Below are 57467 nucleotides of genomic sequence, written 5' to 3'. Positions count from 1 at the left end.
CCGTCGCAGCCGGCTTGGCGGAATAGTCGAGATGAAAAAGGCCGAAATGCTTTTCCTGATTGGTGCCCTGCGGATCGGAATAGGCGTCCAGCAGCTCGTAGATGAACGTCTGTTTCGATCCAAGTGCGGCGCCGTCCATCAGCGTATTGAGCAGGAGTTTTGCCTGCGTCGCTTCACTGACGCCTTCCCAGCCACCATTGGTGTCGGCGGTGAGCGAGGTGTGGTACCCGGTCTCGGTGATCGCCAGCGGCTTGCCCGGATCGGCAGAGCGCTGAACGCCGGATTCTCGGGAAAGCCATGAATATGGCTGGTCGCCATCCTTCGCATAGGTGTGGATCGTCGTGTAGTCGGAGGCGGAAGCGACCGTATATCCGGTAAAGCCGAGAACGGGGATGTTTTTCAGCAAGGGATCGGCGTTGACGGCGGCAGAGAGGTCTTTCTGATAGGCGACCGCTGCGGCCTGGCCACTCAGGCCATGATAGCTGACCGGCCAGTTGTTGACTTCGTTCGGACCTTCGATACCGACGACCGATCCGGGATGGGCCTGCACGAAACCATGCAGCCGCTGGGCGACGGCGGCGGGGTCGACTTCCCGTTGGGCGCTGAAGACGAATTGCACGCCGGCTTCGGCCGTATCGCCGAGATGCGTTTGGCCGTTGGGGTCGGAAGCGGAGTTGGGGGCATGATCGCGGACGGTATCAAGGCCAAGATAGTCGAGAGCCTTAACAACTTCTCCGACATTGGAATATTTTCCGTCGGTGTAGTCGATATGCGTATCAATTCCAAAGGAACGAATAATATCGTTTATTCTAACGGCTTGAGCCATAAGCTTTTCTCCCGGTTTACGAGGGAAGTGGCAATGGGAAAGAATCCCCATTTGTGGCTGCCAATTCGATTTAATACACGAGGAGGATCGTGCGGCGATGACTCGTTATCCATGATATATTGTTGCGAATGTGGCTCAATTCGAATTGTATTTATTATGTAATCTTCGCTTGCATTTTTTCGTTCGGCCGGCTGATCATGCGCGAGTGGGACGGCCCATAGGCAGAGTCTGGCGAAATCCGACATGGTTTTGGAGGATCCGATGACCGTCAATGTTCAATTCCGGTTTCGCTGCGGCTTGCCCTCCATGGCGTTCGACAATGTCCGTCTCCGCGGCAGTTGGGACGAACAAGGCCGCCCCTCGAATGATTGGACGTCTCACCCGATGCAGCGCTCTCGTGACGAGGATGGCTATGATGTCTTTGTCATCAGGGTTCCCTTTCCCGATGACGAGATCGGCGCGCATTTTCGCTGGGGGATCGAACTCGATCGACCCGGCGCTTCCGGCCTATGGGCAATCGCCGCCGAAGTGGACGACGAGAATTCGACGCGTCGCGAACGCTCCTTCGATCTCCAGCAGGGGATAGCGCCGCAGACCTATTATCTGACATGGATCGGCCGTCTGGGGGCGAACCGGGTTGAAAGGCGCAACAGTGCAGACGGCATTCGCTTTTCGGTCTGGGCGCCGAATGCCAGGGACGTCTCGCTCGTGCTCGCCGATCCCGCCATTGGCTATATCGCCGATGACGGGACCGGAACGGTCGCAACCATCAGGATGCGCAGGACCGTTGATGGCTTCTGGAGCGTTGAAACCAGCGAGGACCACGGCCTTTCCGACTTCGACAGCATGGTCGGCACGCCCTATATGTACCGCGTCACCAGGGATGATGGATCGCTCGCCTACCGCACCGATATCTGGTCCCTCATGCAGATCGGCGCGGGAGACTTCGATCCCGATGGAGCGATCTATCACGGATCGCCGGCGGCATTGGACGGACCGCAAAGCTGTTCGGTCGTCTGCGACCCGAAGCGGGTGGTGCTCCCGTCCGGGCAGGAGCTTGCCGCCGAGGCGTTCTGGGCCGACGAATTCGCCGGCGGTCGAAAGCTTCCGGATCGGCTCGAGGATCTGGTGATCTATGAACTGCACGTCGGCGCCCTCGGTTTCGGCAAGGCCGCGCCCGGCACGCTTGATGATGCCATCGTCTTCGTCGAGCATCTCTCGGCACTCGGCGTCAACGCCGTGGAATTGCTGCCGATTGCGGAATTCGAGACCCGGGCCAACTGGGGTTACGGCACGTCGCATTTCTTTGCCGCCGACCAGGCGGCCGGCGGCACCGACCGGCTGAAGATGTTCGTCAAGGTCTGCCACCAGCGCGGCATCGCCGTCATCCTCGATGTCTGTTACAACCACTTCGATCCGGATGGCGAGCGGGCGCAATGGGCCTATGATTCCAACGATCACACCCGCAATATCTACTATTGGTACGAGGGACGTCCCGAGGACTATGCCGATCCCAGGGGCGGCTACATCGACAACATTTCGACGGGATGGGCGCCTCGCTTCGATGAGGAAGCCGTGCGACAGCTTTTCATCTCGAGCGCTGCATTCCTCGTCTCCATCTGCCATATCGATGGTTTCCGGCTCGATCAGACAAGTTCGATCCATCAATATCCGGTCCTGCATGCCGATGGCCGGCGCGCCGATCGGGCCGCTGCCTTCGGGGCCAAGTTTCTGAAGCAGTGGACCCGCACGATGCGGCTGATCAAGCCGCAGCTTTTCCTGACGGCCGAGGATTATTCGGACTGGTCGGCGATGACGGAGCCGAGCCTGACCGGCGACGGGCTCGGCTTCGATGCCACCTGGTATGGCGATTTTCATCACAACCTCGTCGAATATCACGGCGGCGCACAGGCGCAGCTGTTGAAGAATGCTGGTTTCGGGGACAAGCGGGCGCTGACCATGTCGTCTCTTGCCGGCGCATTGCAGACGAGCGCGCGATCCAAGGTGGTCTACAACCAGTCGCATGACGATTGCGGCAATCGTGAAGGATCGGCGCGAACCGCGGTTATCGCCGTCAATTTCGCGCCTGTTGTCGGCGAGACCAGGGCGTGGGCAGAGGCGAGGTCCCGATTCGCGGCGGCGATGACGCTGCTATCACCGGGGACGCCGATGTTTTTCATGGGCGAGGAAATCGGCGCACAGAAGCCCTATCGCTACAATGATTTCCTCGAGAACCGGGAGAATATTCTCGGCGAAGCTGATGGCAGCGGGGCAGGGATGATCAGCTGTTATCGCGATCTGATCGCGCTCAGCGTCCATCAGGATGCCATTCGATCCCGCAACATCGCCATTCCCCTGGTTCATGACGAAAATCGGGTGATCGCGTTTCATCGATGGAATGACGGCGAGGATTTCCTCGTCGTGGGGTCGCTGAACGACGCTCCCTTCGAACACGGCTATCGGCTGCACAGCGAACGTCTGGGAGATGATCTCTGGGAGGAGATCTTCAATACCGATGCTCACGCATATGGCGGCTGGAACGTCGGCAACGGCGGCGGAAGAATCAGAGCAACGGCGGGAGTGCTCGATGCCGTGCTGCCGGCATCAGGCGTTCTGGTCTTTCGCAGGCTCTGACGCATACGGAACGGTCAGGCAAAGCCGAGCGGCAGATTTTCCACTTTTCTGTCATTGCCGTAGTCGCGCTCGTGCGGCGAGCGACGACGGCCATCGCGGCGAGCGGAAAGATCGATGCGGTTTTCGGCGAAGATCCCATCGGGCCAGGTGCCGGTGTCATGGCAATCGGCGTCGATCTTGGGGGCAAGGATTTTCAGGATCATCAGGGTTCCTCCACGGCGCACCATCAACACTCGGAAAGGCCGTCTGGTTCCGTTTATAAACCCTGAATTATTAATAAATTAACCATAAGGCTTAAGGACAAGGTGTCGTCGCCGCATCTATCCCGTCATTCTCGCAAGGGGGACATTAAAGCATGTCGCGCAAAAGTGTGCCGCGGTTTTGCGCTAACGACATGCTTAAAAACAAAGACCTAAAGCGCAAGGAGCGAATCTGAAAGATTGCGACGCGCTTTAGTGGATGATTGACGACGAGGACATCGACGCCAGCATCCCCTCGGTCGCCCGGATCAGCCGCGCTGCGCGCGCCATCACCTCGGCTCCGGCCTCCGTCTCGGCAATCGTGGTTGCCATACTGTCCAGTCCGTCCGCCACCTGGATCAGCTTCGGCAGCATATCTGCGCGTCCTACCGCCTCGGTCGATCTGGCGAGCTTACGCAGCGCCTCCGAATAGCTCGATATCAAAGCGAGTTTCTGGTCTGCGGGAATATTGGAGAAGGAGAATTTCTCGGAAGGCGATAGCGGCAATTTCGGCATGGATACGACCTGTTGACCTGCCTGTGAACTCGCATAGGCGTTTTTTGTTCCGAGCTGGGTCATTGTCCCAAGGGCGTGTCGCCTAGCGTTGAAATGGCATTGCAGTGGAACTCCGGACCTGGATGGCCGTTGAGGTGCATGAACACAGGAGGTTTCCATGCAGTTGATCGATACTCGGGTGACACAAGCCGGCGACATCTTCACTGTCGAATTCTTGGGCGAGAGAGGAGAATCGATTTCCGTGAAAATCGACAACTCCCATGGCGAACTCGACGATAAGACGGCGGTCCACCACGCCAAGGTCATGATGGTTCAGCTGACCGCCTTTGCCGGCGGGGAAGCAGACGGCAGCATCAACCGTTACGATGCCTTGAGCAACGGCAATTTCGACGAAGGCAGCAAGGGCTTGATCGGCCAGCCGAGCGCGCGTTCGGCCGGCGACAGGCAAACGCTGGAAGAGGAACTCGATGAAGGCCTCGAGGACAGCTTTCCTGCAAGCGATCCTGTCTCGGCAACGGTATCGTCCATTCCCGCAAACGCGCCACGGCACTGATTGCAACACAATGTTGCAAGAGCCCGCGTGTTCTTAATTCCAAACACAGCCCAAGGCTCCTCCGGTTTCCGCGAGCAGCCTTGGTCTGCATGACAGATTGATGTCAAAACTGAGAAACAGCTGAAAACCTCAGCTGTGTGATTGACATGGGAGCCTTCTAGAGAGGGCACGAGAAGGGAGCGCCCGTGACGCGCTGCCGAGGTCCCGGAGACGCGCCCCATGAAAATCATTCAGATCACCGACACCCATTTCAGTCCCGCCAAGCCGCATTTCAACGGCAACTGGGCGCCGCTTCTGACCTGGATCGAAGAGACCGGCGCAGACCTGATCGTCCATACCGGCGATCTCACCGTCGATGGCGCCGACAAGGACGCGGATATCACCTTCTCGATGGACCTGATGCGTCAGGTGTCGATCCCGATGCTGATCGTCCCCGGCAATCACGATGTCGGCCACCTCAAGGGATCGGACCAGCCCATTAATGCCGAGCGGCTGTCCCGCTGGCGCAGCCTTGCCGGCGACGACCGCTGGCTGGAGGATGCGGCCGGTTGGCGCTTCATCGGATTGAACTCATTGCTTCTCGGTCATGAGGATGACGAGGAGGAGGCGCAGTTCGAATGGCTTCACCAGGCGCTCTCCGACAGGGCAGGGCGGCGCGTGGCGCTGTTCGCGCACAAGCCGCTATTCGTCGATGCACCCGACGAAGGCGATACCGGATATTGGAGCGTTCGCCCGGCCCAGCGCCGGCGGCTCTATGATCTGATCGCGGCTCATGACGTGGCGCTGTTTGCGAGCGGCCATCTCCACTGGGCCTGGCAGGGGCGCTTCGGCAATACCCAACTGATATGGGGTCCGTCGGCCGCCTTCATCATCGACAAGATGGAGCGCGAGATGCCGGGCGAGCGCCTGATCGGCGCGGTCGTCCACGAGTTCGATACTGGTGTCGAAAGCACGATCGTCGCCGTTCCCGGCATGACCGCGCATGTGCTCGACGATGTCGTCCACGAAGTCTACCCCCAGGCGGTCAAGCCGCGGGAACCGGTCGAATGAGCGCGCTCTCGCTTCGCGGCATCACCAAAGCGTTCGGCGGCAACCAGATCCTCAATGGCGTCAGCCTGGATGTCGCCGCCGGTGAATTCATCGCGCTGGTCGGCCCTTCCGGCTGCGGCAAGAGCACGCTGTTGCGCGTCCTTGCCGGCCTCGACCACGCCGACCAAGGCGAGATCCTGATCGGCGGGCTGGATATGTCCGGCGTTGCGGCCGCCGACCGCAACATCGCCATGGTCTTTCAGTCCTACGCGCTTTATCCGCATCTGACGGCCTCTGAGAATATCGCCGTGCCCTTGGCGATGCGCCGGCTGTCGAGGATGCAGCGGCTGCCCTTCATTGGGTCGTTGATGCCGGGCCAGCGCGCCACCCGCAGGGCGATCGCCCGCGATGTCAGGGATATGGCGACGTCGCTGAAGATCGATCACCTGCTCGACCGCAAGCCCGGCCAGATGTCGGGCGGCCAGCGTCAGCGCGTGGCGCTGGCCCGCGCCATGGTGCGCCAGCCGAGCATTTTCCTGATGGACGAACCACTCTCCAATCTCGATGCCAACCTGCGCGTTCACGCCCGCGGCGAGATCGTCGACCTGCATCGCCGCGCCGGCGTGCCGACGCTCTATGTCACCCACGACCAGGCGGAAGCGCTGTCCATGGCCGACCGTGTCGCCGTGATGATGGGCGGAAAGTTGCTGCAGATCGCCAGCCCCGAGGTCATCTACGACGATCCCGCCCATATCGAAGTCGCCCGCTTCATCGGCCAGCCGCGCATCAATCTGCTGCCGGCCTTTGCCGAAGGCGGCGTCATTCTCTGCGGCGGCCTGCGCCTGACGCTTGAAAATGCACCCGACAGGAAGACGCCGGTCACGCTCGCCATCCGTCCGGAATTCGTCTTTCTTTCCAAGAGCCGGCATGACGGCCTTGCTGCCCGGATCGAACGCGTCGAATTCCTGGGCTCCGAGGTCATCCTCCATTGCCGGCTCGAGGCGATCGGCCAGACTATCGTCGCCAAGGTTCAACCCTCCGAAGCCTCCGGCCTTGCGGCCGGCGATCCGGTCGGGCTGCGGCTTTCGCCCGGCCGCACGCTGATCTTTGCCGAGGACGGCAGCCGGCTGGCCGGCAGCGTTGCAACAGGCGATGCCGGGCTGATTGCGGGCGACTCTCAACGGGAGAGGGCGCATGGCTAGCATCGCCTCCCTGGCCGTGCCGTACGATGCCGCCGTTGCGCATCGGCGCAGCGAAGCCCGCCTCGCCTGGATGCTGGCGATGCCGGCGATGATCCTGCTGTTTCTCTTCGTGCTTTTGCCGGTTGCATCAGTCATCGTGCTCGGCTTTACCGATTTCGAACTCGGCTACGGCAAGTTTCGTTTCGTCGGCTTCGAGAATTACGCGCACCTGATCACCGACCGGACGTTTCGCAAGTCGCTCTGGAATACGACGGTCTATACGGCGATCGTCGCACCCATTTCGATCCTTCTCGGCCTTGGCATCGCCATGCTGATCGAGAGCGAGACTAAGGCGCGCAGCTTCTTCCGTACCGCCTATTTCCTGCCGGTCGCCTCGCTGATCGTCGCCATGGCGACCGTCTGGCAATATATGTTCCACCCCACAATCGGCCCGATCAATGCGCTGCTGGCCCTCGTCGGACTTCCCGGTCCGAACTGGCTGGGCAGCTCCGGCACCGTGCTTTACAGCCTCTCGATCATCGGCGTCTGGCAATCGGCCGGCTTCAACATGGTGCTGTTCCTGGCCGGGCTGACGGCGATCCCGCGCGAGCTTTACGCCGCAGCCGAAGTGGATGGGGCCAGATCCTCTCTCGACCGCTTCCTGCTCGTCACCTGGCCGATGCTCGGGCCGACGACGCTCTTCGTCATCACCATCAGCATCACCAATTCAGTCAAGGTCTTCGAAACGGTGAAGACGCTGACCGAGGGCGGCCCGAACAAGGCGTCGGAAGTTCTGCTCTTCACGATCTACCAGGAAGGCTTCGTCTATCTGCGCGTCGGATATGCCTCGGCGATGACGGTGGTCTTTTTGCTGATCCTGGTGGTGCTGATGTTCCTGCAGTACCGCGTCCTCGATCGCCGGGTGCATTACACATGATGACGAGCGCTCTTTCCCTCGGCAGGATCATCCGCCTGTCTCTGCTTTCCCTCGGCGCAATCATCTTCCTGTCGCCCTACGTCTTCATGATCTCGACGGCCGGCAAGGCCCAAAGCGACATATTCACATCGTCGCTGTCGCTGATCCCGGCGCACCTCACCTATGTCGAAAATTTCACCAAGGCCTTGAGCCGGGTGCCGATGGCGCAGCTGTTGTGGAATGGTGTCGTCGTCTGCGGGCTGATCTTCTTCTTCCAGGTGCTGGTGGCGATCCCTTGCGCCTACGCCATGGCGAAGCTGCGCTTCGGCGCCGCCCGCGCCATGATGGTGCTGGTGATGCTCGGGCTTCTGGTGCCGATCCATGCGACCGCGCTGCCGCTGTATGTCGCCTTCGACCGCGCCGCGCTGCTCAACGGCTATGCCGCCCTTGTCGCGCCCTTCACCATTTCGGTCTTCGCGATCTTCATGTTCCTGCAGTTCTTCCGCGCCATGCCTGATGATCTGATCCATGCCGCGCGCCTCGACGGCATGTCGGAACTCGGCATCGTCGCCCGCGTCATCGTGCCGAATGCCTGGCCGGCGGTTACCGCCTTCGCCATCTTCTCGGTCGTCGCCCATTGGAACGATCTCTACTGGCCGCTGATCGTCATCAGCAAGCAGGACTATGCCACACCGCCGCTTGGTCTGATGTATTTCCGCGCCGCTGAGGCCGGCGACGACTACGGCGCGCTGATGGCGGCGACCCTCATCATTACCCTTCCCCTCGTCATCGCCTTCCTGCTCGCGCAGAAGCGTTTCGTCGAGGGCATCACCATGACCGGTCTCAAAGGCTGACCGGTTTCAACCCAGGAGAACGAGCGATGAAACATATCACCCAGCTTCTCGCCGCAGCGGCCGTATCGATGGCAATCGCGCTTCCGGCGCATGCCGAAACGACGCTGACGGTTCATTACCCGATGCCGGGCTTCTTCAAGGACGTGATGGACACGATCTCGAAGAAGTTCATGGCAGAAAACCCCGACATCAAGATCCAGTTCGCCAGCCCCTCGGCGACCTATGAAGAAGGCATCCAGACGATCCTTCGCCAGGTCGGCACCAGCGAAATGCCCGATATCACCTTCATCGGCCTCAATCGCCTGCGCATGCTCAATGAGCGCGACGTCGCCGTCGACCTCGGTCCGCTCGTCCAGAAGGACGGCAACATGGCCGAGCAGGGCTTTTCCGACACGATCCTCAAGCTCGCCCAGGTCAAGGGCAAGCAAGTGGGCCTCGCTTTCGCGACCTCCAACCCGATCATGTATTACAACGCCGATCTCGTGAAGGCGGCCGGCGGCGACCCTGAAAACCCGCCGAAGACCTGGGATGAGGTCATCGCGCTCGGCGGCAAGATCAAGGCGCTCGGCAATGGCGTCGATGGCATCGATTTCCGCTGGCAGGGTGACGACTGGATGTTTTCGGCACTGCTCTTCGGCGCCGGCGGCAAGATGCTGAGCGATGACGAAAGCAAGGTCGCCTTCAACGGTCCGGAAGGCCAGAAGGCCGTCGAGGTCCTGCATCGCCTGGTCACCGAAGGCGGCATGCCCGTCTTCACCAAGGCCGCCGGCGAACAGGCTTTCGCAGCCGGCAAGGTCGGTTTCGAGTTCCAGACAACAGGCGCGCTGCGCAACACGATCAAGAATGTCGGCAACAAGTTCGATCTGCGCACCGCCAAGATCCCGCTGATCGATCCGGCGAACGGACATCTGCCGACCGGAGGCAACGCCGTCGTCATCCTGACGCATGACGCCGCCAAGCAGGATGCCGCCTGGAAGTTCGCCAAATTCGCCGCCGGTCCCTATGGCGCTTCCGTCGTCGTGCCCGGCACCGGCTATGTCCCGAACAACGAGCTGGCCGCGAAATCGGCCGATTATCTCGGCGACTTCTACAAGCAGAACCCGCTGTTCCAGGCAGGCCTCAGCCAGATGCCGGAGATGATCCCGTGGTATGCCTTCCCCGGCTCGAACGGCGTCAAGGTCACGCAGACGATCGTCGACAATCTCTCGCGCGTCGTCGACCAGTCGGCCGAACCGAAGGAAGCGCTCGACGACGCAGCCGCTGACGTCGCGGACATGCTGCCGCGCAGCTAAGCGCCTCATCAGGCCAATAGGTTCGGGGCCGCCACGCCGTACGCGCGGCGGCCCCGCTGTTTCTGGCAAGCTTCTCAGATGGTGCGCACCGTGCCGCCACGACGCAGCGTATAGGCGACGTCGAGATGGCGGGCGGGGGCGGCATTCTCGGCCATGTCGAGAAGCAGCGAGGCAGCGGTCGCGCCCATGCTGGCATCCGGCATTTCGATAGTCGTCAGCGGCGGATCGATCAGCCTGCCGATGGCGATGCCGTCGAAGCCGGCGACCGAAACATCCCCAGGCACCGACAGCCCCTCGCGCTTCAGTGCACCGATGACGCCGAGCGCCAGAAGATCGTTGGAGGCGATGATCGCCGTCGGTGCAAGCGCGCTCATCGTGACGCCAATATCGAGCTGGTCATAGCCGCTGACAAAGGGGATCTGCACGGCATCGAGGGGTGTCAGCCCGTTCTCGGCCATGGCATCGAGATAACCACGGTAGCGAAGGTGAGCGCGGTCGGAGGCGGCGAAATTGCCGGAGAGAAACAGAATGCGGCGATGGCCCATGCTGATCAGGAAGGTCGTGATCTCGCGGCCGGCGCCGCGGTTATCGGCGGTGACGGCCGCCGGAAACTGCGCTGTCGGTAGGTTGTTGAGCAGCACGGTCGGTGGGAGCTTCGCAAGCAGCGCCTTGCTGGTCGAGGGATCGCAGACGGTGAGGATCAGCCCGGTCGGCCGGTCGTTCAAGAGTGCGGCGACGGCATCGGCCTCGCGCGCCGGATCGTAATTCGACTGGGCGATCAAGACGCCATGGCCGGCCACCAGCATGCGGTTCTGGATACTCGACAGCGACGAGGCAAAGACCGGATTGGTGATGCTCGGGATCAGCACGCCGACCACGGGCCTGCGCCCGAGCCGCCCGGCAGAGTGATAACCGAGTTCGGCGGCCGCGCGGCGCACCTTGCGCACCATAAGATCGCTGGCCGGTCCGTTGCGGTTGAGAACGCGGCTTGCGGTCGCCAGCGAGCATCCTGCCCGGAATGCGACCTGCTCCAATGTCGCCATCGAAAGCGCCTCCTGGTGACAGCATCGAGGCGCCATCCTTTAGGCGGGTTAGATGACAATGGTCTGACACCCAGACCATGATGCCGAAAAGTGTGAGCGGTTTTCGGACGACATCATGCGCTACTCTTTAATTGAGAACAGGATTCAGATTTTAGGCCGACCGGGCCTGAAATCATCCTGTTCTAGGCAGAGCTATCTACTTCTTATTCATTACAAACATGGAAGTTGATGGGAAATGCAACCTGTGGAATAGTCGGATTGACGCCATCTGCCCTCTTCATTCTCATCACCTGGACAAGAATGTCTCACAAGAAAATGGAATGCTCCACGGCGTGGTGGTTTCTTGCGGCTGTCTCGCTTGTCGCAAACTTCACGTCGCCAGCTTATGCTGACGGTCCGTCCGTGTCTTGGCCACAAACGCAAAGCGACATCCAAGCCGAGTCCGATGTACATTTTGGCACGCTCGCCAACGGTATGCGGTTTGCGATCATGCGCAATGTCACGCCGCCCGGACAGGCAGCGATCCGCTTTCGCATTGGCTCCGGTTCGTTCGATGAAAACGACGACCAGCAGGGTCTGGCGCATGTTCTCGAGCACATGGCCTTCAAGGGTTCGACACATGTCGCCGAAGGGGAGATGATCCGTATCTTGCAGCGCAAGGGCTTGGCCTTTGGACCGGACACCAACGCTCATACCTCTTATGACGAGACCGTCTATGCACTCGATCTGCCCGAGGTCGATGCAGACACAATTTCGACGGGCCTGATGCTGATGCGAGAGACGGCGAGCGAGCTGACCCTCGATGCCAGCGCCTTTGATCGCGAACGCGGCGTCATCCTGTCGGAGGAGCGGCTGCGCGACACGCCGCAATATCGCGCGTCACTCGGAATCATGAATTCGCTGCTCGCCGGCCAGCGCGCGACCATGCGCGCGCCGATCGGTAAAGCCGACATCATCAGCAATGCGCCCGTGGACCTCGTCCGTGATTATTACCGGGCCAATTACCGACCCGATCGGGCAACGCTGATAGTGGTGGGCGATATCGACCCCGCCGCCATGGAAGTCGAAATCCGGCAGCGCTTCGGCGACTGGAAGGCCGTGGGTCCGGCGCCGACAAAAGCGGATCTCGGCGCGCTTGTGACGAAGGGCGAAAGCGCCGAGGTCATCGTCGTTCCCGGCGGCATGACCAGCATACAGATCGCCTGGACGCGTCCCTATGACGCCGCGCCTGACACCTTCGCCAAGCGCCGCGCTGGGCTTATAGAGGATCTCGGTTTTCTGGTGCTCAAACGTCGGGTGAGCGCCATCGCCAGCAAGGCGGATGTCCCTTTCATCAGTGCGGACGTCGGCTCCCAGGATCTCCTGGATTCCGCCCATGTCGTCCTGATCGCGGCGAATTCGGAGCCGGACAAATGGCAGGCGGCGCTCACGGCCATTGACCAGGAACAGCGCCGGATCCAGGAGTTCGGCGTTGCGCAGGCGGAGATCGATCGCGAAATCCGCGAATATCGCTCGGCCCTGCAGGCTGCTGCGGCCGGAGCCGCGACGCGGATGACCACCGACATTGCTTCCATGCTGGCTCGCAGCGTCGATGACGACCAAGTCTTCACCTCGCCCGCCGAAGACCTCTCGATGTTCGAGACGATGACGAACGGCGTCACGGCGGACGAGGTCAATCGGGCCTTGCAGCGTGCTTTCTCCGGCAACGGTCCGCAGGTCGCGCTACAGGCGGACCAATCACCTGAGGGCGGAGCCGACACGGTTCGGCAAGTCTATGACGCTTCAAATGCCATTGCCGTCTCGGCACCATCCAGTGCAACTGACGTCGCCTGGCCCTACACCCATTTCGGCGAACCGGGCGCTGTGGTCGAACGCCGTGCGGTTGAAGATCTCGGCTTGACCATGGTGCGCTTTTCCAACGGCATACGGCTTACCGTCAAGCCAACCAGGCTGCGTGCCAACGAAGTGCTGGTGCGCGAAGATATCGGCCGGGGTCGGCTGGATCTGCCGCACGACCGTTCCGCCGCGATCTGGGCATCTCCGGCCGTCGTGCTGTCTGGCGTAAAAGCCATGGATTACCAGGATATACAGAAAGCGCTGACGGCCAACATTGTCGGCGTCGACTTCTCGGTCGGCGACAGTTCCTTCAGGTTCGACGGTCGTACACGAACTGAAGATCTTGCGACGCAGCTGCAACTGATGAGCGCATACACCTCCGATCCCGCCTATCGCCCCGAGGCGTTCAAGCGTGTGCAGCAGGCCTATTTGAGCGGCTTCGATCAGTACGACGCGTCGCCCGGCGGCGTTTTCAGCCGCGATTTCGCAGGTCTTGTGCATTCCGGCGACCCGCGCTGGACCTTCCCCGATCGCGCGCAGTTGTCCGCCGCCAAGCCAGACGAATTCGAGGCGCTGTTCCGGCCCATGGTTTCCAATGGCCCGATCGACATCACCATCGTCGGCGACGTAACCGTGGACGACGTAATCCGGCTAACGGCTGAAACCTTTGGCGCTTTGCCGCCGCGCCCGGAGACGGCGTCGAGCAACGATCGGGACGACGTGCATTTTCCGGCAACGACCGAGAAACCCGTTTTGCAGACCCATAGCGGTAGGGCCGATAATGCCGCTGCCGCCGTAGGGGCCTCCATCGGCGATTTGCTCTCCGATCTGCCGCGGTCCTTCACCGCCAATATTGCCACCCAGATTTTCCAAAACAGGTTGATCGACCAGTTTCGCATTGCAGAAGGAGCAAGCTATGCCCTGCAGGGCGATGTTGAACTTTCAAGGGAAGTTCCCGGCTACGGCTACGCATATTTCTACGTCGAGACCGACCCGGCAAAGGTTGCGCGCTTCTATGCACTTGTCGACGAGACCGCCAATGATCTGCGGTCGCATGACGTTTCCGAAGACGAGCTCGCGCGCGCCCGGGAACCCATCGTCGAGACATTGAAGCATCAGCAACAGAGTAACGAATATTGGATCGCATATCTGCACCACGCCCAAGAGGACTCGCGTCGTTTGGACCGGATACGCGATAGTCTCAGCGGCTACGGCAAGGTCACCGCCGGGGATATCCGCGCGTTTGCCACGGCCTATTTCAGCCCCGAAAAATTCTGGAAATTCGAAGTGCTGCCGGTGGCGGTACGATAGGTGGTGAGCACCGCTTAGGACCGGCGTTTGACCACGCGCATGTTCATCTCCGACCGAAGCGCGAAGCCGTGTGTCTTGTAAAGCGAAATGGCGGATGTGTTCGCCGCATAGGCATGCAGATAGGCCGTGTCGCCGCGGGATGCGATCTCGCCGGCAACGAAACGGAAGAGCAGGGTGCCGAGGCCGCGTCCCTGGAAATCGGGATGGGTGCAAAGGCCGCTGAGCTCGATGAAGCCTGTTTGCCGCATCCGCTGCCCGGCCATCGCCACCAGGCGGCCTTCACTCTTGATACCCCAGAAGCTGCCGAGGCTCTGGGCTCGCAACGTGAACGGCCCGGGTTTGGTCAGTGTCGCCAATGACAGCATGTCGGCGGCATCGGCCTCGGTGAGCGGCTGGATGCGGGAATCCGAAAGCCTCTCATGGGGCCGCTCGGCTACCATCTGGACCAGCGATGCTTCCGTGACAATGGCAAGACCCGGTGGAATGGCGATCGGACCTGATTCGACGAGGATCATGCTCTCCGCCTGCGAAGGCAGGTTCTCCAGGGCGTCGAGGCTCTCCGGCGTGTCGTCGGCGGACGCCGCGAAGGGTACGATGGAGACTGGGTATCGCCGCGCGGACTTGCCGCCTTCGGCAAGATCGGCATGCGCGGTCTCCAATGCGCTCCAGATCGGCCGGTCGAGGATATGTTTCATGGTGTTTCCTCCTTGACAGGGCTACGGCGCGCAAGCGGCGCCACCGCAAGCCCGTCCTCGATGGCGGCCAGCTGTTCGAGGATCGGTCCGTCGAGATCGCCGCAGAGATCGGCAACGGCGGCGGCGATGCGCGGCCAGATCACCTTCTTTGAATGATCGATGAGGTCCTGTCCCTTGTCGGTCAGCGAGACCAGTCTGCGACGCTGATCGTCCGGTGCCGGCTGCATGTCGACGTAACCGAGTTCGAGAAGCTGGCCGATGGTCCGGGTTGCGCCGGGCTGGGTGATGCCCACCGCCTGCGCGAGCTCGCCAATCGTCAGCGGTCCGGCCCGGTCGATCGCCGCAAGGAATGGATATTGGCCCGCCTGGATGCTGAGACCGGCCTCGTCGATGACCTGCTGCGTATCGGCCTGCAGCCTCTCTCCGATGCGCCGCAGCCGGCTGCCCATGCACAGAAATCCCAGCGTTCGGACCACATCCTCGACCATGCCGATCTCCATTTGTATGGGATGTTATATAACATGTTATGCATTAAATGGCAATTCTTCTGCGGAAAGGGCCGGCAGATGAAACCGGGGGAAGGGCGGCACGAGCAAATGTCTCGATCAGCCCCGCCACTTCCTAGCCGTCAGAAACACCGCCAGCACGCAGCTGAGCAGGCCAAGGGACAATGGCAAACCCTGATGTCCGATCAGTTGCATCGCCAGTCCTGTTGCCGGCGAGCCGACGATGCCGCCGATACCCCATACCAAGGCGAAGGCCGCATTGCCAGCGATCAAGGCTTGGCCGGTGAACCGCTCGCCAAGCTGGATCAGCGACAGGGTGTAGATCCCGAACGAGACCCCGCCCCAGACGAAAACCAGTGGCCAGATAAGCCACGTGGCGAAGACCGGCCGCAGCAGCAGGCAACAGGCCAGGCAAGCCAAGACGCAGAATAACATCGTCCGCGTCGAGCCGAGCCGTTCGGCGATGCGCCCGAGCAAAATCTGCAGCACGGCATTGCCGGCGATGAAGCAGGTGATGAGCGAGGCGATGTGCTCTTCGGCGCTGCCGAGCGCTGCGCCATAGACCGCGAACAGGGAAAGCAGGATCTGCTCGAAGGCGGCAGCCGTGAAAACCGCAAACAACAGCAGCGGCGCCAGTGGGAAGAAACTGCCGACCGATGTTGCCTCGCCTTCATCAGGCATGCCGGGCAGACGAGGGGCGACGGCAAGCACGATCAGGCCGCAGAAAAGGAAGGCCGTCATACCAATCATGAAGGGCGGCCAACCCTCGGCGCCGGTAAGGCCGAGCGACAGTGGGCCGATGGCGAACCCACCCGAAACGATCGATGAATAGAGGCCCATGATACGGCCCCGGCGTGACGCCGGCGTGAGCGAGATCAGCCAGGTCTCGCTGATCACGTAAAGCGGATTGGCGAAGAAGCCGAGCAGGAAGCGCAGCAGCATCCAGGCCCATACGTCCTGCATCCAGGCAATTGCAAATAGGGTGAGGGCGGCCAGGATCGAACACAGGATCGCAAGCCGCCCTCCGCCGACACGCCGCGAAAGCACCGGAATGAACGACGCTGATATAATGAAACCCAGCGGCGTCATCGCCGCCGACAAGCCGATCAGGCCCGATGTCGTTCCCTGCCGCTCTAGGATGAAACTCAGCAGCGGATAGGTCAGCCCCTGTGCCACGGCGAACACCGTGACGGTCGCGATGATACCCACCATTGCTGCCCAGGGGATCCGATCCACGCGCGGTGATGTGATGCTTTCGGCAGTCATGCAGATGTCCTCGTCAGACCGTATGGTTGAAGGTCCGGGTGAGCCTCAACGTCAAGGAGGATGAATTCTGCAGGAGGCGGGGAGCGTCGTACTTAAGTTTTTCCAAAAAGTTCTCAAAAACGTCCAAAGGGACTAAACAGGTCAGCATCAAATTTTGCCCCGACCGCAAGCCATCACCACCAAAATTCCGCCGGACATCATCAGGATCATCTGGAATGACCGCTTCACCTTCCTTTCTCGGCCTTCCCGCTCACCTTGCCGATGGGCGTTCGCCCCGTGTGGTGATCTTCGCAGCCGCTTACGGCAGCACCTATCCCGGCAAGGACAGCAGCGGCTACGCCCTGGCCGCTCATGCGATCCGCGCTGCGAGCCAGGACGATGCCGGGCTCGTCGAGCACTGGGATTTCGATCTCGGCGGCCCGCTGTTCGGTGGCGGGCCGGTCTCCTGCATCGACGCCGGCGACATTCCAACCACCCTGCATGACAATGCCGGCAACCGTGCCCGGATCGAGGCGAAGACGCGCGATGTCCTGTCAATGCCCGCCGTACCGATCCTAGTCGGCGGCGATTGTTCCGTGACCATTCCCTTCCTCGCCGGCTTTGCGGATCACGGGCCGGTCTGGATCCTGCAGATCGACGCCCATATCGACTGGCGCGACGAGGTGCATGGCGAGCGCCACGGCTATTCAAGTCCGATGCGTCGGGCGAGCGAGATGCCGCATGTCGCCGGCATGGTGCAAGTCGGTCTTCGTGGTGTCGGCAGCGCGCGCGCTACCGACATCGAGGCGGCTCGGCACTATGGTAGCCGCTTTGTGACCGCTCGCGAGGTTCACGCCGAGGGCGTCGAAGCCGCCCTCCAGCATATTCCGGAAGGAGCCCAGGTCGTCGTCACCCTCGATTGCGACAGCATCGATCCCAGCATCATGCCGGGCGTGGCGGCGCGTTCTCCTGGCGGTCTCACCTACACTGAGGTGATCGACCTGATCGCTGGCCTCGGCAGGCGGGCGAGGATTGTGGGATTCGACCTTGTCGAGCTCTATCCTCCCGCCGACATAGACGGCCTGTCGGCCCTGACCGCCGCGCGCATTCTCGTCAATGCGGTCGGCGCCATCGTCCGGCAAGATTGAAAGCCTGCTTCCTCTGGCAGCAAGCAGTGCGTGGTGCGGTGCGTTCTCGCTTGTAGGCAACCTTGCCCAGGCGAGGCTCCGTCCCGGCCAGTAGCCACCCCTCGATGCCACGCGGCCTAAGCGGACGAACAGTTCCATCCAAGCTTTAAAGACTCTAGGATGCGCCCTATGCAGAGATCGCGCTTTGCCTTTGGTCCGTTCGTGCTTGATCCGGCTGCGGGAACGCTTCTTCGGAACGATGATCCCGTTGCCGTTGGCCACCGCGGGATAAAGCTGCTTGCAGCACTCGTCGCGCGGCCCGGCGAAATCCTCGGGAAGGCCGAGTTGATGGATGCGGCCTGGCCGGGCAGGATCGTCGAGGAAGGCAACCTCACCGTCCAGATCGCGCAGCTGCGCAAGCTGCTCGGTCCGGCCGGCGACGGCGGCGAATGGATCTCCACGGTGCCGCGCGTCGGCTACCGCTTCACAGGGGCCATCAATCAGCTCGGCGGCGTGAAGCGAAAAGCTTTGCCGCTGCCCGACAAACCATCGATATCAGTGCTGCCCTTCGTCAATATCAGCAACGATCCCGAACAGGAATCCTTCGCCGATGGGCTGACCGAAGACCTGATCACAGACCTCTCCAGGATACCGGGCCTGTTCGTCATCGCCCGCAACTCGGCCTTCGCCTACAAGGGGAAAGCGAGGGATGTACGCGAGATCGCCGAGGAACTCGGCGTGCGCTACCTGCTGCAGGGCAGCGCAAGACGCGTCGAGGCGCGCGTGCGCATCAACGCTCAGCTGGTCGATGCGGCAAGTGGCGATCATCTATGGGCGGAACGCTTCGATCGCAGCCTGGACGATATCTTTGTTGTTCAGGATGAGGTGACGGCCAAGATCATCGAGGCGCTGCTCGGCCGGCTGCGCGCACTGCCGCCGCGAAACCGGCCCAAAAATCTCGAGGCTTATGATCTCTGCGTGCGGGCGCGCAGGCTGATGGATGACACGCCGCAGGCGGCGCGGGAAGCGCATCTGATGCTGACGCGCGCGATTTCGCTCGATCCCGACTATGCCGAGGCCTATCGCTGGCTTGCCATGAACCACTGGATGGGAGAGGTGCATTCAGCCGGACCAACGCAACCCACCCGAAGCCTTGCTTTGGAGCTGGCGCGCAAGGCGGTCGCGATCGACCCCAACGACGCCGGCTGTCGCTGGGTCCTGGCTTACCTGCTCGCCTATGAGCGCAGCTTTGCCGAGGCGGATGCGGGATTCACCAAGGCGATCGAGCTTGACCCGAACGAGGCCGACACCTTTGCGGCATTATCCGACATCACGGTCCTGGCTGGGCGGGTCGGGGAGGGCCTTGAACACATCGCAAAGGCCTTCCGGCTGAACCCGTTTCCGGCAAGTTGGTACTATCTGACGCTCGGCCAGGCGCAATATGCCGCCGGCCAATACGCAGCCGCTGTCGAGACGTTGCGCAGCGACGAGACCTATCGCACGAGCTCACGCCGTTTCCTGGCGGCAAGCCTTGCCCAGCTCGGCCGGCTCGACGAGGCGCGCGCCGAGGTCGAACTGTTCCTCGTTGCCAACCCGCGTTTTTCAACCCGCCACTGGGCTGCGACCGAGCCATTCCGCGATGCTCGGACGCTTGCGCATTTCGTCGATGGCTACCGCAAGGCCGGTCTTCCCGAGTAGCACCGGCACGCCTCAAAGACGGCGGGCCGGTCGTCTCCCGCGTCATCGATACCGGAAGACCTGCCCGCGGAGGCTCTGCATCGTCGCAGAGCCTCCGCGGATATGATAAGATCAGGATGCATTGACCACGGGAGGGGAAAATGCGCCGAGTCCTTCTGTCTCTGATCCTTTGCGCGCAGTCCGTATCCATGTCGGCGGCGTCTGGGCATGTCGTCTTCCACACCGCTTCGTTCGGCGGCAGCCGCTCGGTCAGTCTCGGTCTGGCCGGGGGCGGGCCCGCCCGCGATCCCGCCTTTGATTTCGACGTCGTCATCACACTCTCGGAATTCGACGGTGGCGGGACAGTGATCTATCGGGACGGAGGAAGACACGAGGCGAGCGTGCGCTGCGTTTCGCCCGCCATGGTGCGGATCAATTCCGCCGACTATACGGTTGACGTGTCGGCGCGGTCGGGAACCGACTGGAAGCATGATCTCTGGGCAGCGCTCTGCACCGCTCCAGTTTCCTGAGCGGCATCTCGGCCTTGATTGATCGAGGGCATCAGGCCTTCCGGGGACGAACCTCCATGAACACGTATGGCGCGCCGGTTCCCGAGGGGACCGCATACACAGCATAGGACGCCTGCGGATCGTCGCCCATTCCCAAGGACCCAGGTGGCATGCCCGGCACGGCCAGCCCTCGGACTGGCGGCCGCTCCTGCAACAGGCGTCGGACGGCCTCGAGCGGCACGTGTCCCTCGAGGTAGTATTTCTCGATGACGGCGGTGTGGCATCCCTGCACGTCGGCGGGCACGCCCAACCGCGCCTTGAGCGCTGCAAGGTCGTCGGTGTCGCGGGCGTCGACCGAAAATCCCGCTGCCGCCATTGCCTTCGACCATTCATGACAGCAGCCGCAGCTGGGATCCTTGTAGACCGTCATCTTCGCCGGCGCGGCGGCGTGTACCCCTCTGCCAAAGAACGCCAGGGCGGATGCCGCCATTGTAATGAAGCTTCTCCTGTACATCGTCTCCACTCCTTGATGTCCTGCCGCCCGGATCGGGGCCGGGCGGCAGGAGCCCACTATTTTACTTCAGTGACGGTCAGCTTGCCATTCACGCGTTCGGCGACGAACTCGATGTTCGAGCCTTCCTTCAGTCTTTCGAGCAGAGCCGAGTCTTCGACCCGGAAGACCATTGTCATCGCAGGCATGTCGAGGTTCTTCAGATCCTCATGCTTGATGGTGACCTTCTTCGCCTTGGCGTCTACCTTGTTGACGACACCCTTGGTGAATTCCTGGGCGAAAGCACCGAAGGCCGCGCTGGCAGAGAGCAGGGCGGCTAGGCTGATTTTGATTGTGGCAGTTTTCACGTTCGTGGCTCCTTTTTTGCGGATTATTTCCCAGCGACGGTGACGTCGCCGTGCATGCCGGCTTCGTAGTGGCCCGGGATCAGGCAGGCGAACTTGAACTCGCCGTCGGTGGTGAACTTCCAGACGATCTCGCCGGATTGACCGGCCGGAAGGCGGATGGAATTGGCATCGGCATGTTCCATCTCGGGGAACTTCTCCATGACCTTCTTATGCTCCAGAATCTTGTCCTCCTGATCGAGCACAAATTCGTGGTCGACGGTTCCGGCATTCTTGATCGCGATCTTGACTGTCTGCCCCTTGCGGACAGTGAAGACGGCAGGGGTGAATATCATCCTCCCATCTTCGGTTTCCTTCATCGTGACGCGGACCGTCTGCGTCGCCTTGGCCTTGTCGCCGGGTTCTCCAACAGCCATTTTTTCACCGTGGCCGCCGGCGTGATTGCCGGAAGCTAGGGCAGGGGTTGCGAGGGCGAACAGCGCCAGTGCCATTACAAAGTTCTTCATGCGTAGATCCTTTTTGACGTGGGAGTTTAGGCCTCAGCCGTTTGTCGGCTTCGGCGTGATTTGCGTCTTCGCGTCTTTGGTCCTGGTCGCGTCCGGTAGTTCGCCGATCCACTCCCAGGCCTGTGTTCCCGGTGGGTTTTCGTACCAGCCGGGATCGGAGTAGTCGTCCGCCGAGATGCCCTCGCGGACCTTCACGACCGAGAACATGCCGCCCATTTCGATCGGACCATGCAGCCCCCAGCCGGTCATCATGGGAACCGTGTTCTCGGGGATGGGCATTTCCATTTCGCCCATGTCGGCCATGCCTTTGGTTCCCATGGGCATGTATTCCGGCTGCAGCTTCCTGATCTTCTCGGCGACCTTCGACTTGTCCGCACCGATGAAGGTCGGGATGTCGTGACCCATGGCGTTCATCGTATGGTGCGACTTGTGGCAGTGGATCGCCCAGTCGCCGAGGTACTTGGCATCGAACTCGTAGGCACGCATCGCGCCGACCGGGATGTCGATGCTCACCTCCGGCCACCGCGCTTCCGGCCGCACCCAGCCGCCGTCGGTACATGTCACTTCGAAATCGTAGCCGTGCATGTGGATCGGATGGTTCGTCATGGTGAGGTTGCCGACTCGCACCCGCACCCTGTCGTTCCTGGAAACGACGAGCGGGCTGATGTCCGGAAACACGCGGCTGTTCCAGCACCACATGTTGAAGTCGGTCATCTCCATGATCCGCGGCACATAGGAGCCGGGATCGATGTCGTAGGCGTTGAGCAGGAAGACAAAGTCGCGGTCGACGCGCATGAACGTCGGATCCTTGGGATGGACGACGAAGAAGCCCATCATGCCCATGGCCATCTGCACCATCTCGTCGGAATGCGGGTGGTACATGAAAGTGCCGGATTTCACGAGGTCGAACTCGTAGACGTAGGTCTTGCCGACCGGAATGTGCGGCTGCGTCAGCCCGCCGACGCCGTCCATGCCCGATGGCACGAGCATCCCGTGCCAGTGGATCGTGGTGTGCTCCGGCAGCTTGTTCGTCACGAAGATGCGGACGCGGTCGCCTTCGACCGCCTCGATGGTCGGCCCCGGCGACTGTCCGTTGTAGCCCCAGAGATAGGCGGTCATGCCGTCTGCCATCTCGCGCTCGACTGGTTCGGCGACGAGGTGAAACTCCTTGACGCCGTTGTTCATCCTGTGGGGCAGGGTCCAGCCATTGAGGGTGACCACCGGCTGATAGTCCGGACCGGAGGCCGGGTGGAGTGGCGGCTGCATGTCCGCCGATTCCATTGTCGGTGCGTCGGGCAGGCCCATCGCCGACGTCTTCGTCCAGGCGGCTGCGGTGAGCAGAGTGGCGCTGGCTCCAAAAAGTTGTCGTCTGTTGAACATGGTGTGTCCTTTCTCAATGACCGCCGCCAGCGCTGCTTTCGGAAGCAGCGGCGACCTCGGTCTCTGCCGACGCCTTCGTCGCGCCGCCGCCGTAGATCGCAGGCGCCAGGTTGGCTTCGGCCAGCCAGAAGTCGCGCTTTGCGTTGACGGAGAGCAGGATGGAGTTGATCTTGTCACGGGTGTCGGTGAGCAGCTCGAAGGTGTTCGAGATCATGCCGTTGTAGGTCAGCAGGGATTCTTCCTCGACCTTGGTGCGCAGCGGTACGACGTCGTTGCGGTAGTGCCGCGCGATATCGTAGTTCGAGCGGTAGGCTTCGTATGCCGATCTCGCCTCCGACCGGACATTGACGGCCTTCTCCGCCAGCAGATTCGCCGCCCGCATGTATGCCACTTCAGCCTTGCGCATCCGGGCCTTGCCCGTATCGAAGATCGGGATTGCGAACTCCAGTTCGACCTGAGCGGTCGTCCTGGTCTTCTTCTCGTCGTCCTCGATTTCCTGTTCCGTTTCGAAGCCCGTCAGGATTTCGAGGTCGGTGACATAGCGCGTTGCTTCGGTCAGGCCATACGATCTGGCAGTGGCTTCGAGTTCGAGCTTTGCGACCTGGAGGTCTATCCGATTTCGGAGTGCTTCGGCCTCGATGGTGTCTCGCCTGACGACGGACTTGGGTAGCGGGGGCAGGCCGTTGGGAACCTGGTAGTCCAGGTCGGTGCCCCAGAGGCCCATCAGCCGCGTCAACTCCTCCTTGGCGAGACGGGCCGCCAGCCGGGCCTTCGCTGTCTCTCCGGCGAGTTCAGCAACGAACACATGTTCGCGGGCCTGGGCGCCCTTGGTCATCGCACCGGTCTCGCCCAGCTTCTCCGCGAGCTCGGAAGCGGCGTCCGCCGCCTCCTGCGCGCGCTGCAGCTGCCCGACGTTCTCCCAGGCCGCGACCGCGCCGATCCAGGCCCGCCGGGTGTCGGCGGCGACCTGAAGCGTCTTCACGGCCGCGGTCAGTTGCGACTGCCGAAAGCGAGTGTCGGCGATCGCGATATCCCTGTTCCTCGTGGCGAGCGCCAGGATGTTCGTCGTGATCATTCCCTCGATCGTCTTGAACGCCCCCAGCTCCGGCGTCCCCATGCCGGTCGTGCCGATGGAGACGGTCGGGTTGAGGAACATCGTCGACTGCCAGGCGTCAGCGGCGCTGTCGCCAAGATCGGCGTAGGCGGACTGCAGACCCTTGTTGTTGAGCAGCGCGATCTGGACGGATGTTTCGACGTCGAGGGTCTTCCTTCGCGCGAGCAGACTTCTCACCTGCGCGGCCGCCGACCGGGCTTGGTTCTGGTTCTGGATCCAGACGGTCTCTTTCGCCGTGACAGTGGCGGTCTTGTTGAAAACGGCGGTGAAGCCCGCTTCCTTGCTGGAATAGTCGGCGTCCGTGGCGCAGCCGCTCAACACCAGCGGGAATATCAGCGCCACCATTGTTCTTCTAGGCTCGATCATGAGGCGTCTCCATTCGCTGGAGACTGCAGATCGTTCAGTCTACGCCATGGCTTGGGGTCGACGGGCTGCCTGGTGACGTAGCCCGAGATCGGCGACCGGTATGCGGCCGGGCGCGCGGACGGCTGTTCGACCGCTGCGGGGGACGCCACCACGTCGGGAGGAAGCGTGGATGCGCAGCTGCCGACAAGAAGCGGCAGCCCCACCACGAAGAGCGAGGGTTTCATTATGAAATTTCCGAATAAGAGATAGCCTACGGTGCGCCCGCCCGAATGCGGGGCAGGCGACCGACTGGACCCGATCGAGCGGGCGCGTCTCTATTCAGATATTGGGGGGACGGTGGAGAGGCGGAAGTTCCCCAAGGGTCGTCCGGTCGTCAATAAATTCCCGGATGGAATTCACGATGGGTCCGCCGACGTCGGGACCTTCACAAATGATGCCAAGCCCGCCGCAGAAATCCTTGCAGCATTCCTGCTTGACCAGCTTCGATACGCCATCGGCATCATTGGAGGTGTCGCCATGCGAATGGTCGTGACGGGCCGTCTGCGCCGTGTCGTGGCCCTCGTGGGACGGTGTCAGGTCCGAGGCGACGACGTCCAGCTTGGGAAACGAGGAGCCGTGCATCGCGGCGTTGGCATTCGACAGCGAGTACCCCGCCAGTGATACGATGATCACCAGCCGCATCATCAGGAGCAGCTTGCTCAATATGATTCGGTACATCTTGCCCATGCCCAACGAGCTACATGCAAAGCAGCTCGATTTCAATTGCCGACCTCTTTGTCCTCGATGTTCGGGTCCTTTATGTGGCGAACATCACGCAAGGCAGCCGGAATTGGTTCGATCGGAAGGTGAGGAGAGGGGCGAGGGCGGTGACGATATTGCCGATGCAGTCGGGGCCGGCGCTGGTTTCCAGTCAGCGAGGAGGCGCTCCAACATCCGTCCCTTTGGCCACTTTACAGATTGTCGGCTGACCGCTTCCGGCGCGGCAGCAGCATCCGGTCGACCGTCTCGTCACGGACGACGAGCGTGTGCCAGATCGCCGCGGCGAGATGCAGCGCGACCATCGCCAGGATGATCCTCGACCCGACAACGTGGTACGGCGCAATCCCGAACCAGAAGTAGCTCGCGACGAATCCCATGCAGGCCTGTCCGATGATTGCGGCGTAGAAGGCGTGATGAAGCGTCGCGGCGGCTCGCCCGGTCCATGTGCCGGGCGCGCCGGTCTCGGGCGGGTGAAGGACACGAAGAACCAGGCGTACGCCCATCAACAGGCCGATCGCCATTCCCGCATAGTTGTGGAGCTGGTGTTGGAAGACGTCCGAAGGCGATGGCATCATCCCCATGTGGACGGCGTGGTGGATTCTCCCGATGCTGCCACCCGTCAGATACTGGACTGGCACCATGAGGGCGATCAGCCAGTGAAGCCCTATCTGGGCCAGCGAATAGCCACCTTTCATCAATCCTCTCCCAGCGAGAGCCGCAGACTAATCGGCGGCGGTTAACGCTTCCTGATCGGGCCGTTGCCAAGCCGCCACAGAAGGCTGCGCATAGCGCGCCGAGAGCTGCCGCAAGATGGCGGTGTGATCGGAGAGAGTGTTCGCCCTTTTGCTGCCCAGATGAGAACGGATATCGGTAAGCAAGCGGCATGATCTTGGATTCGGAACGCAGCTTTATGGGACGGACCATATTCGTGAACATATTCGGACTGCTCGCCGTCGTGGAAGCTGTGCTGATCACGGCAGTCCCCTTGCCGGCAGCCGAGGATGTCGTGGCTCTTCGGCAGGCGGACATGAAGGCCATGGCCGCGGCGGCAAAGACGATCTCCGGCATGTTCAAGGATCCGACGAGCTACAAGGCTGCCGAGTTCAGGTGGGCTGCCGACACGATCCGCGAAAGGTCGGGCATCGTTCTCTCAGGACACTTCGCGTCCGAGACCGCCAATCTGCAGTCGAAGGCCGGGCCGAACATCCTTAACGAGCGCGACCGGTTCGACCGTATCGCCAACGACCTGCGCGACTACGCCGTCGCACTGGATGCCGCCGCGCAGAAGAACCCCGGGCCGATGACTGCCAGCATGCGCATGAAGCCCGGAGAGGCCATGGGCGGCGGTCCTTTCGGTACTCACGTCCGCAACGAGCAGGAACTGCTGGCAATGCCGGCGGAACACGCGTTCCACCTCATGCTCCAGACCTGCACGACCTGCCACGCCAAATTCAGGATGGAATAAGGGCGATCATGCGGGACCGGGAATTGCTCGCCTTGTTCAAGCGTCCGACCTTTCAAGCACGCCTCATGCGCTTCAAACAGCCATGTTCGACGCTGCCGACATCACTTCCCGAGGGGCAGGACCGCCGAACATATGGCGGCCATCCTCCTCGACTTCCGTGAAACACCAGCGCACGACGCCATCCCGATCGAGCAGGAATTCGCCGACGAGTTGGCCGTGGCCGGTGGCGTTCATCTGCTTGTCATCCTCGGTAAATTCATAGCCATCCGCCTTGTCGAGGAATTCCATCGCTGCCATCAGGTCCATGGGCGCTGGAAGCTCGCCCGGCATGTCGATGCGCATCGACGTCACCGCATCCATGCTGATCTTGTGCGGCCAGTCATTCTCGGCCTCGGTGAACTGAAGATTCGGCAGGCCGAAGGCCCTGTGCGATACCCGTTCCGGGTCCGAGGCCGCCAGCAGATTGGGAAGCGGATGGTAGCGGAAATAGAGACGGGCACGCTCGATCGGCGTGTTGACGACGGTCAGGCTGTCGATGCCTTTCTCCTGCAATGCGTCGGTGAGTTCCGCCATGGCGGCAATTTGCCGGCGACAGAACGGGCAATGCAATCCGCGAAACAACCCGACGAGCACCGGCTTCTGGCCGCGAAAATCGTCGATGGCGACCTTGCCCTGGCGCGTGATCGCATCCAGCACCACGTTCGGCGCGCGATCTCCCGGCTGCAATGGTCTTGCGGCGTGGTTCTCCTGCATGTTTCGTTCCTCCCTTTATGTTTTTGAATCGATTTGCCAAATCGATCTCCGGCGATCACTGCAACGAGGACAGGTCAGTCGAGAAACGGCAAGACGACGAGCGTGCCTGGATCGAGGTTGTGGCGGATGCACACATCCTGTGCCAGCGTGAAATACCGTTCCGCCTCGTCCATGTCGTCATGCTCAAGGCTGAGTGTCGCCAAGCCATCATAGCACGGAAAGAGCAGTTGCGGTTCATCAATTTCCTTCGCAACCTCAAGGGCTTCCTCGTAATACTTACGAGCTAGCTTCGGCTGCCCGTGGCATTGATGAATCTGGCCCAGCACGATCAGCGGCACGGAGAGATGGTCGCGCTGATCGAGCGCACGGTCGATTTCGACAGCCTTTTCCGCAGCCGGTACACCCTCGGCGGCGCAGCGATCGGTGAAGGTGCAGCAGGCAACTGCGAGGTTGGCGAGAAGGCGCGCCTGGAAGCCGAGATCGCCGATACGGGTCGCAAGCTCCAGTCCGCGCCGGCAGATCTTGATGGCGTTGGCCGGATCGACAATCGTGTAGAGAACGCCGAGGTTGGAATAGGCGCGGCAGGCAGCACTTTGCAGATCGGCCTTTTCGGCGACCGAGAGGCTGCGCTCCACTTCCTGCACGGCCTCGCGGCGACGTCCGAGCCGCGCAAAGGCCGCACCCTTGGTGTTCAGCGCCTCCGCCATCGCTCGCGCTGTCTCCCGTCCGGCCTCGGTCGTCCCGTCGATCGGCAGCGTTTGCAGGCATTGCAGTGCCTGCGTCGCCCACTCGGCGGCGGCGGCCTGATCCCCCATGCGGAAGGCCAGATGGCCGCGCTCCTGCAGAACATGTGCACGTTCGACCGGCGCATCGATTGTTGCGATTATCGCTTCGGCTTCGGCCAAGTGTGTCTCCGCTTGATCGCGGCGCCCTGCATCGAGATGCAAACGGCCGACCTTGCGCAATATCCGCGCTGCGGCGATAGGGTTGTTATTGCGGTGGATCGCAAGCGCTCGCTGATAATGGTTCAAGGCAACGTCGCGGAGGCCCGCGGGACCGCAGAGATCGGCAAGACGCTCCAGCAGCGCGAGTTGCTCTGGTGTCACCTCCGCCTCGTTTGCGAGGGCCGCAAGGGCCTGACGGTAGAGGCGCATCGCATCGTCATTGGCGTAGGTTTTGCGCGCCAGATCGCCCGCCGCCATCAGATAGGTGGCCCCCTTGGCCTTTTCGGTGGTCAGGCTGAAGTGATGGCCGAGCTGCGCCAGATGCTCGGGCCGGTCGGGTGCTGCGCCATATTGACGTTCCAGAACCTGACCGATCCGTCGATGAAGCTCCATGCGCCGTTGCAGTAGGAGATTGTGATAGATGACGTCGTGCATCAGTGTCTGGCTGAAGCGATATCCCGGCGATCCGCCGGCATCGGGTCCGCGCAATTCCTCGATGATATTGGCATCGCAGAGATGATCCAATGCCGCGTCGATGGCGGCCGGATCTGTGGCGATGGTGCGAAGCAGGGCAGTATCGAACTTGGGGCCGACCACCGCCGCCTCCTGTGCCAACCGTCTGATCTCCTGCGGCAGACGATCGACACGGGCAAGCAACAGGGCTTGCAGGTTCACCGGGATATCGACATCCGTGTCTTCGGCGGCAACTTGCCAGTGCTGACCGTCATTGTGCAACGTGCCCATGTCGATCAGCACCCGAAGGATTTCTTCGATGAAAAGCGGATTGCCGCCGGCGCGGTCGAGGATGCGCTTGCGCATCGTCACCGGCAACTTGGCATAGCTCTCGCCAAAAAACGCAGCAAGCAGCTTCTGCCCGTCGGCCGCAAAGAGTGGGGCAAGACGCTGCACGGTGACGCTGACACGATTGGAGTCCAGTGGGTCGGTCTGCGATGTCGGCCGGTAGATCGCAAGCAGCATCAACCGGCTGCGCTCCAGCCGGTCCATCATGAAGCGAAGCACTTCCAGCGAGGCGGCGTCCGCCCAATGCAGATCCTCGATGACAAGCAGCAGGGGACCTTGCGCCAGCCGCCGCTCGAAGACGGTGCGGACGGCATAGAAGATCTGCCGCCGCAACTGCTCCGGCTCGATGTACCGCAACGCGCCATCGGGATCGCCGAGGCCGAGGACATGCAGAAAGAGCGGCAGAAGTCCCTCGACCTCTTCCTGTGTCAGATCGAGCGCGCGGAACCCCGTTGCCAGCAATTGCCGCGCCCTGTCGAGATCGTCCCGCTCGCCGATGCCGTAGGCGCTGCGCACGACCGCGCCGAGCGTGCCATAGGATTGTTCGCCGAGAGGAGAGCAGGTCGCTTTGCGGATGGCGAGGCCCTGGAAACGGGCGGCATTGCCGGCGATCGCGACGAATTCGTTGACCAGCCGCGACTTGCCGATGCCCGCTTCGCCGATCAGGCGGACAAGCTGTGCTGCGCCACCGCAGGCAAGATCGAGGCACGTCAGCAACCGCGACATTTCCGTATCCCGTCCGATCATCGGTGCCTGAAGGCCGAGACTTTCGAGCCCGCGCGCCGTATGCGGCGCTTCCGACAGCCCTGTCAGCCGATGGACAAGGACGTTTCCGCTTTTGCCGCGCAACGCCTGCGCGCCGAGACTGTCGAAGGCAAAGGCATGGCGGGTGAGGCGATAGGTCAGCGGCCCGACGAGGATATCGTTTTCGCCGGCCATGGATTGCAGGCGTTGGGCGGTGTTCACCGTATCGCCGGTCACCGAATAGGATTTTGCACTGACCGCACCGAAGCCACCGGTGACGACCGGGCCGCTATTGATGCCGATATGCAGACGCAGCGGTACGCCGGCGCGTGCGTGCCAGCGCTCGCCGACCTGCGTCGCCCGACCGATCATATCCAGTGCGGCACCGAGCGCCCGGACCGGATCGTCCTCATGAGCGACCGGCGCGCCAAACAGCGCCAGCAGCGCATCGCCGACGAACTTGTCGACGAAGCCGCCATAGGCTTCGACTGCCTGGGTCATCTCTTCGAACAATTCGTTCTGCAGCACCCGCATGACTTCAGGGTCGATCTGCTCGCTCAGCGTCGTGAAGCCGCAGAGATCGGCAAAGAGCACGGTCACCGGCCGCCGGTCGGCATCGCCCTCCGATTTAGACAGTACCGACTCGATCTTCGGCTTCGATGCGGGTTGCGCTGTGCCTGGTATCGACGCACCACATCGGGGGCAGAAGGCAAAATCGGGCTGACAAGGATGGCCGCAGGCAGCACAGGAGAGTGGTTGCTTCGCGCCGCATCGCGGACAGAAAGCAAAACCGCTCTGAATATCAAACCCGCAGCCGCTGCACTCCATCGGACGCATCTCACGAAACCCCGATGTACGGCTATTTCAGCCGCAACCAGCAGGCCTCAGACAGGGGACAAGCATGAACCTGCTGACCCAGGCCCGCAAGCACTAAACAAGCGGCGGATCTGGCGACAGCTTCGGTAGCTTGAGAACGGCGATCTTGGCGTCATGAGCATTGACGAACGGATGGATTTACCGGTGCTGCTGCTGCAGGATTGCACGGTTGCTTTTTCGGGTGTTCGATTATCCGCCGTCACTGCGAATGGGCGTCGGCGAGCCTTGCAACCCGGCAGTCTAAGAGCACAGGCCGGTCCACATTGATCATCTCCTCAATCCTGGCATCGAGTTCGGTAGGGTTCTCGCAACGAAGGCCGACGGCGCCATAGGCTTCTGCGAGCTTGGCAAAATCGGGCAGTGAGGCCGAATAAGAGCGCGCTCGACTGTTGCCATCCGGCATGGGATCCCATTCTTGCGCCATGCCCGGATGCTCATCGCTCAAGACGAAAATCTTGATCGGCGCTTGATGCTGTATCGCCGTCGACAGCTCTTTCATCGTCGTTTGCACCGAAGCATCGCCGGCAATATCGATGACAAGGCGGCCGGGATTTGCGATCTGCGCCCCCAGCGCGGCAGGAAGACCGAAGCCCATCGTCCCCAATCCCCCTGAGGTAATCCAGCGATTGGGTTTGTCGAAACCGAAGAACTGCGCCACCCACATCTGCTGACCGATCTCCGTGGCGATGATGGGGTCGTGCGGCTTTGTCAGCGCATGCAGGCGCTCCAGGGCATGTTGCGGCATGATTGCATGGTCCAGCCGCTCGTAGGAAAGCGAATGGCGAGCTCGCCAATGATCGATCTCCGTCCACCACGCTCGCAACCGCTTCTGGTCGGGCACGGTGGAAAGCGACCGCCAGGCATGGATCATGCCCGCCAGCACATGCGCGGCGTCGCCCTGAACGCCGATGTCGACGAGAACGCGTTTGTTGATCGACGAGGCATCGATATCGATCTGGATTTTCTTCGAGTGAGGCGAAAACTCATGGACGCGCGAGATCGCAAGATCGTCAAACCGCGCGCCGATGGCGACCATCAGGTCGCACTCGCCAATTGCCATATTGGCTTCATGCGAGCCGTCCTGTCCGGCGACCCGCAGCCAGTTCGGCCCGGTGGCGGGGTAGGCTCCAAGCCCGATGATGGTGGACGTTACGGGAAAGCCGGTTAGGTCGACGAACTCGCGCAACAATCTCGATGCCTCCGGTCCTGAATTGATGATGCCGCCGCCGGTATAGATGATGGGGCGCCGGGCTTCGGCCATCAATGCGACCGCCGCTCGGATCGCGTTTTGATCGCCTTGCATTGCCGGCTGGTAGCTCGGCAGCGGAGCTACCTTGTCAGGTGAGACGTAGGTCCCGCTGGCGAAGAGCACGTCCTTCGGCATGTCGACGAGAACAGGACCGGGCCGACCGGCCGCCGCGATCCGGAAAGCCAGATGGATCGTTTTGGCGAGATCGTCGATGTGTTGGACGAGGAAATTGTGCTTTGTGCAGGGGCGGGTGATGCCGACCGTATCGCATTCCTGAAAAGCGTCCGTGCCGATCAGACTTGTCGGCACCTGGCCGGCGAGGCAGACGAGCGGAACGGAGTCCATAAGGGCATCCTGCAGCGCCGTAACCGCATTTGTAACGCCTGGCCCCGATGTCACCAGCATGACGCCAACTCTTCCGGTCGAGCGGGCATAGCCTTCGGCTGCGTGTCCGGCGCCTTGCTCATGGCGCACCAGGAAATGTTTGATGTCCTCCTGTTGGAAGATTTCGTCATAGATCGGCAGCACCGCGGCGCCGGGATAACCGAAAATGTGTTCGACACCGTTTTCGCGCAGCGCTTGCAGAACGATCTCGCCGCCGTTCATGCGACGATCAGAAGGGTTGTTTAGAGAAGAGTTGGCTTTCTCGCCGGTCATATCTGGGTTCCGTCGTGAGTGAGGTGATGGGTGCGACGGGGCATAAAAAAAGGCCCCGTCAGGGACCTGTTTTCGGCGCATGGGTGGCTATTGCCGGACGATCAGATCGTCCTGCCCATGCGCGATATCACCACTACGAGAACCACTGCGATTTTCATGGGCAGTAGAACTAGCTCCAAATCTACACGTCGTCAACGTCGTCTCTGCGCAGATTGTATCTGTGGTTGAGAATATTTGAGATCAGTGGTTCGATCAGTGACGACCCAAGGGCAGGGGCGATCCGTTCGCCAGCCTATCGACCAAAGGCAAGCTCTGCTCGTTCTATCGCTCGGGAAGCGATTTCGACCACTTCCTCCAATGTGCGCCGGTCAGGCGTTCCGAGCCAGCCGGCAACGAATTGAAGATCAGGCAGTTTGGGGGAGATATCGAGGGCCACCAGTCTTCCGGCCGCGAGTTCGAGCGCGACAATGGCGGGCGGAATAACAGCAATGCCCAAACTGTCCAATGCCATGCGGATCAGCGTGGCGAGCGACGAACTCGCGTAGATTCTGGGCGTCGGCAGGGCGGGATCTGAAAACAGTTCGGTTACCTGCACATAGGGCTGGGTGTTGCGCGCGAAGGTGAGGATGGGCCAACGCGCGATTTCCTCCAGCGAACCGTCCTTGAGATCGGCCTTGACCTTCGGGCTGGCGACAAAACTCACCGGAAACCGGCACAGTTGGCGTTGAATGACGGCAGGAGCGCTCAATGGTCCGACCAGAAACGCCAGATCGATTTTCTGCTGGAGCAACCGCTCGCGCAGATTGGTCGAAATATCGACCTCGATCTCCAGCGCAAGCTTGGGGTAGGTGTTGCTCACCTGTTCGAGGAAGCTCGGAAGCCACGTGTGGACGATCGTCTCTGCCACACCCAGCTTGAATGTACCGCCGAGATGGGTTCGGTCGGCGACCGCGTGGAGCATTTCGGCCCGGAGCCGAAGCAGCCGGTCGGCATAGGTCAGCACCTGTCGTCCGGCGGGCGTGACCGACAATGTCCGGCTAGACCGATCGAATAGCTGGGTCCCGAGTTCCTCCTCCAACTGCGCCACCCGAACGGAAATGGCCGGTTGGGTCGTGTTCAGCTTTTCGGCAGCGGCTCGGAAGCTCTCAAGCTGCGCAATCCACAACACCGTTTCCAGCGCCTTGAAATCCACCATGCATCGTTCCTCTGATAAATAGAATTTATCGATATTCATGAAAAATGACAATTTGAAATTATCGCGTTTTTGCCGATGCTTGTATCCGAAGAAAACGAGGTGTCTCCATGAACATAGTATCGAACCGTCAGGAGCAGACTTTCTCCAATCCACTCGCCATGCGGGCCGCCTCCAGGAATGGCAGCTGGACGAAGGAAACAAGTGGCACCGCCCCCGGCTACGTCCAAGCCAATCTCGCCATCCTGCCGAGCGCGCTGGCGGATGATTTCCTGCGCTTTTGCGTGCGCAATCCCAAGGCATGTCCGCTTGTCGGCATATCCGAAAAAGGCTCGCCGCGCATTCCGGACCTGGGCGTCGATCTCGACATCCGGACGGATGTGCCGAGATACCGCGTCTGGCAAGATGGCGAACTGGCCGCCGAGCCAACTGACATTAGCGATCTCTGGAGCGACGACCTCGTGGTCTTCGCCATCGGCTGTTCGTTCTCGTTCGAAGAAGCGCTGATCGCAAATGGCATAGGGCTTCGCCACGTCGCCGAAGGGCACAATGTCGCCATGTACCGGACGAATATCGAATGTGTCCCGGCGGGACCGCTTTCCGGCCCGATGGTCGTCTCCATGCGGCCGCTCGCCCCAGCCGACGCCATCCGGGCGGTCCAGATCACCTCGAGAATGCCGGCAGTGCATGGCGCACCCGTTCACATCGGCTTACCCGCGTCCATCGGAATTATGAACCTCGAGCGACCAGACTACGGCGATCCGACCCGCATCATGCCCGACGAAATGCCGGTCTTCTGGGCATGTGGGGTGACGCCGCAAGCCGTCATTGAGGCCGCCCGCCCGAAATTCGCAATCACGCATGCGCCCGGCTGCATGCTGGTCACGGACAAGCCGAACGCGGCCCTCATCACTTTCTAAGGCGTGATGCCGAAAAACATGAGCGGTTTTCGGATAACACCATGCTCCAACTATCTAATTTAGAACAGGATTGGACAATCACGCCCCGCCAATAAGAACTGGGAAAATCGCGGGGCCATGGCAAACTCAACAACGAAAAGGGGAATGACATGACAGACAACTACGCCGTCTCAACGCGTGCCGAGCCGCGAAGCTGGTATGGTGAACTGACGCAGCCGGGGAAACGCACATTCTGGGCGTGCTTTTCCGGATACGCGCTGGATGCGTTCGATGTCCAGATCTACAGCCTCGCAATACCGGCGATCATTGCCACGCTTGCAATTTCCAACACCGATGTCGGGATCATCGCCACGGTGACGCTTCTTGCCTCCGCACTCGGCGGCTGGTTTGCCGGCATTCTCGCCGACCGCTTCGGGCGGGTGCGCACCTTGCAGATCACGGTGATCTGGTTCGCCGTATTCACCTTCCTCAGCGGCTTTGCCCAAAATTTCGAACAGCTTCTCGTATGCCGTGCGCTGATGGGGCTTGGTTTTGGTGGCGAATGGTCGGCCGGCGCGGTGCTGATGGCCGAGGTGATCGCAGCCAAGCACCGTGGGAAAGCGGTCGGCATGGTGCAAAGTGCCTGGTCTGTCGGCTGGGGTGCGGCCGTTTTGCTGTCCACCATCCTGTTCAGCCTGATGCCGCAGGAAGAGGCCTGGCGCGGGCTCTTCTGGGCTGGGCTGGCACCGGCCATTCTCGCCATCATCGTGCGGCGGTTCATTCAGGAGCCGGAGGTCTACACCGCCTCGCAGAAGAAGCTGCAAGCCTCCGGCGAGGTCGTGCGCATCACCGAAATCTTCGCCCCCGCGATGCTCGGCCGGACCATGCTGCTGTCGTTGATGACCACCGGTGCGCAAGGCGGCTATTATGCAATCGCCACCTGGCTGCCGAGCTTCCTCAAGACGGAAAGGCACTTGAGCATCATCGGTAGCGGCGGCTACCTCGCCGTCATCATCATCGGCTCGTTCTTCGGCTATGTCACCGGCGCCTATTTGTCCGACATCATCGGCCGCCGCAAGAAGTTCGTGCTGTTTGCGATCGGTGCGATGGTCACTGTCATGATCTATACCTACCTGCCGATCAACAACACGCTGATGCTGTTTCTCGGCTTCCCCCTGGGCTTCTTCGCTTCCGGCATCTTCGCGGGAATGGGCGCCTTTCTGACCGAGAATTTCCCGACCCGCACGCGTGCGGCAGGGCAGGGCTTCACCTATAATTTCGGCCGCGGCGTCGCCGCCCTCAACCCGACGCTGGTGGGCATCGCGACGGCTACCATGCCGCTCGGCAAGGCAATCGCCATATTCGCCGTCGTCGCCTACCTGCTGGTCATCATCGCCGCTTTCATCCTGCCCGAGACCAAAGGCAAGGAACTGGCAGCCGACTGACGCCTTGCCGGATTGCGGCAGGCGCTGCAATCCGCCTCTTTCCCAAATCGATGAAACAAGGACCGTGCTTTCCGCGCGGATGGTCAAGTCATGAGTGAATCACACTGGGATTTCTGGATCGATCGCGGCGGCACGTTCACCGATGTCATCGGACGCGACGCCGAAGGCCGCCTGCATGCCCGCAAAATGCTGTCCGAAAATCCCAGCGCCTACCGGGATGCGGCCGTCGCCGGCATAAGGGCGTTGATGGGCCTTGATGCGAGTGAACCGATACCGGCCGGCGCCATCGGCGAGGTGCGCATGGGAACCACGGTTGCGACCAATGCCCTCCTGGAGCGCAAGGGCGAGCCAACTGCCCTCATCACAACGCGCGGCTTCCGCGATGCGTTGGAGATCGGCTACCAGGCGCGGCCCGATATTTTCGCCAAGCACGTCGTCAAACCGGAACTGCTCTACGGTTTCGTCGCCGAGATCGACGAGCGCGTTCTGGCCGATGGCGAAGTCGAGAAGGAATTGAACGAAGAGGAAGCCCGCAAAGCCGTCGAAGAGATCGCCGCACGTGGCTTCAAATCCATTGCCATCGTGCTGATGCATGCTTACCGCTATCCAAGCCATGAGCAGGCGATCGCTGCCATCGCCCGCCAGATGGGCTTTCCGCAGGTTTCCGTCAGCCACGAAGTTTCGCCGCTGGTGAAATTCGTCGGTCGCGGCGACACGACGGTCGTCGATGCCTATCTTTCGCCGATCCTGCGCCGCTATGTGGCGCAGGTGACGGAAGAACTCGATCTCGAGCGGACCGGAGCTCGGTTGACCTTCATGACCTCGTCGGGCGGATTGACCGCCGCCAGCCTGTTCCAGGGCAAGGACGCCATTTTATCCGGACCTGCGGGCGGTGTGGTCGCCCTTGCGCAGACCGGCGCGGAAGCCGGTTTTGCAAAAGTGATCGGCTTCGACATGGGCGGCACCTCCACGGATGTTGCCCATTTCGACGGAGAATATGAACGGACATTCGAAACCCAGGTCGCCGGCGTGCGCATGCGCGCACCGATGATGCAGATCCACACGGTCGCAGCCGGCGGCGGATCGCTCCTGCGCTATGACGGCGCACGTTTCCGCGTCGGCCCGGAATCTGCCGGCGCCCATCCAGGCCCCAAGGGTTACCGCAGGGATGGGCCACTTGCCGTCACCGATGCCAATATCATGGTCGGCAAGCTGATACCCGTCATGTTTCCGGCGATCTTCGGTGAAAGCCAGGATCAGCCTCTCGACTACGCTGTGGTCAAGACCGCCTTCGACGCACTCGCCGAGGAGATCGGCGATGGGCGCAGCGGCGAGGAGGTGGCCGACGGCTTCCTGAAGATTGCCGTCGCCAATATGGCGGAAGCCGTGAAGAAGATCTCGATCGCACGGGGATACGATGTCAGCACCTATGCCTTGAACGCCTTCGGCGGGGCGAGTGGCCAGCATGCGTGCCTGGTGGCGGATGCACTCGGGATGACGAAAGTCCTCGTCCATCCATTCTCAGGCCTGCTGTCCGCTTATGGCATGGGGCTTGCTGACATCCACGCCATGCGCCAGGCCTCGCTCGATCTGCCTCTTCATGCCGAGAGCATCCCGGCAATCGTCACGGCAGCGCAGCCATTGTCAGAAGCGGCGTTCCGCGAGGTCCGTGAACAGGGCATCGATGCCTCCGAGACCACTGTTCATCTGCGGCTGCATATCCGTTATGCCGGTGCCGACACCGCATTGGAAACCACCGCTGCCCGGATCACCGCGACAGAAGCCGGCATTGCGCCAAGCCATTTTGACGTCGATGCGCTGAAACAGAGCTTCGAAGTCGCGCACAAGTCCCGCTTCGGTTTTGTCGATCATGACAAACCGATGATCGTCGAGACGCTCGCCATCGAGGCGGTCGGGGGAGGCCGGAGCGTGGAACCGGAGGCAAACGCAGTCACCAACAATGTCCGTCTCGATCCCGCCACCCGCACGCGCTTCTTTTCCGAGGGGCGGTGGCACGCGGCGCCGGTCTATCGCCGCGAGCAACTTTCCTCCGGAAATGTCGTCGAAGGTCCGGCCCTGCTGATCGAGCCTAACCAGACCATCGTGATCGAAGACGGCTGGACAGGCACGCTGACAGCCAAGGATCATATTGTCCTCGAACGCAAAATCGCCAGATCGCGGTCACTGGCGCTCGGCACGGCGGCTGATCCGGTCATGCTCGAAATATTCAACAACCTCTTCATGTCGATCGCCGAGCAGATGGGCTTCACGCTGCAAAACACGGCATCGTCCGTCAACATCAAGGAGCGGCTCGACTTCTCCTGCGCGATCTTCGATCGTCATGGCGCGCTCGTCGCCAATGCCCCGCATGTCCCGGTGCACCTGGGGTCGATGGATCGCTCGGTGGAGGCGATCATCACCGGCAATCCGATCATCCATGCCGGCGATGTCTTCGCCATCAACGCACCCTATAACGGTGGCACACATTTGCCTGACATCACGGTCTGCACCCCGATTTTCGACGCCGAGGACAATGAAATCTTGTTTTGGGTGGCATCCCGCGGCCATCATGCCGACATTGGCGGCATCGCGCCGGGATCGATGACGCCGAACGCCCGCACCATCGATGAAGAGGGCGTCTATATCGACAACTTCAAGCTCCTGGACCGGGGCCGTTTTCGGGAGGCTGAACTTGCCGAACTGCTGACGGGAGCACTCCACCCGGTGCGCAATCTCGGCCAGAACATCGGGGATATCAAGGCGCAGATCGCCGCCAACCGTAAGGGCGCCGACGAACTCGGAAAGATGGTCGATCGGTTCGGCCTCGACGTCGTCGAAGCCTATATGGCGCATGTGCAGGACAATGCGGCAGAAAGTGTCCGCCGCTTGATCGCTCGCCTTGACGATGCCGAATTCACCTATCCGATGGACCAGGGATGCGAGATTAAGGTCCGCATCAGCATCGACCGCACGAAACGCGAAGCGACGGTCGACTTTACCGGCACATCGCAACAGCAGCCGGACAATTTCAATGCCCCGGAACCGATCACCCGCGCGGCGGTCCTCTATGTCTTCCGTGTCCTCGTGGAAGACCATATCCCGATGAATGCAGGCTGCCTGCGGCCGATCAGAATCATCGTCCCGGAAGGGTCAATGCTTGCACCTCGCCGCCCGGCGGCAGTCGTCGCCGGAAACGTCGAGGTGAGCCAGGCCGTCACCAATTGTCTCTTTGGGGCGCTCGGTAAGCTGTCGTCGTCACAAGGGACGATGAACAATCTGACCTTCGGAAATGAGACGCACCAATATTACGAAACGCTATGCTCGGGCGCTCCGGCAGGCGAGGGGTTTTCAGGCGTTGCCGGCGTTCAGTCCCATATGACGAATTCGCGCCTGACGGATCCGGAAATCCTCGAACTGCGCTTTCCCGTCGTGCTCGAGGATTTCCACATACGCGAAGGTTCAGGGGGCAAAGGACACTGGAACGGCGGCGACGGCACCAGCCGCACGATCCGTTTCCGGCGCTCGATGGATTGCGCGATCCTCTCCGGGCACCGCACCGTCAGGCCGTTCGGCCTCGCCGGCGGCGAAGCGGGCGAAACCGGCAGAAACCTCGTGCGCCGGCTCGACCAGAAAATCGAGCTGCTGCCAGGCTGTGCGCAGACGCGGCTTGATGAAGGCGAGGCGATCACCATCGTCACCCCGACCGGCGGCGGCTATGGGGCTCCACTCAGCGGATGAGTGGCCCGGCGCGAACCCAGTTTCTACGACGAGGTATGGGCGCCATCGAGGATCTGTCGTGCCTCGGCCCGCGGCGCCGCGACGGAATGCCGCTTAACGAGCGAGCATTCGAGCTTCGCAATGGGATAGCGCTTCCCGGGCACACTTTCCGGGTTGAGATGTTCGATCGCCCATTGTCCCATGGCAAGATGTGGAAGCACCGAAGTCGTCAGCGGGGGGACGAGATGTCGTGAAATTTCTTCGTCGTCATAACCCACCACCGACATGTCCTGGGGAATGCGAAGCCCTGCATCCTTGAGCGCCTCGTAGCACCCGATGGCGGTGCGGTCGTTCTGGCAGAAGATCGCGGTGGGCGGCTCTTTCAGAGCAAGCAGTTTCATCGTGGAGGCATAGCCGGCACCGGCCGACCAGTCGCCTTCAATGACCAATTCCGGATCGAAGGGTATATCGGCGGTCGCAAGCGCGCGGCGATATCCTGTCAGCCGGTCCTGCGCAGCCTGCATCCAGATTTCGCCGGTGATCGTCGCGATACGATGGTGTCCGTGCGTGATCAGATGCCGGGTGGAGCTCTGCCCTCCCGCGATCTCGCTCGGCACCACGGCGGGAAAGGCATGGTCCGCCGTATAACAGTTCAGCAGGACCGTCGGGATGTTGAGCTTGCTGACATAGGATGGAAGCTCCACCTGGCGGGTATAGATCGTCATATATATGAGCGCCGATATGCCTCCGTTCGTCAACGCCTCGATTGCCCTCGGCTCCATGACGGGGTCACTGAGCGTCTGGGTTACCAGAAGGACATTGCCGGCGTTCCAGGAGGCTTGCCGCGCGCCTTCGATCGCAACGATCGCTTCCGGGCTGGTGGCGAGTTGATCCACGGCGAAACCGATGACGTTGTCCAGTCCCGAATAGGAGGCCTTCGTCGTATAGGTCTTCTCCATGTAACCGAGCGCGCGCGCCGCCTCTAACACGCGATCGCGCGTCTGCTGTGAGATGCGGGTACCGGGCGTGTCGTTGAGGACGAAGGAGACGGCCGCTTGCGAGCAGCCAGCCGCCGCCGCGATGTCCATCATCGTCACGCGCACAGGCTTATTTTGGGTCTTGGGTTTTCGCATTCGTGGAAACTGTCTCTGCTTGGGATAACCGGTCAGAGTGATCGATCGTCGTTTTTGCTAATTAATATTAGCATCTATCTGAAAGCGCCGGCAATTGCATGAATTATTGCAACACTATCAGTTATTGGCCAATGCCGGTACAAAATTGCCATCATAACCACTGCGCGATGAAATGTTTTGATCTGCATTGATAATACTATTTACTAATTAAAATTCTTGTATACCGTCAGGGGGCGATCGGAACCTATGCACTCGTCGCTTTGCGACGGCCCTGGGAGGGGGCGCATCCGGCCGGCCGTAAATCGGAAACGGGCCCGTGCAACTGCGGCCCCTCGGGAGGTGTATTATGAAACAGCTGAAACGCAATGCAGCCTTGTTTTTCGCCGGGTTGATGCTGAGCGCGGCGCCGATTGCCGTATCGCATGCTGCCGACAAGCCGACACTTGCATTTGTCGTCAATGGCGCATCCGACTTCTGGAAAGCCGCAGAGGCGGGCGTGAAGAAGGCGCAGAGCGAGATGCCAGACTACCAGATGGAGCTGAAGTACCCTGAGCAGGCATCGGTTGCCGTTCAGCAACGGCTTATGGAAGACTTGGTCAGTGCCGGCGTCAAGGGGGTCATGGTCTCCGCGGTCGATCCCAAGACCCAGACGGACGGCTTGAACAAGATCGGCTCGCAGACTGCTCTCTTCACGACCGATAGTGATGCGCCGCAGACCAACCGCGTCGCCTATATCGGCTCATCGAATATCGACGCCGGCATGCAGGCCGCCGAAATCGCCAAGAAGGCGATGCCTGACGGCGGCAAATGCATCGGCTTCGTCGGTCTGCTGGGCGCCGACAATGCCAAAGAACGCATCCAGGGCATGAAGGACGGCCTGAAGGGCACGAAGATCGAGCTGACAGATGTACGCGGCGACGATATCGACCAGACGCGCGCAAAGAAGAACGTCGAGGACGCGCTGGTGGCCAGCCCCGACGTCACCTGCATGGTCGGCTTCTACTCCTACAATACGCCGCGCATCTATGAAGCGCTGCGCGACGCCGGCAAACTCGGCCAGATCACCGTCGTCGGCTTTGATGACGATCCGATCACGCTCGGCGGCGTCAAGGAAGGCACGATCGCAGCGACCGTCGTGCAGCAGCCGTTCGAGTGGGCCTATCAGGGCATGAAGCTGATGGCGTCCTATCTCAAGGGCGACAAATCAGGCGTTCCCAGCAACGGCTTGATCATCATCCCGACGGTGATCATCGGCAAGGATGACGTTGACAAGTATGCCGCCAGCCTGAAGGCTATGTCTGGAAAATAACCCTCCTTCGCGGCGGAGGCACTTGCCGCCGCCGCGAAAGATGTCTCATGCCGACAGCATTAGCAGCCATGGACAGGCGATGAACCACAGCTCCGACATCCCGTCACCGGACGCGCTTGCAACGCCATTCCTGTCGCTTTCCGGCGTTGGCAAGACCTATCCGGGCGTCGTTGCGCTTGAGGGCCTGTCGATCGACATCATGCCGGGAGAGGTCATTGGCCTCGTCGGCGAGAACGGGGCTGGAAAATCGACGCTGATGAAGATTCTTGGCGGCGTGATCGCACCCGACCGAGGCACGATCCTGCTCGACGGCGCAGAGCTTCGTTTCCTCACTGTGGAATCGAGCATCGCATCCGGCATCGCCTTCGTACACCAGGAACTCAATCTCTTTGAGAATCTCGACGTTGCTGCCAATATCTTTCTGGGCCGCGAACCGCTGAAGGCGGGACCTTTCAAGCTCGTCGATCGCGATCGACTGCGAGACATGGTGAAGCCGCTCTTGAAGCGGGTAGGGGCTCATTTTTCCGCCGACACACCCGTGGCATCGCTTTCCCTTGCCGAGCAGCAGATGGTGGAAATCGCCAAGGCGCTGTCCATCAACGCCAGGCTCGTCATCTTCGACGAACCCACGTCCAGCCTGCCGCTGGCCGAAACCGAGCGGCTCCTGAGCATTATCAAATCGCTGAAAGCCGATGGCATCAGCGTAATTTTCATCTCGCATCGCCTTCACGAGGTTGAGCGCGTGGCAGACCGGGTCATAGTTCTGCGCGACGGCACGCTTGTGGGCACGCTCGCCAAGAAAGACATCGGCCACGACCAGATGGTCAAGCTGATGATCGGACGCGTGCTTGCGGCCCGGACCGCAAAACCGCAGCGCTCGCCCGGCTCGGTTGCACTGAAGGCAAGCGGCGTGCGCACCGAGGCCTATCCCGGCCGTCCCGTTGATCTGGAAATCCGGTATGGAGAAATCATGGGGCTTGCAGGGCTCGTCGGGTCGGGCCGCACCGAGCTTGCAAGGGTGCTCTTCGGCATTGACCGGAGCTACGGCGGAGCCATTCTGCAGGACGGGCGGCAAATTGCGATCAGGTCTGCCCGGGACGCCGTCGCTCGTGGCATTTTCCTGGTACCGGAGGATCGCAAGCGCAACGGCATTCTTCTTGATTTCCCGATCGCCCAGAACGTAACCCTTGCCGATCTCCCCAAGCTCTCCAGCCGCTTCATGCTTTCTGCTGAGCGGGAGAGGGCGGCGGCCGAAAAGCAGCGCGTTCGCCTCGGTATCAAGGCGCCCTCCGTTTCGACGCGAACCGGCACTCTATCCGGCGGCAACCAGCAGAAGGTGGTGCTTGCCAAATGGTTGTCGATGAGCCCGAGGGTGATGATCTTCGACGAGCCGACGCGCGGCATCGATATCGGCGCGAAGAACGAGATCTATGGCCTGATGCGAGCGCTTGCCGATGCCGGAGTCGCGGTCCTGATGATCTCCAGCGACATGGAAGAGGTGATCGGCGTTTCCGACCGCATCGCCGTCATGCACGAGGGCCAGATCGCCGGCATATTGGAAGAGGACGAAATCAGTCAGGAAAGCGTCCTTTTGCTTGCCGTCGGCAAAAGGGTAAAATAGGGGCTGCGGCCAATAGAAATAAGTATCGGGGGATGGATCTCGAATGATCAAAAAAGATCTCGGACTGCTGCTTTTGATCGTCGTCGTGGGCATCGTCGTCGCCATCATCAACCCGCGCTTCCTGCTGCCGATCAACCTGGCCAACACTGCCAACCTGATCGGCCTGTTCGGCATCCTGTCGATCGGCCAGGCCTTTGTCATCATCACAGGCGGTATCGAACTTTCCGTCGGTTCGCTCGTAGCGCTTCTCGGCGTGCTGTTCGTCGATTTCATCGCGGTCCAGGATATGTCATGGATGCTGGCGCTGCCGCTCATTCTCGTCCTCGGCGCGGTCATAGGTGCCGTCCACGGCTGGCTGATCACCCGGCTCAACCTGCAACCCTTCGTCGTCACCCTCTGCGGCCTCCTGATCTATCGTGGGGCAGCGCGCTTCTATACGGCCGACGGGACGGCGGGCTTTGCTTTCGGCCAGAATTTCCCAGACCTCGAATTCCTGACCGCCGGACGGTTTTACGGCGTTCCCAACACCTTCATCGCACTCGTCATCATTGCCGTGGTCATGTGGATTATGCTGCATCGCTCTGTCTTCGGGCGTTATCTTTACGCGATCGGGAAGAACGAGGAGGCCGCCCGCTATTCCGGTATCCGTACCGGCCGCATGGTCATGTCGGCCTATGTCATCTGCGGGCTGCTGACGGCGCTATCGGCAATTTATTTCGCCATGTACACGCGCTCGATCTCGCCGGCGAGCCATGGCCAGTTCTACGAACTCTACGCGATTGCCGCTGCCGTACTCGGCGGCTTTTCGCTTCGCGGCGGCGAGGGGTCGATCGTCGGCGTCGTGCTGGGAACGGTCCTGCTCCAGGAGTTGCAGAATCTCGTGAATCTACTGGGTATACCCTCGTCTTTGAATTTCGCGGTCATGGGTGGCGTGATCCTCATCGGCGTCCTGATCGACCAACAATGGCACGCGATCCGCGCAAAGCGCCGCCTCGTCTTTGCCGCCCGGCAGACCGAAACCCGTCTTTCGAACGAAGGCAGTTTGCCAGTGGTTGCCAATCAGGACTAGGTCAGTGCATGGGGCCATGCGTGTCATGACCTTGGCCCGTTGAGACAATCCGTTTTGCAAGATCAGATCGGGCGGGTGAGGGGCACCGAGCCATCGATCTGGATCAGTTCACCGAAACAATCGCGCCGGCCGTGCGGCTGGAAAACCGGCTTCTTGCGCTCGCGTCGCGAGACCCATATGCCGGCCTCGGTCATCCATTGCCGCAACGTCTCCTTAGCGACCGAAATCTGATGCAGTTCGATCAGCTTCTCATCCGGCCGGCGATCACTTTCGATAGAATCTCGATCCGCTGCAGATCACGCTCGCTCATCGCAATCAGTCCCATCCGCAATCTCCCACACCATCAAACAAGGGGAGTGTGACATTCCAACTTTGCAGAAACAGGACACTTCAACTTTGCGGCTACAAACATATATCGCATAAGATAGATTATGGAACATGAGGATGCCGTTTGATTACAATGGCATACCTTCGTCATCCATCTTATAGCCCACTCTTTTAAAATCGCCCCGCTTGATTTGCGCCTGGACGATCCAGCATATCGACGAGTTCGCCTGCGGACGTGCCTCGTTGAGCGGCCGATCCCAGCCAACAGATTCTTTTAGAAACCTGTGTCTCGGACGACGCGCGCTTGACGACAACGTCCGGGTCAGAGTGTTGAGCATTGACGGGATTCGATGGAAAGCTCGCACGTGGACTCGCCGTTGCTATTCCTCAAGTGTCGGGATGACTTTCGGTGGTCTTTGCAGCTCCGAGGCGGCGGCGGTTGCCGCTGCATCGGCGGGACCACCGGAAACATGAACGGTCGGCGTTGCAAACTGGATGCCTTTTTCCGCGAATGTCTTCTTGAGCATGGCAAGGGCCTTTCGGCGAACGCCGAACTGTTCGCCGGGTTTCGTCATGAACTTCAGCCGTATCTGCACACCATAATCCGCCATCTGCTCGATCCCCTGCATTTTCAAGGGCTCGATGATGTTGGGTCCGAGTTCGGCATCCTCCAGAAGCTCAACGCCGATGCGTTTGATGGTCTTGCGGACCTCCTCAAGGTCGCTGTCATAGTTCAGGGTGAGCGTGATGATGTCGATGACCCAGTCACGGCTGAGGTTTTGCACCGCTCCAAGTTCGCCGAAGGGAACGATGGTGACCGGACCGCGGTGATGGCGCAAGCGGATCGATCGCAGCGAGAAACCTTCGACCGTGCCTTTATATTTCGCCGCCTGGATGTATTCGCCGATGCGAAAGGCATCGTCGAACAGATAAAAGACGCCGGAGATGATGTCCTTGACGAGTGTTTGGGCGCCGAAGCCGACGGCTATGCCGACGACACCAGCGCCCGCCAGCAGCGGTCCGATCTGAATGCCAACGGCATCCAGGATCATCAGGAAGCCGACGGCGCCGATCGCCAGGAAGAGTACATTGCGAAGAATGGGAAGGAGGGTATTCAACCGCTGACGTCGGCGCGCATCAGGTCCGTCCTGATGTCCCCCCTGCTCGCTTCGCGACGCCACCGCCATCTGGCTGTCGATCAACGTGCTTGCGAGCTTCCAGATAACGTCGGTCACCAGCAGCACGATAACAATGCGGATCCCTGCGCGGATCAAACGCGTGGTCACCGTTTCGGCTGCGGCGAGATCACTGAGATTGACATTCCACGAGCGGGCGATGAGCAGCGCGGCGACCACAATGAGGCCGTTCCGCAGCGTTTGCATGATGACAGCAGACCATCCGACGATAGCCGGATCTTCGACCGCCTGCTGGTCGCCGGATTGTATAATGCGACGAATGATATCATGAGCCACCGAAACGGTAAGGGGCAGAAGCGTGATGACGACCACTGTCCAGAATGCACCGCGGAGCCCGGATACCCATAACAGCCACGATAGCAGGATGCTCGCGCTGAAGCCGACACAGACCAGCCGGCTCACGGGCGGCCCGTCAGAACGAAAATGCCGCAGCCAGATCATAACGATCAAGGCGATTGAAACGACACTAAGCCATGCTGCGGTAAAGAGGTCGACCAAGATGGGTGAAGCTTGGATCGTCCCGATCACTTCGATGGTGGCCCAGCCAGCCGCCAGCACTGCGATGATTCCGAGGAGCCAGTAGTACCAGAACCAGGCAAGCGAGGTGACAAGCGTCAGAAGCCGCATATGCGGCAGGCGGGCGCCCGGCGCGATGACAATGCGGCCCACAAGCACGCCAAGGCGCACCATGAGCGCGGCCGATAGCAGTATGAGGGCAATATCGCGAAACACGGCAGGCCATGGAAAGAGGATAAACGCGCCGAGGCTTCCGATCAGATAACCGACCAAGGCGAGAAGACCCATGGAAAGCCGGGCGGCGTGGAGCTTGATCCGTTGCCGGACGGTGCCGGCAGGTGCGTTCAGCACAAAATGGAGCAGCCCTCGCCCTGACCACCAGGCAAGGCGCTGCGCAACGAACCCGCCTGCGACGAAAAGTATGACCGCCAAGATCAGGCCGACAGGTTCGATACGATCATCCGTTTGGAAGACCCGGATCGCCGACTGGATCTGCCCAGGCAGCGTCGGAACGGCATCGACGAGTGTGAGCAACCTCTGGCGCAAATCCTGTAGTGACGTGGCAATCGACGCCGGTGCCGCCTCTTGCGAGACTGCTATCGGCTGCGCCGGTTCCTGATTGCCCGGAACGATCCGATTGACCAGCGCTCGTCCGGAATCATCGTTCGGCAATTCGATAATAACCCGGATCGGTGCCGAGGAATTGGTCGGCTCAGCCGCTGAGGCGGCGTTTGCACTCGCCAGCAGAAGCGTTGAAAATACCACCGTCAGGAATGCGCACAATCCGCGGCGGGGATGACGGTCGTCGATGATGCGCATGTGGCCGTGGTCCCCGCGACGGTGTCGTCGCGTTTGCTGGGTTGGTCGAAACTTCGGACTTTGTGAAGCGTTGCACGACCAACGTCAATCGACCAACCGGTCTCGGGGACGCAGACTGCGAACCAAAGGCCAGACGGCGTTAAGACCGCAAGCTTCTGAAGGCCTCCCGGATCTCCTGACTGAAGAGTTCTGGCTCCTCCCAGGCAGCGAAGTGACCGCCCTTGGAGGCGCGGTTGTAGTGGATAAGCTTCGGATAGGCCTTCGACAGCCAGTGCTTTGGCGGCTTGTAGACCTCACCGGGAAACACCGTGACGGCGACCGGGACTTGGACGGGCGTGAGTTTTGCGCCCGACATGACGTTTTCCCAATAGATGCGACCGCTGGAAGGGCCGGTGTTCGTCAGCCAGTACAGCGTGATGTTGTCGAGGATGGCATCCTTGCCAAGGGCCTGTTCGGGATCGCCGCGTGTATACACCCAGTCGGCGATCTTGTCGTAAAGCCAGGCAGCGAGGCCGACCGGAGAATCCGCAATGCCGTAACCGATCATCTCCGGCCGCGTGCTCATGATCGCTGCATAGCCGAAGCCATTGTTGAGGAAGTCCCGAGCCTCGTCGAAGACGACCTTCTCATCCTGAGACAAGCTATCGGGAGCCGGCCCTCCATTTTTAAGAGCCTGCGCTGCCTCCGATGGAAACGTCGTGGCACGCTCGACCCGGTTGACGTGGATCGCGAGCAGCCCTTCGGGCGCCTGGCGACCCAAGGTGTCGCTGATGATCGCGCCCCAGTCGCCGCCCTGCGAGACATAGCGGTCATAGTCCAGTCGCTTCATCAGGACGTCCCAGGCAGCCGCTATCCGCTGGGGGTTCCAACCTGTTGCTGCAGGTTTCCCCGAGAAACCGAATCCTGGAATCGAAGGGATCACCAGATGGAAGGCGTCATCCGCCGTGCCGCCATGCGCCGTCGGATCCGTGAGCGGCCCGATGACATTAAGCAGCTCGAAGACCGAACCTGGCCAGCCGTGGGTCATGATCAGCGGTAGCGCGTTTTCATGACGGGAGCGGACATGGATGAAATGGATGTCCAGTCCATCGACAGTGGTGAGAAACTGCGGAAAGGCATTCAGCCTGCTCTCTGCCTTCCGCCAGTCGTAGGACGACTGCCAGTAGCGCACCAGCTCCTTCAGCCTGTCGGGCTGGACGCCCTGCGAACGATCGATGACGGTTTCACCGTCGGGCCACCGGGTCTCGGCGAGACGCCGCCTGAGATCGGTGAGCGCCGCCTCGGAGACCTCAACCTTGAACGGTCGGATCTCCTCGGACGCGACGCCGACAACATCAGCGGCGTCGGACGCGCGCGGAAGGAGAACGGCGGTTATGCCGGCCGCGGCAAAGCCTGACAGCAGCGCGCGGCGGGATACGTCGCGGTGTTTCAAAACGTTTAGCATTGCCATGATGCCGTGTCCTTTGGTGATGTCGAGGAGAGGAAAAGATGCCCCCTGCCCGCTTCAATGCCGAAAACGTCAGGCCGCGTCCGCGCCGGAACGAAAGATCAGAAACTTGTTGCCTTCGGGATCGCGAAAATAGGCGCAGTAAGGACCCGTGCCGTTCTCGCCACGCGGAACAGGAGCCCCTTCGTCCGAGCCACCCGCCGCCAATGCAGTTGCATGGGCTTCGTCGACCTTTGAACGGGACGGCGCTTCGAAAGCAATCATTCCACCGTTGCCGACGGCGGCAGGGCGGCCATCGAACGGCTTGATGATGCCGAATTCGAGCGTGCGATGACCGTAGTAGATGGCTCGGTCGGGCTGGACGAGGACTCGTCCGATCCCGAACACGGCCAGAAGCTTGTCGTAGAATACCGAGGCGGCATCCAGATCGTTCGTGCCGACAGTGGCGTGTCCCGGGAGGCCGCGGACCTTGTCGGGGGCGGCCGCAACCTGTCTGCTTTGGGTAATGTCAGTCATATCAGTTCTTCCTTATATTGTCGCGGCCGACGCTCTGCCTTCCGCAAGCAAACGCCAACGAGCTGTCTCAAATCGGCGGCTGGTGGATATTTGGGCGGGTCGACGGACGGCCGGCACCTCGGGAAAGCGAGAGGCACCCTCTCGTTCAGATGTCAGCCTTGGGCAGCCGGGTTGCAGCGCTGCCGCCGTCGAGAGGGTTCCTCTCACTTTCTCCGGCTACCGCTGGCTGACGCCATGCTCAATTATTTGTGGAGACAGCTGGCTTTTGGGCTTTGGCTGACCGCCGTTCAGAAAGGACATCCTATGTCTAAGGACAAAACCGTAAATGCCGCATCAGTCGCAGCAACTCCGTCTTCCCACACGGCTGAAGCCTTCGCTTCTACGCAAGCCGCGCAAGACGCCGTCGACTTCATCGAGATCGACGAAGTCCTGACACTGAGGAGGACGATTGTCCGCGCCCCCGCGCCAAAAGGCACCGTGCTTTTTCTGCATGGGTTTCCGGAAACGCTGATGGTCTGGAAGGGCATCGCGACAACGCTTGCTCGCGACTACGACGTCCACGCCTTCGATTGGCCGGGCTACGGGCAGTCGTCACGCCCGATTTTGGCACGCTTCTCCTATGCGCCGAGGGACTACGCCCAAGTGTTGAAGGCCTATATCGAGCGGGCAGGCATCGACCGGTCGAACCTCGTGATCTACTCGACTGACATCGCTGCCCTCCCCGTTCTGCTGCTTGCTCTCGACGAGCCGACGATCGCCAGGCAGATCATCGTCGGCGACTTCGCGCCGTTCGACCGGCCGCAATACATGTGGGAGAACCTGCAGAATCTCAAAGCCGAACCGACCGCCTCGCCGACCCGCGCCTACATGAACAAGACGAGCGACGAGATCCTTCAGAACGTGCACAGGCGCGGCCTCTCGCCCGCCGAGCAATTCGATCTGCCGGCTCACGTCCAGCAGGACATGACCCGTTCGTGGAGCCTTGACGGGATGACTTCAGCGGATGCCTTCGCCCATTACTACGCGAATTTCACCCGCGATCAGCACTATCTCGAGGCCAACCTCACCCGGCTGAAGACGCCCGTGAAGGTGATCTGGGGCGAGAAGGACCTCTATATCACAAGCGAGATGGGCACCGAGTTCGCCGGCAAGATCGGCGCTAAACTCGACGTCCTGCCCGGCATCGGGCACTTCCCGCACCTTCAGAGCCCGGAACAAACAGTTGAAGAAATCCGCGCATCATTCAGATAATATTTCATTATCTTCGCGGATATTCCGCAGCCGCGGCAATGCCCAGTCGACGAATGCCCGTACCTTCAACGCGAGGAGCCCCTGCCGCGCGTAGACGATATGAATGGGCTGTGGTGGCCCGTCGAAATCGCAGAGGATGGGAACTAGCGCGCCGGACGCCAGCTCGTCAGGAATCTGATAGTCGAACAGCCGCGCGATCCCCGCCCCGCCCACGGCCGACGCAACACAGTTCGCCGCGGTATTCACCTCCAGCCGGTTGCGGGGCACCGCCTCGATCGCCGTACCGTCGACGTCGAATGTCCAGAAGAATGTCCGCTTGTTGAAGATGATCCCGTCGCGATCGATGAGATCGCCGGGACGCTCGGGCATGCCGTGCCGCTCGAGATAGGCAGGGCTCGCGCAGGTCAGCAGGCGGAATTCGCCGATCTTGACGGCATGGAGGGCGCTGTCGGCGAGGTCGCCGAGACGGATCGCGATGTCCACCTGCTCGGACACGAGATCGACCATGCGGTCGAGCGACAGAAGGTTCAGCGATACCTCGGGATATTTGTCCATGAAGCTTAGCGCAACGGGCAGCACGTATCGGCTGCCGTATTCGATCGGCATCGTGATCGTCAGCACGCCTCGGGGCGTCTGGTATTCCCCCGACGCCCTTCGCTCGGCCTCCTCGAGATCCGCCATGATCTTTCGGGCGGCATCGACATAGTCGCGCCCGGCATCAGTCAGCTGAAGATTGCGGCTGGTGCGGACGATAAGGTTTGCCCCGAGATGCCGCTCAAGTTCGGCCACCTTGCGGCTGACGCTGGGCAACGGCGCGTTGAGCTTCCTGCTGCCGGCAGAGATGCTTCCGGCGTCGATGACGGCCAGCAACATGCGCATCGCTTCGAGACGATCCATCGTACACCGCCAATAAAATATCGCTTCTGTTCAGCCCAGCTTAAGGCTTGGCTCTAGAACAGGATGATTTTAGGCCGGGTCGGCCTAAAATCATCCTGTTCTACATTATATAGTGAGAGCATGATGTCGTCCGAAAACCGCACACACTTTTCGGCATCTTGCTCTAATCAAGCAGCTTCCGTATGGCCATGATCCCTTTTGCAGCATCCGACCAGGATTGACGCCAGATCAAGACGCCGACGCTGAGGATGGTCGCAACAGCGAAGGGGATTGGCCCGATAAACCAGAAGGCGGCTGCGACGGTGAAGTAGTAAGATCGGACACCGACGCTGAATGATCGAAGCGCAGGGTTCAAAACCAGGGTCAGGGCGTTCGTCCAGCCGGCGATGTCCCTGTCTTCATCCCGGGATGGGCTGGCCCCGATCGCCGCCAGACAGTAGTTGATCTGCCGGACCGCCCAGATAAAATCGGATAATCCCCGCAGCAGCGTGGCCATGATCAGGAGGACCTTGCACTGGAAAAACCACGCGGGGTCCTGAGCCGCAAACATCGTGATCAGGCCACCCGATCCATAGTTCGGCTCCATGAACAGCGCGCCGCTCAGCCCAACGATGACGATGAGATTGGCGGAGCCGAAGAAGGACGCCGAATTGATCGTGTGCCCAAGGATCGCCGCGTCGCCGATGAAATTGTTGTCTCGGGTCAGGACCTCCCGCATCCAGGCCGCGCGAACGCGCACCATATCAACGGAAAGGCTATCATTCCGTCTCGGCCACCCCGCTGCCATCAAAGGCTCGACCGCCACCCAGACGAGAAGGAAGAAAACGATCGCCGCGACATTTAGAAAATCCATTGTGCCCCCGAACTGAAACTGGATTTTCCTGAACAGTACTTCGAGCTGACGGCAGCTCCAAGCGTCTATCGCCGCCCTGCCCTTCAGTTCATCAGCCTATATACGGGTCTTCCAAGTCCCCTCGCGGACCGCCGCGAGGTAACGGGAGGTCGTCGAAGCCCGAAGCCGAATTTGCTCGATCGCCTGCTGCGGCGTCACGGCCAGGAAACCGACATGGTCGCGTGGGCGTAGTTGGACGAAGGCATCCAGATCCGAATCCACCACCGTGGCGATCTTCGGGTACCCTCCAGTCGTCTGGTGGTCGGCCAGCAGAATGGTGGGAACACCGTCTCCGGCGACCTGTACCGAGCCCCGCACGATCGCTTCCGATGGCATGTCCAGCGCCGCACTTGGCGCAAGCGACGGACCTTGGAGGCGTACGCCCATGCGGTCATAAGCGTCGCTCAGGCGGAAAGGCGACGAAAGGAAATTCGACAAGGTTTCTTTCGAGAAGAACCGATCCTGCGGACCGACCACCACACGCAGCTCGGATCGCGGTCTTGTGATGACCGGACATGTGATCGGACCATTTCGATCATCCCGCACGTTCGTATCGGCTATAGTGAGCGTCTGTCCGGCTGCAAGGCGCCCGCCGCCGAGGCCGGAGAGACTGTGCGTCGACATGCTGCCCAGCCAGGTCTTCGCCTCGATATGACCGGCGAAGGCCAGATACGTCCAGCTTCCCCAGTGTCCCGGACGGATCGCCAGCCGCTCCCCGGCCCTCAAGGTGGCGACCATCCATGCGCCGCGCTTGTCGCCGGCATGCTCTACGATGAATCCCCCTCCGGCGACGGCGAAGGTAACCTCCCCCGACATGCAGTCGAGAACCAGGCCGCCCATGGAGACTTCGATTGCCGGCTGACCGGCAGGATTGCCGACGGCGGCGTTGGCGGCGGCAAACGAGGTCCTGTCCATCGGACCGGAGGCCGGAACGCCATACCGCATCAATCCGTGACGTCCTTCGTCCTGGATCGCGACGTGAGGACCCGCGAAGTTGATTGCAAGGACGGCTTCGCTCATGCGAGGCACCTCGCGTCGAATTCGGCCCTCGATATGCGGCGGAAACGCACCGCGTCGCCGACGTCGAAAAGGAACGGACGGTCGTTGGACGCGGCATCGAGGATCTTCGTCGGCGAGCGGCCGATGATCCACCAGCCGGTCGGCATGGTGAGCGTGCTCACCAGGCACTGCGGACCGGCGATCAGCACGCTTCCGGCAGCGATGCCGCGAATAGGCGCCGGCTTCCTCGGTTGCTGAATGGCTTTGGGCACGCCTGCAAGGTAGGCATATCCTGGGGCGAAGCCGTACATGAAGACGCTATAGTCGCCGGAGAGATGGGCGGATATAACGTCTTCCGGCGATAATCCACTTGCCTCGGCGACGGTGTCAAGATCGGGCGCAAAATCAGGATCGTAGCAGACTTCGACTTCGCGCATCGCTCCAATCGTCTCTGGAACCTCAGCCGCCAGAAGCTCGGCAATGGCCGCCTCCGTCGTCCGGTGATCGGCCACGAGCGGATCGAAGCATACGAGAATGCTGGCATAGGCCGGAACGGCTTCGACGAATCCTGGAAAGGGTGCCGCCTTCAAGGCGGCATCCAGCTTGACGACCTGATCGTGGATCCGCTTATCGATGGTCGCGCCGAATTCGACGAGCACCGCGTGGCCGCCCACGGGACGGTAGTTCGGAACGCTGCCGGACGATGCGGACGGGTCCTGTGACAAATCAGTCGGCGCCTTCGATCAGGATGAAATCCGCATCCGCTGCCCGCGCGCAGGTCCCATAGGCGTCCGGATCGGTGACGGTAACCTGGGCGATAAGATAGCCTTTGGCCATCACCTGTTTTCCTTTGTCGGTTGGAGGAATGGTGCCACCTCGATGCCTGCCTTTTGCAGTTCCCGGCGCACGTGGACGGCCATGGCGAGCGCTCCTGGGCTGTCCCCGTGAACGCAGATCGAGTGCGCATCGAGAGTGATCGGAACGCCGTCGACCGTCGGCATGAGGCCGCTGGACAGGTACTCGATCAATCTCGAAGCTGCCTCCACGGGATCATCGATCATCGCTCCCGGCAAGTTGCGCGGAACGAGCCGACCCGTGGAGAGGTAGCCGCGGTCGGCAAAAATCTCGCTGAAGACGGTCATCCCGGCATCGCGGGCCGCATGCTCCAGCTCTGTCCCGGAGATCGCCAGTATGGCAAGTTCCGGTGAGACCGCTCGGGTCGCACGGATGATGGCGTCGGCGACCGGCCGTTCGTCGGCCGCCCAATTGGCGAGTGCGCCGTGCGCCTTGATGTAACGGACTCGGGCGCCTGCCAGAGCCGCAGCTCCCATCAGCGCCCCTGTTTGCGTCGCGACAAGCTGCTCCACCTCCCGGATGCTCAAGGGGATCAGGCGTCGCCCGAAGCCCTCGCGATCTGCAAAGCCCGGATGGGCCCCCGCGACGACACCCCGCTCGCTTGCCAGGGCAAGGGTCTCCACCATGGTCGCCGGATCTCCGGCATGGCCGCCACATGCGATGTTGGCACTGGTGACGACGTCAAGGATCGCCTTGTCGTCGCCCATGCGCCAAGGTCCAAACGCCTCCCCCAGATCAGAATTGAGATCGATTTTCGTCATGATTTTCGTCAACCCTTCGCGCCGGTCTTGTCAGCTTCGTCGCATGTTGGAACCTCGAAGCCGAGGTGGAGCACACCTTCGCCATACGCGTCAAGAAAACCACGCTGCTGGCTGCGCGTGGCGAGCTTATGTGGCGGTCTCGGGCCGCCTTTCGCGCGGAGCTTCGGTGGCAAGCTTACCATTCATCCGGCACAGATCGAACCCATCAAGCGTGGGTTCCTGCCAAGCAAGGAACGCTTAAATCGATTCCGATTTGAGGAATTATGCAGTAAGATCGGCGGCGAAATGGTCGAGCACGTCGTATTCTCTCAAGAGCCGGGGTGACGTGATCGACCGGCAGCATTGGCGCGCAGACTGGGGATGCGGAATGAACCTTGTCGACAGAGCTTTCGGAACGTCCGAATTTTCTCTTGCCGAAGAGCCTGGCATTTTCACCTGGGAGTTGGCGACCGACAAGGTTTATGCGGATTCGGCGCTGGCAAAACTCTTTGGGCTTGATCCGGAACAGACCCTCACGGGGCTGCCGGTCATACGATACCTCGACCGGATTCACCCGGACGACAAGCCATCTGTGGCCAAGGCGATTTCAGAATCGGTGATCACCGGAGATCCGTATCGCTGTAACTATCGGGTATTTGATCAAAACGGACAAATAGTAGCCGTGGCTGCCTTCGGCCGCTGCTTCAGGGATGAAGCCGGAAATCCATCGCAGTATGCGGGCATCGTGTTCCCGACGAATGATCATATCCAGCAAGACGAATTGTCTGCTCACTGCAGTGCGGCACTGAAAATTGCGCGGTCATCGGGCCTGCAGACGACGGCCGATGCTCTTGAAGCGATTCTCAAAGAGCTTGCCAAGTCGATGCCTTCAGACGTCGTGCAGATGCATTGATTGCGTTCCGCGCGGTGGTTTTGCTCCTGGATACCCCGCTGCCCGTTGTTCCTTGCCAGCTCACATTCCGTCCGACAGGACGGAATGTGAAGTCGGGGCTTTCCATCGTGATTTCGCCATCAACCACCAACTCGGCGGCGATCGCAATCAGAACGGTCAAACCGTCACAGCCGTCTCGCCTCGGAGAGAGGGCCGGCAAATCCTGCAAGCAGGACGCCGAGCGGAAGACGCCGAACCAACCTGGCTGCAATGAAGGTTGCGCCGATCGCCGCGGCAAGTTTCAGCCAGGGATAATCGCCGAGTTGCACATGGGCGCTTGCATCGACCGATGTCGCCTTGGCTTTAAGCGCCGCTTCGGCGTCCTCGCGCAGCACGCCTATGCGGGCATTCAGCAGCCTGACCTCATGTTGCAGGGCGTTCAGGCTCTCGTCGGCCTTTTCACGCGCGGTCTGCTCAGCGGTATCGGCAAAGGGCGGATCGCCTTCCGCGATCAGTTCGTCGGGGTCAGGCGGAAGGCCGTGGCGGTTGATGGATGATTGCATGGACGTATCCTCGAATAGGTGAGCGAGCGGAAATGAGGCCCGGCATTGCGGCCGGGCCTCTGACATCAGTGGTCGCGCCGGAAACCCTGGCTCTGGTGGGATCCGCCCTGCGATTGGCTCTGCGATTGCCGATCGGCATCGTCCGATTGTTTGGAGCCGGGGTCGGCGCCAGGATCGAGGAAGGTATAGGCACGCACCTTGGCGCTTCCATGCGCGGTGTCCCGCATCGCCACCGGGCGCGCATCATCGAATGCGCTCTCGGACACGGCGAGGTCTTCCGAAGCTTTGCCGCCCTGGGCCGCTCCAGCAAAACCGGTATTGGACGCGCCTTGCTGTCTGTCCTCCAACGACCAGAGATCTGCCCGCTCATCCATGTCGATGCTGCCTTCGTCGTCCAGAATATCGTGGACGGTCTCATAAAGTGCGTCATCGATATCATTGACCTGGACGAGGAAGCCGCCTCGCCGCAGCCCTTCTGCATAGACCGCACGATCCTCATCCGGGAAGAAGAAGTCTGCCAGCGCGTCGAAGAAGCCGCTGCGGTCGTCGCTCATGACGCCGGCACGTTTTCTGTCCGCCTCATATCCGGGCATCAGCCTTATTCTCGCAACCGGCACGCCCGCGTCTTCAAGACGGGAGACGGCGGATTCGGCCTCCGATCGGCTGTCGAAGAATGCAGCAAGGCTGCTGCCGCCCGTCGGGCCTGAAAAGGCC

50 protein-coding genes and 1 pseudogene (1 of these 51 running past the window's edge) are annotated in these 57467 nt (G+C 61.1%); 20 read left to right on the top strand and 31 right to left on the bottom strand.

The window, feature by feature from the left end; translation table 11 throughout:
* Positions 1-826, bottom strand: the 5' portion of a protein-coding gene (locus tag AC1ECN_RS18810) for a calcium-binding protein (protein ID WP_130661589.1). Its footprint begins 1301 nt before the window's first position; 826 of the gene's 2127 nt are visible here — the first part of the coding sequence; its start codon is at positions 824-826; its stop codon lies off the left edge, out of view.
* Between the two features lie 261 nt (positions 827-1087).
* On the opposite strand from AC1ECN_RS18810, the gene AC1ECN_RS18805 reads away from it, so the two are divergent.
* On the top strand, positions 1088-3460 hold the full coding sequence (locus tag AC1ECN_RS18805) for an alpha-amylase family glycosyl hydrolase (protein ID WP_130672592.1): 2373 nt from the start codon (positions 1088-1090) through the stop codon (positions 3458-3460).
* A 14-nt stretch (positions 3461-3474) separates the two neighbouring features.
* On the opposite strand, the gene AC1ECN_RS18800 is transcribed toward AC1ECN_RS18805, so the two are convergent.
* Positions 3475-3663 carry a hypothetical protein gene (locus tag AC1ECN_RS18800; protein WP_003539671.1) on the bottom strand — a complete coding sequence of 63 codons (189 nt, stop codon included), beginning with the start codon at positions 3661-3663 and terminating at the stop codon, positions 3475-3477.
* Between the two features lie 249 nt (positions 3664-3912).
* On the bottom strand, positions 3913-4215 hold the full coding sequence (locus AC1ECN_RS18795; RefSeq protein ID WP_024321997.1) for a hypothetical protein: 303 nt from the start codon (positions 4213-4215) through the stop codon (positions 3913-3915).
* 157 nt (positions 4216-4372) lie between these two features.
* Between AC1ECN_RS18795 and AC1ECN_RS18790 the strand changes: the two genes are divergently transcribed.
* The 6 genes from AC1ECN_RS18790 (at position 4373) to AC1ECN_RS18765 (ending at position 10040) form a co-directional block, all read left to right on the top strand.
* Positions 4373-4768 (top strand): hypothetical protein, encoded by a 396-nt coding sequence (locus AC1ECN_RS18790; protein ID WP_130661591.1) that lies wholly within the window; start codon positions 4373-4375, stop codon positions 4766-4768.
* Between the two features lie 219 nt (positions 4769-4987).
* Complete coding sequence (locus tag AC1ECN_RS18785; RefSeq protein WP_130661592.1) at positions 4988-5818, top strand: metallophosphoesterase family protein; 831 nt, start codon at positions 4988-4990, stop codon at positions 5816-5818.
* Entirely contained in the window at positions 5815-6999 is a 1185-nt protein-coding gene (locus tag AC1ECN_RS18780) for an ABC transporter ATP-binding protein (RefSeq protein ID WP_064249934.1), read from the top strand. Before AC1ECN_RS18785 ends, AC1ECN_RS18780 begins: the two co-directional genes overlap by 4 nt.
* Positions 6992-7915: a carbohydrate ABC transporter permease gene (locus AC1ECN_RS18775; RefSeq protein WP_130661593.1), complete on the top strand. Its 924-nt coding sequence runs from the start codon at positions 6992-6994 to the stop codon at positions 7913-7915. The genes AC1ECN_RS18780 and AC1ECN_RS18775 overlap by 8 nt, the downstream gene beginning before the upstream one ends.
* Positions 7912-8748 (top strand): carbohydrate ABC transporter permease, encoded by an 837-nt coding sequence (locus AC1ECN_RS18770; protein WP_130672593.1) that lies wholly within the window; start codon positions 7912-7914, stop codon positions 8746-8748. Before AC1ECN_RS18775 ends, AC1ECN_RS18770 begins: the two co-directional genes overlap by 4 nt.
* A 26-nt stretch (positions 8749-8774) precedes the next feature.
* Positions 8775-10040, top strand: coding sequence for an ABC transporter substrate-binding protein (locus AC1ECN_RS18765; RefSeq protein ID WP_130661595.1), 1266 nt, complete (start codon positions 8775-8777; stop codon positions 10038-10040).
* Positions 10041-10114: 74 nt separating this feature from the next.
* Here AC1ECN_RS18765 and AC1ECN_RS18760 read toward each other — a convergent pair whose 3' ends face one another.
* Positions 10115-11083, bottom strand: a complete 969-nt coding sequence (locus AC1ECN_RS18760) for a substrate-binding domain-containing protein (RefSeq protein WP_130661596.1) — start codon at positions 11081-11083, stop codon at positions 10115-10117.
* A gap of 228 nt (positions 11084-11311) precedes the next feature.
* On the opposite strand from AC1ECN_RS18760, the gene AC1ECN_RS18755 reads away from it, so the two are divergent.
* Complete coding sequence (locus AC1ECN_RS18755) at positions 11312-14230, top strand: M16 family metallopeptidase (RefSeq protein WP_165406132.1); 2919 nt, start codon at positions 11312-11314, stop codon at positions 14228-14230.
* Positions 14231-14244: 14 nt separating this feature from the next.
* Here the strand turns inward: AC1ECN_RS18755 and AC1ECN_RS18750 are convergent, their stop codons facing one another.
* From AC1ECN_RS18750 to AC1ECN_RS18740, 3 genes are all read right to left on the bottom strand, one after another.
* Positions 14245-14925 carry a GNAT family N-acetyltransferase gene (locus AC1ECN_RS18750; RefSeq protein ID WP_130672595.1) on the bottom strand — a complete coding sequence of 227 codons (681 nt, stop codon included), beginning with the start codon at positions 14923-14925 and terminating at the stop codon, positions 14245-14247.
* Positions 14922-15413: a MarR family winged helix-turn-helix transcriptional regulator gene (locus AC1ECN_RS18745; RefSeq protein ID WP_130672596.1), complete on the bottom strand. Its 492-nt coding sequence runs from the start codon at positions 15411-15413 to the stop codon at positions 14922-14924. The genes AC1ECN_RS18750 and AC1ECN_RS18745 overlap by 4 nt, the downstream gene beginning before the upstream one ends.
* 117 nt (positions 15414-15530) lie before the next feature.
* The gene (locus tag AC1ECN_RS18740; RefSeq protein WP_130672597.1) at positions 15531-16697 is read right to left on the bottom strand and encodes an MFS transporter; all 1167 of its coding nucleotides are present in this window, start codon (positions 16695-16697) and stop codon (positions 15531-15533) included.
* 215 nt (positions 16698-16912) lie between these two features.
* Here AC1ECN_RS18740 and AC1ECN_RS18735 point away from each other — a divergent pair, with 215 nt between their 5' ends.
* The 3 genes from AC1ECN_RS18735 (at position 16913) to AC1ECN_RS18725 (ending at position 20010) form a co-directional block, all read left to right on the top strand.
* The gene (locus tag AC1ECN_RS18735) at positions 16913-17824 is read left to right on the top strand and encodes an agmatinase (protein ID WP_130672598.1); all 912 of its coding nucleotides are present in this window, start codon (positions 16913-16915) and stop codon (positions 17822-17824) included.
* 168 nt (positions 17825-17992) lie between these two features.
* A complete protein-coding gene (locus tag AC1ECN_RS18730) occupies positions 17993-19501 on the top strand; it encodes a winged helix-turn-helix domain-containing tetratricopeptide repeat protein (RefSeq protein ID WP_130747510.1) in 1509 nt (502 codons plus the stop codon).
* 140 nt (positions 19502-19641) lie between these two features.
* A complete protein-coding gene (locus tag AC1ECN_RS18725; protein ID WP_130661599.1) occupies positions 19642-20010 on the top strand; it encodes a hypothetical protein in 369 nt (122 codons plus the stop codon).
* Between the two features lie 31 nt (positions 20011-20041).
* Here the strand turns inward: AC1ECN_RS18725 and AC1ECN_RS18720 are convergent, their stop codons facing one another.
* The 8 genes from AC1ECN_RS18720 to AC1ECN_RS18685 all read right to left on the bottom strand — a co-directional run bounded on the left by AC1ECN_RS18720 (position 20042) and on the right by AC1ECN_RS18685 (position 25664).
* Positions 20042-20503, bottom strand: a complete 462-nt coding sequence (locus tag AC1ECN_RS18720) for a DUF411 domain-containing protein (protein ID WP_130661600.1) — start codon at positions 20501-20503, stop codon at positions 20042-20044.
* Between the two features lie 56 nt (positions 20504-20559).
* Positions 20560-20847 (bottom strand): copper-binding protein, encoded by a 288-nt coding sequence (locus AC1ECN_RS18715; RefSeq protein ID WP_130661601.1) that lies wholly within the window; start codon positions 20845-20847, stop codon positions 20560-20562.
* Between the two features lie 23 nt (positions 20848-20870).
* The gene (locus tag AC1ECN_RS18710) at positions 20871-21350 is read right to left on the bottom strand and encodes a cupredoxin domain-containing protein (RefSeq protein ID WP_130661602.1); all 480 of its coding nucleotides are present in this window, start codon (positions 21348-21350) and stop codon (positions 20871-20873) included.
* 33 nt (positions 21351-21383) lie between these two features.
* Positions 21384-22730, bottom strand: a complete 1347-nt coding sequence (locus AC1ECN_RS18705) for a multicopper oxidase family protein (RefSeq protein WP_130672599.1) — start codon at positions 22728-22730, stop codon at positions 21384-21386.
* Positions 22731-22743: 13 nt separating this feature from the next.
* On the bottom strand, positions 22744-24210 hold the full coding sequence (locus AC1ECN_RS18700) for a TolC family protein (RefSeq protein WP_130672600.1): 1467 nt from the start codon (positions 24208-24210) through the stop codon (positions 22744-22746).
* On the bottom strand, positions 24207-24434 hold the full coding sequence (locus tag AC1ECN_RS18695) for a hypothetical protein (RefSeq protein WP_018069534.1): 228 nt from the start codon (positions 24432-24434) through the stop codon (positions 24207-24209). The genes AC1ECN_RS18700 and AC1ECN_RS18695 overlap by 4 nt, the downstream gene beginning before the upstream one ends.
* A 94-nt stretch (positions 24435-24528) precedes the next feature.
* Positions 24529-24936: a hypothetical protein gene (locus tag AC1ECN_RS18690; protein ID WP_018069533.1), complete on the bottom strand. Its 408-nt coding sequence runs from the start codon at positions 24934-24936 to the stop codon at positions 24529-24531.
* A gap of 224 nt (positions 24937-25160) precedes the next feature.
* The gene (locus AC1ECN_RS18685; RefSeq protein WP_018069532.1) at positions 25161-25664 is read right to left on the bottom strand and encodes a cytochrome b; all 504 of its coding nucleotides are present in this window, start codon (positions 25662-25664) and stop codon (positions 25161-25163) included.
* 215 nt (positions 25665-25879) lie between these two features.
* Here AC1ECN_RS18685 and AC1ECN_RS18680 point away from each other — a divergent pair, with 215 nt between their 5' ends.
* Positions 25880-26434: a cytochrome c gene (locus tag AC1ECN_RS18680; RefSeq protein ID WP_026170699.1), complete on the top strand. Its 555-nt coding sequence runs from the start codon at positions 25880-25882 to the stop codon at positions 26432-26434.
* 72 nt (positions 26435-26506) lie between these two features.
* Here the strand turns inward: AC1ECN_RS18680 and AC1ECN_RS18675 are convergent, their stop codons facing one another.
* The 4 genes from AC1ECN_RS18675 to AC1ECN_RS18660 all read right to left on the bottom strand — a co-directional run bounded on the left by AC1ECN_RS18675 (position 26507) and on the right by AC1ECN_RS18660 (position 33653).
* Positions 26507-27187: a peroxiredoxin-like family protein gene (locus tag AC1ECN_RS18675; RefSeq protein ID WP_018069530.1), complete on the bottom strand. Its 681-nt coding sequence runs from the start codon at positions 27185-27187 to the stop codon at positions 26507-26509.
* Between the two features lie 74 nt (positions 27188-27261).
* A complete protein-coding gene (locus tag AC1ECN_RS18670; protein ID WP_130661611.1) occupies positions 27262-30504 on the bottom strand; it encodes an adenylate/guanylate cyclase domain-containing protein in 3243 nt (1080 codons plus the stop codon).
* Between the two features lie 247 nt (positions 30505-30751).
* Positions 30752-32458, bottom strand: a complete 1707-nt coding sequence (gene ilvB, locus AC1ECN_RS18665) for a biosynthetic-type acetolactate synthase large subunit (RefSeq protein ID WP_130672601.1) — start codon at positions 32456-32458, stop codon at positions 30752-30754.
* 292 nt (positions 32459-32750) lie between these two features.
* A complete protein-coding gene (locus AC1ECN_RS18660; RefSeq protein WP_024322017.1) occupies positions 32751-33653 on the bottom strand; it encodes a LysR family transcriptional regulator in 903 nt (300 codons plus the stop codon).
* Between the two features lie 107 nt (positions 33654-33760).
* On the opposite strand from AC1ECN_RS18660, the gene AC1ECN_RS18655 reads away from it, so the two are divergent.
* From AC1ECN_RS18655 to AC1ECN_RS18645, 3 genes are all read left to right on the top strand, one after another.
* Entirely contained in the window at positions 33761-34570 is an 810-nt protein-coding gene (locus AC1ECN_RS18655; RefSeq protein WP_130672602.1) for a putative hydro-lyase, read from the top strand.
* A 149-nt stretch (positions 34571-34719) separates the two neighbouring features.
* Positions 34720-35994, top strand: coding sequence for an MFS transporter (locus AC1ECN_RS18650; RefSeq protein ID WP_130672603.1), 1275 nt, complete (start codon positions 34720-34722; stop codon positions 35992-35994).
* A gap of 90 nt (positions 35995-36084) precedes the next feature.
* A complete protein-coding gene (locus AC1ECN_RS18645) occupies positions 36085-39732 on the top strand; it encodes a hydantoinase B/oxoprolinase family protein (protein ID WP_130672604.1) in 3648 nt (1215 codons plus the stop codon).
* 23 nt (positions 39733-39755) lie between these two features.
* Here AC1ECN_RS18645 and AC1ECN_RS18640 read toward each other — a convergent pair whose 3' ends face one another.
* The gene (locus AC1ECN_RS18640) at positions 39756-40844 is read right to left on the bottom strand and encodes a LacI family DNA-binding transcriptional regulator (RefSeq protein WP_024322020.1); all 1089 of its coding nucleotides are present in this window, start codon (positions 40842-40844) and stop codon (positions 39756-39758) included.
* A 346-nt stretch (positions 40845-41190) separates the two neighbouring features.
* On the opposite strand from AC1ECN_RS18640, the gene AC1ECN_RS18635 reads away from it, so the two are divergent.
* The 3 genes from AC1ECN_RS18635 (at position 41191) to AC1ECN_RS18625 (ending at position 44843) form a co-directional block, all read left to right on the top strand.
* Positions 41191-42153, top strand: a complete 963-nt coding sequence (locus AC1ECN_RS18635; RefSeq protein ID WP_018069522.1) for a sugar-binding protein — start codon at positions 41191-41193, stop codon at positions 42151-42153.
* Positions 42154-42232: 79 nt separating this feature from the next.
* Positions 42233-43774, top strand: coding sequence for a sugar ABC transporter ATP-binding protein (locus AC1ECN_RS18630; protein WP_024322021.1), 1542 nt, complete (start codon positions 42233-42235; stop codon positions 43772-43774).
* Positions 43775-43817: 43 nt separating this feature from the next.
* On the top strand, positions 43818-44843 hold the full coding sequence (locus tag AC1ECN_RS18625) for an ABC transporter permease (RefSeq protein ID WP_018069520.1): 1026 nt from the start codon (positions 43818-43820) through the stop codon (positions 44841-44843).
* Positions 44844-44929: 86 nt separating this feature from the next.
* Here the strand turns inward: AC1ECN_RS18625 and AC1ECN_RS18620 are convergent.
* From AC1ECN_RS18620 to AC1ECN_RS18605, 4 genes and pseudogenes are all read right to left on the bottom strand, one after another.
* Positions 44930-45153 (bottom strand): annotated as a pseudogene (locus tag AC1ECN_RS18620) (hypothetical protein); the annotation flags it as partial.
* A gap of 397 nt (positions 45154-45550) precedes the next feature.
* Positions 45551-47701, bottom strand: a complete 2151-nt coding sequence (locus AC1ECN_RS18615) for a mechanosensitive ion channel family protein (protein ID WP_130672605.1) — start codon at positions 47699-47701, stop codon at positions 45551-45553.
* A 139-nt stretch (positions 47702-47840) separates the two neighbouring features.
* Positions 47841-49151, bottom strand: a complete 1311-nt coding sequence (locus AC1ECN_RS18610; RefSeq protein ID WP_130672606.1) for an epoxide hydrolase family protein — start codon at positions 49149-49151, stop codon at positions 47841-47843.
* A gap of 69 nt (positions 49152-49220) precedes the next feature.
* A complete protein-coding gene (locus tag AC1ECN_RS18605) occupies positions 49221-49664 on the bottom strand; it encodes a VOC family protein (RefSeq protein WP_024322597.1) in 444 nt (147 codons plus the stop codon).
* A gap of 303 nt (positions 49665-49967) precedes the next feature.
* On the opposite strand from AC1ECN_RS18605, the gene AC1ECN_RS18600 reads away from it, so the two are divergent.
* A complete protein-coding gene (locus tag AC1ECN_RS18600) occupies positions 49968-50915 on the top strand; it encodes an alpha/beta fold hydrolase (RefSeq protein WP_130672607.1) in 948 nt (315 codons plus the stop codon).
* Here AC1ECN_RS18600 and AC1ECN_RS18595 read toward each other — a convergent pair.
* From AC1ECN_RS18595 to AC1ECN_RS18575, 5 genes are all read right to left on the bottom strand, one after another.
* A complete protein-coding gene (locus AC1ECN_RS18595; RefSeq protein WP_130672608.1) occupies positions 50904-51812 on the bottom strand; it encodes a LysR substrate-binding domain-containing protein in 909 nt (302 codons plus the stop codon). The two genes, AC1ECN_RS18600 and AC1ECN_RS18595, sit on opposite strands and share 12 nt — an antisense overlap.
* A 163-nt stretch (positions 51813-51975) precedes the next feature.
* On the bottom strand, positions 51976-52665 hold the full coding sequence (locus AC1ECN_RS18590) for a DUF599 domain-containing protein (RefSeq protein WP_027689100.1): 690 nt from the start codon (positions 52663-52665) through the stop codon (positions 51976-51978).
* A gap of 96 nt (positions 52666-52761) precedes the next feature.
* On the bottom strand, positions 52762-53733 hold the full coding sequence (locus tag AC1ECN_RS18585) for a 5-oxoprolinase subunit C family protein (protein ID WP_130672609.1): 972 nt from the start codon (positions 53731-53733) through the stop codon (positions 52762-52764).
* Entirely contained in the window at positions 53721-54428 is a 708-nt protein-coding gene (locus tag AC1ECN_RS18580) for a 5-oxoprolinase subunit B family protein (protein WP_024322602.1), read from the bottom strand. Before AC1ECN_RS18580 ends, AC1ECN_RS18585 begins: the two co-directional genes overlap by 13 nt.
* A gap of 111 nt (positions 54429-54539) precedes the next feature.
* Positions 54540-55319: a LamB/YcsF family protein gene (locus AC1ECN_RS18575; RefSeq protein WP_130672610.1), complete on the bottom strand. Its 780-nt coding sequence runs from the start codon at positions 55317-55319 to the stop codon at positions 54540-54542.
* Between the two features lie 367 nt (positions 55320-55686).
* Here AC1ECN_RS18575 and AC1ECN_RS18570 point away from each other — a divergent pair, with 367 nt between their 5' ends.
* Complete coding sequence (locus tag AC1ECN_RS18570; RefSeq protein WP_130672611.1) at positions 55687-56211, top strand: PAS domain-containing protein; 525 nt, start codon at positions 55687-55689, stop codon at positions 56209-56211.
* Between the two features lie 164 nt (positions 56212-56375).
* On the opposite strand, the gene AC1ECN_RS18565 is transcribed toward AC1ECN_RS18570, so the two are convergent.
* The gene (locus tag AC1ECN_RS18565) at positions 56376-56753 is read right to left on the bottom strand and encodes a hypothetical protein (RefSeq protein WP_018494599.1); all 378 of its coding nucleotides are present in this window, start codon (positions 56751-56753) and stop codon (positions 56376-56378) included.
* A 65-nt stretch (positions 56754-56818) separates the two neighbouring features.
* Positions 56819-57467, bottom strand: a 649-nt coding sequence (locus AC1ECN_RS18560) for a hypothetical protein (protein WP_477953782.1), incomplete at its 5' end; no start/stop codon positions are given.

The organism is Rhizobium sp. 01N447_2 (genome assembly GCF_056399245.1).
The sequence above is the reverse complement of the archived record's forward strand: the minus strand, read 5'-3'. Positions and strand labels throughout refer to the sequence as shown.

Bases quoted from the DNA above. Each gene is read 5' to 3' on its own strand.
- AC1ECN_RS18805 (WP_130672592.1), top strand. From the start codon at position 1,088: ATGACCGTCAATGTTCAATTCCGGTTTCGCTGCGGCTTGCCCTCCATG.
- AC1ECN_RS18800 (WP_003539671.1), bottom strand. From the start codon at position 3,663: ATGATCCTGAAAATCCTTGCCCCCAAGATCGACGCCGATTGCCATGAC.
- AC1ECN_RS18795 (WP_024321997.1), bottom strand. From the start codon at position 4,215: ATGCCGAAATTGCCGCTATCGCCTTCCGAGAAATTCTCCTTCTCCAAT.
- AC1ECN_RS18790 (WP_130661591.1), top strand. From the start codon at position 4,373: ATGCAGTTGATCGATACTCGGGTGACACAAGCCGGCGACATCTTCACT.
- AC1ECN_RS18785 (WP_130661592.1), top strand. From the start codon at position 4,988: ATGAAAATCATTCAGATCACCGACACCCATTTCAGTCCCGCCAAGCCG.
- AC1ECN_RS18780 (WP_064249934.1), top strand. From the start codon at position 5,815: ATGAGCGCGCTCTCGCTTCGCGGCATCACCAAAGCGTTCGGCGGCAAC.
- AC1ECN_RS18775 (WP_130661593.1), top strand. From the start codon at position 6,992: ATGGCTAGCATCGCCTCCCTGGCCGTGCCGTACGATGCCGCCGTTGCG.
- AC1ECN_RS18770 (WP_130672593.1), top strand. From the start codon at position 7,912: ATGATGACGAGCGCTCTTTCCCTCGGCAGGATCATCCGCCTGTCTCTG.
- AC1ECN_RS18765 (WP_130661595.1), top strand. From the start codon at position 8,775: ATGAAACATATCACCCAGCTTCTCGCCGCAGCGGCCGTATCGATGGCA.
- AC1ECN_RS18760 (WP_130661596.1), bottom strand. From the start codon at position 11,083: ATGGCGACATTGGAGCAGGTCGCATTCCGGGCAGGATGCTCGCTGGCG.
- AC1ECN_RS18755 (WP_165406132.1), top strand. From the start codon at position 11,312: ATGGGAAATGCAACCTGTGGAATAGTCGGATTGACGCCATCTGCCCTC.
- AC1ECN_RS18750 (WP_130672595.1), bottom strand. From the start codon at position 14,925: ATGAAACATATCCTCGACCGGCCGATCTGGAGCGCATTGGAGACCGCG.
- AC1ECN_RS18745 (WP_130672596.1), bottom strand. From the start codon at position 15,413: ATGGTCGAGGATGTGGTCCGAACGCTGGGATTTCTGTGCATGGGCAGC.
- AC1ECN_RS18740 (WP_130672597.1), bottom strand. From the start codon at position 16,697: ATGACTGCCGAAAGCATCACATCACCGCGCGTGGATCGGATCCCCTGG.
- AC1ECN_RS18735 (WP_130672598.1), top strand. From the start codon at position 16,913: ATGACCGCTTCACCTTCCTTTCTCGGCCTTCCCGCTCACCTTGCCGAT.
- AC1ECN_RS18730 (WP_130747510.1), top strand. From the start codon at position 17,993: ATGCAGAGATCGCGCTTTGCCTTTGGTCCGTTCGTGCTTGATCCGGCT.
- AC1ECN_RS18725 (WP_130661599.1), top strand. From the start codon at position 19,642: ATGCGCCGAGTCCTTCTGTCTCTGATCCTTTGCGCGCAGTCCGTATCC.
- AC1ECN_RS18720 (WP_130661600.1), bottom strand. From the start codon at position 20,503: ATGTACAGGAGAAGCTTCATTACAATGGCGGCATCCGCCCTGGCGTTC.
- AC1ECN_RS18710 (WP_130661602.1), bottom strand. From the start codon at position 21,350: ATGAAGAACTTTGTAATGGCACTGGCGCTGTTCGCCCTCGCAACCCCT.
- AC1ECN_RS18705 (WP_130672599.1), bottom strand. From the start codon at position 22,730: ATGTTCAACAGACGACAACTTTTTGGAGCCAGCGCCACTCTGCTCACC.
- AC1ECN_RS18700 (WP_130672600.1), bottom strand. From the start codon at position 24,210: ATGATCGAGCCTAGAAGAACAATGGTGGCGCTGATATTCCCGCTGGTG.
- AC1ECN_RS18695 (WP_018069534.1), bottom strand. From the start codon at position 24,434: ATGAAACCCTCGCTCTTCGTGGTGGGGCTGCCGCTTCTTGTCGGCAGC.
- AC1ECN_RS18690 (WP_018069533.1), bottom strand. From the start codon at position 24,936: ATGGGCAAGATGTACCGAATCATATTGAGCAAGCTGCTCCTGATGATG.
- AC1ECN_RS18685 (WP_018069532.1), bottom strand. From the start codon at position 25,664: ATGAAAGGTGGCTATTCGCTGGCCCAGATAGGGCTTCACTGGCTGATC.
- AC1ECN_RS18680 (WP_026170699.1), top strand. From the start codon at position 25,880: ATGGGACGGACCATATTCGTGAACATATTCGGACTGCTCGCCGTCGTG.
- AC1ECN_RS18675 (WP_018069530.1), bottom strand. From the start codon at position 27,187: ATGCAGGAGAACCACGCCGCAAGACCATTGCAGCCGGGAGATCGCGCG.
- AC1ECN_RS18670 (WP_130661611.1), bottom strand. From the start codon at position 30,504: ATGGAGTGCAGCGGCTGCGGGTTTGATATTCAGAGCGGTTTTGCTTTC.
- ilvB (WP_130672601.1), bottom strand. From the start codon at position 32,458: ATGACCGGCGAGAAAGCCAACTCTTCTCTAAACAACCCTTCTGATCGT.
- AC1ECN_RS18660 (WP_024322017.1), bottom strand. From the start codon at position 33,653: ATGGTGGATTTCAAGGCGCTGGAAACGGTGTTGTGGATTGCGCAGCTT.
- AC1ECN_RS18655 (WP_130672602.1), top strand. From the start codon at position 33,761: ATGAACATAGTATCGAACCGTCAGGAGCAGACTTTCTCCAATCCACTC.
- AC1ECN_RS18650 (WP_130672603.1), top strand. From the start codon at position 34,720: ATGACAGACAACTACGCCGTCTCAACGCGTGCCGAGCCGCGAAGCTGG.
- AC1ECN_RS18645 (WP_130672604.1), top strand. From the start codon at position 36,085: ATGAGTGAATCACACTGGGATTTCTGGATCGATCGCGGCGGCACGTTC.
- AC1ECN_RS18640 (WP_024322020.1), bottom strand. From the start codon at position 40,844: ATGCGAAAACCCAAGACCCAAAATAAGCCTGTGCGCGTGACGATGATG.
- AC1ECN_RS18635 (WP_018069522.1), top strand. From the start codon at position 41,191: ATGAAACAGCTGAAACGCAATGCAGCCTTGTTTTTCGCCGGGTTGATG.
- AC1ECN_RS18630 (WP_024322021.1), top strand. From the start codon at position 42,233: ATGAACCACAGCTCCGACATCCCGTCACCGGACGCGCTTGCAACGCCA.
- AC1ECN_RS18625 (WP_018069520.1), top strand. From the start codon at position 43,818: ATGATCAAAAAAGATCTCGGACTGCTGCTTTTGATCGTCGTCGTGGGC.
- AC1ECN_RS18615 (WP_130672605.1), bottom strand. From the start codon at position 47,701: ATGCGCATCATCGACGACCGTCATCCCCGCCGCGGATTGTGCGCATTC.
- AC1ECN_RS18610 (WP_130672606.1), bottom strand. From the start codon at position 49,151: ATGGCAATGCTAAACGTTTTGAAACACCGCGACGTATCCCGCCGCGCG.
- AC1ECN_RS18605 (WP_024322597.1), bottom strand. From the start codon at position 49,664: ATGACTGACATTACCCAAAGCAGACAGGTTGCGGCCGCCCCCGACAAG.
- AC1ECN_RS18600 (WP_130672607.1), top strand. From the start codon at position 49,968: ATGTCTAAGGACAAAACCGTAAATGCCGCATCAGTCGCAGCAACTCCG.
- AC1ECN_RS18595 (WP_130672608.1), bottom strand. From the start codon at position 51,812: ATGGATCGTCTCGAAGCGATGCGCATGTTGCTGGCCGTCATCGACGCC.
- AC1ECN_RS18590 (WP_027689100.1), bottom strand. From the start codon at position 52,665: ATGGATTTTCTAAATGTCGCGGCGATCGTTTTCTTCCTTCTCGTCTGG.
- AC1ECN_RS18575 (WP_130672610.1), bottom strand. From the start codon at position 55,319: ATGACGAAAATCGATCTCAATTCTGATCTGGGGGAGGCGTTTGGACCT.
- AC1ECN_RS18570 (WP_130672611.1), top strand. From the start codon at position 55,687: ATGAACCTTGTCGACAGAGCTTTCGGAACGTCCGAATTTTCTCTTGCC.
- AC1ECN_RS18565 (WP_018494599.1), bottom strand. From the start codon at position 56,753: ATGCAATCATCCATCAACCGCCACGGCCTTCCGCCTGACCCCGACGAA.